56 protein-coding genes and 1 other annotated feature (1 of these 57 running past the window's edge) are annotated in these 57054 nt (G+C 56.7%); of the genes, 33 read left to right on the forward strand and 23 right to left on the reverse strand.

What is annotated here, in order from left to right:
- Positions 1–53 precede the first annotated feature (53 nt).
- Positions 54–1004 carry a VirK/YbjX family protein gene (locus V2S86_RS11295; RefSeq protein ID WP_330762476.1) on the forward strand — a complete coding sequence of 317 codons (951 nt, stop codon included), beginning with the start codon at positions 54–56 and terminating at the stop codon, positions 1002–1004.
- A gap of 13 nt (positions 1005–1017) precedes the next feature.
- Here the strand turns inward: V2S86_RS11295 and V2S86_RS11300 are convergent, their stop codons facing one another.
- Entirely contained in the window at positions 1018–2682 is a 1665-nt protein-coding gene (locus tag V2S86_RS11300; protein ID WP_330762477.1) for an ATP-dependent endonuclease, read from the reverse strand.
- Between the two features lie 192 nt (positions 2683–2874).
- Here V2S86_RS11300 and V2S86_RS11305 point away from each other — a divergent pair, with 192 nt between their 5' ends.
- From V2S86_RS11305 to ltaE, 5 genes are all read left to right on the forward strand, one after another.
- Positions 2875–3771, forward strand: coding sequence for a lysine exporter LysO family protein (locus tag V2S86_RS11305; RefSeq protein WP_330762478.1), 897 nt, complete (start codon positions 2875–2877; stop codon positions 3769–3771).
- A gap of 171 nt (positions 3772–3942) precedes the next feature.
- The gene (gene hcp / locus V2S86_RS11310; protein WP_330762479.1) at positions 3943–5592 is read left to right on the forward strand and encodes a hydroxylamine reductase; all 1650 of its coding nucleotides are present in this window, start codon (positions 3943–3945) and stop codon (positions 5590–5592) included.
- A 56-nt stretch (positions 5593–5648) separates the two neighbouring features.
- Entirely contained in the window at positions 5649–6653 is a 1005-nt protein-coding gene (gene hcr / locus V2S86_RS11315) for an NADH oxidoreductase (RefSeq protein WP_330762480.1), read from the forward strand.
- Positions 6654–6860: 207 nt separating this feature from the next.
- Positions 6861–8582 carry a ubiquinone-dependent pyruvate dehydrogenase gene (poxB, locus tag V2S86_RS11320; protein ID WP_330762481.1) on the forward strand — a complete coding sequence of 574 codons (1722 nt, stop codon included), beginning with the start codon at positions 6861–6863 and terminating at the stop codon, positions 8580–8582.
- Positions 8583–8687: 105 nt separating this feature from the next.
- Positions 8688–9704: a low-specificity L-threonine aldolase gene (gene ltaE, locus V2S86_RS11325; protein ID WP_330762482.1), complete on the forward strand. Its 1017-nt coding sequence runs from the start codon at positions 8688–8690 to the stop codon at positions 9702–9704.
- Between the two features lie 36 nt (positions 9705–9740).
- Here ltaE and V2S86_RS11330 read toward each other — a convergent pair whose 3' ends face one another.
- A complete protein-coding gene (locus V2S86_RS11330; protein WP_330762483.1) occupies positions 9741–10088 on the reverse strand; it encodes a DUF1294 domain-containing protein in 348 nt (115 codons plus the stop codon).
- Positions 10089–10232: 144 nt separating this feature from the next.
- On the opposite strand from V2S86_RS11330, the gene V2S86_RS11335 reads away from it, so the two are divergent.
- Entirely contained in the window at positions 10233–11672 is a 1440-nt protein-coding gene (locus tag V2S86_RS11335; RefSeq protein ID WP_330762484.1) for a DUF2867 domain-containing protein, read from the forward strand.
- A 170-nt stretch (positions 11673–11842) separates the two neighbouring features.
- Positions 11843–12853, forward strand: a complete 1011-nt coding sequence (locus V2S86_RS11340) for an NAD-dependent epimerase/dehydratase family protein (protein ID WP_006320882.1) — start codon at positions 11843–11845, stop codon at positions 12851–12853.
- Here the strand turns inward: V2S86_RS11340 and V2S86_RS11345 are convergent, their stop codons facing one another.
- Positions 12854–13690, reverse strand: coding sequence for an N-acetylmuramoyl-L-alanine amidase (locus V2S86_RS11345; protein WP_330762485.1), 837 nt, complete (start codon positions 13688–13690; stop codon positions 12854–12856). It abuts the gene before it with no gap.
- A gap of 189 nt (positions 13691–13879) precedes the next feature.
- Between V2S86_RS11345 and V2S86_RS11350 the strand changes: the two genes are divergently transcribed.
- Entirely contained in the window at positions 13880–15346 is a 1467-nt protein-coding gene (locus tag V2S86_RS11350; RefSeq protein WP_330762486.1) for a DUF3300 domain-containing protein, read from the forward strand.
- A 46-nt stretch (positions 15347–15392) separates the two neighbouring features.
- On the opposite strand, the gene V2S86_RS11355 is transcribed toward V2S86_RS11350, so the two are convergent.
- Complete coding sequence (locus V2S86_RS11355; protein ID WP_004942542.1) at positions 15393–15716, reverse strand: heavy metal-binding domain-containing protein; 324 nt, start codon at positions 15714–15716, stop codon at positions 15393–15395.
- A 161-nt stretch (positions 15717–15877) separates the two neighbouring features.
- Here V2S86_RS11355 and V2S86_RS11360 point away from each other — a divergent pair, with 161 nt between their 5' ends.
- From V2S86_RS11360 to artJ (V2S86_RS11385), 6 genes are all read left to right on the forward strand, one after another.
- A complete protein-coding gene (locus tag V2S86_RS11360; RefSeq protein ID WP_330762487.1) occupies positions 15878–16426 on the forward strand; it encodes a lipoprotein in 549 nt (182 codons plus the stop codon).
- Between the two features lie 254 nt (positions 16427–16680).
- Positions 16681–17409 carry an arginine ABC transporter ATP-binding protein ArtP gene (gene artP, locus V2S86_RS11365; protein ID WP_259216731.1) on the forward strand — a complete coding sequence of 243 codons (729 nt, stop codon included), beginning with the start codon at positions 16681–16683 and terminating at the stop codon, positions 17407–17409.
- A 33-nt stretch (positions 17410–17442) separates the two neighbouring features.
- On the forward strand, positions 17443–18174 hold the full coding sequence (artJ, locus tag V2S86_RS11370; protein WP_004942530.1) for an arginine ABC transporter substrate-binding protein: 732 nt from the start codon (positions 17443–17445) through the stop codon (positions 18172–18174).
- 9 nt (positions 18175–18183) lie between these two features.
- Positions 18184–18900: an arginine ABC transporter permease ArtQ gene (gene artQ / locus V2S86_RS11375; RefSeq protein WP_330762488.1), complete on the forward strand. Its 717-nt coding sequence runs from the start codon at positions 18184–18186 to the stop codon at positions 18898–18900.
- Positions 18900–19568, forward strand: a complete 669-nt coding sequence (gene artM / locus V2S86_RS11380) for an arginine ABC transporter permease ArtM (RefSeq protein ID WP_004942528.1) — start codon at positions 18900–18902, stop codon at positions 19566–19568. The genes artQ and artM overlap by 1 nt, the downstream gene beginning before the upstream one ends.
- 205 nt (positions 19569–19773) lie before the next feature.
- The gene (artJ, locus tag V2S86_RS11385; protein ID WP_004942526.1) at positions 19774–20508 is read left to right on the forward strand and encodes an arginine ABC transporter substrate-binding protein; all 735 of its coding nucleotides are present in this window, start codon (positions 19774–19776) and stop codon (positions 20506–20508) included.
- A gap of 177 nt (positions 20509–20685) precedes the next feature.
- Here the strand turns inward: artJ (V2S86_RS11385) and rlmC are convergent, their stop codons facing one another.
- From rlmC to V2S86_RS11430, 9 genes are all read right to left on the reverse strand, one after another.
- Positions 20686–21837, reverse strand: a complete 1152-nt coding sequence (gene rlmC / locus V2S86_RS11390; RefSeq protein WP_330762489.1) for a 23S rRNA (uracil(747)-C(5))-methyltransferase RlmC — start codon at positions 21835–21837, stop codon at positions 20686–20688.
- Positions 21838–21907: 70 nt separating this feature from the next.
- On the reverse strand, positions 21908–22387 hold the full coding sequence (locus V2S86_RS11395) for a YbjO family protein (RefSeq protein WP_330762490.1): 480 nt from the start codon (positions 22385–22387) through the stop codon (positions 21908–21910).
- Between the two features lie 102 nt (positions 22388–22489).
- Positions 22490–23335, reverse strand: a complete 846-nt coding sequence (gene potI / locus V2S86_RS11400; protein WP_330762491.1) for a putrescine ABC transporter permease PotI — start codon at positions 23333–23335, stop codon at positions 22490–22492.
- Positions 23332–24297: a putrescine ABC transporter permease PotH gene (gene potH, locus V2S86_RS11405; protein ID WP_430306000.1), complete on the reverse strand. Its 966-nt coding sequence runs from the start codon at positions 24295–24297 to the stop codon at positions 23332–23334. The genes potI and potH overlap by 4 nt, the downstream gene beginning before the upstream one ends.
- 24 nt (positions 24298–24321) lie before the next feature.
- Positions 24322–25455, reverse strand: a complete 1134-nt coding sequence (potG, locus tag V2S86_RS11410; RefSeq protein WP_013812251.1) for a putrescine ABC transporter ATP-binding subunit PotG — start codon at positions 25453–25455, stop codon at positions 24322–24324.
- A 140-nt stretch (positions 25456–25595) separates the two neighbouring features.
- Positions 25596–26705 (reverse strand): spermidine/putrescine ABC transporter substrate-binding protein PotF, encoded by a 1110-nt coding sequence (gene potF, locus V2S86_RS11415; RefSeq protein WP_006320897.1) that lies wholly within the window; start codon positions 26703–26705, stop codon positions 25596–25598.
- Positions 26706–27113: 408 nt separating this feature from the next.
- A complete protein-coding gene (locus V2S86_RS11420) occupies positions 27114–27593 on the reverse strand; it encodes a YbjN domain-containing protein (protein ID WP_006320898.1) in 480 nt (159 codons plus the stop codon).
- 164 nt (positions 27594–27757) lie between these two features.
- A complete protein-coding gene (rimK, locus tag V2S86_RS11425) occupies positions 27758–28660 on the reverse strand; it encodes a 30S ribosomal protein S6--L-glutamate ligase (protein WP_006320899.1) in 903 nt (300 codons plus the stop codon).
- Between the two features lie 56 nt (positions 28661–28716).
- Complete coding sequence (locus V2S86_RS11430) at positions 28717–29031, reverse strand: YbjC family protein (protein ID WP_330762492.1); 315 nt, start codon at positions 29029–29031, stop codon at positions 28717–28719.
- A gap of 240 nt (positions 29032–29271) precedes the next feature.
- Between V2S86_RS11430 and V2S86_RS11435 the strand changes: the two genes are divergently transcribed.
- Entirely contained in the window at positions 29272–29535 is a 264-nt protein-coding gene (locus V2S86_RS11435; protein ID WP_004942515.1) for a GrxA family glutaredoxin, read from the forward strand.
- A 41-nt stretch (positions 29536–29576) separates the two neighbouring features.
- Here V2S86_RS11435 and V2S86_RS11440 read toward each other — a convergent pair whose 3' ends face one another.
- The gene (locus tag V2S86_RS11440; protein WP_330762493.1) at positions 29577–29966 is read right to left on the reverse strand and encodes an inner membrane protein YbjM; all 390 of its coding nucleotides are present in this window, start codon (positions 29964–29966) and stop codon (positions 29577–29579) included.
- 315 nt (positions 29967–30281) lie between these two features.
- Here V2S86_RS11440 and V2S86_RS11445 point away from each other — a divergent pair, with 315 nt between their 5' ends.
- A complete protein-coding gene (locus V2S86_RS11445) occupies positions 30282–31970 on the forward strand; it encodes an aspartate:alanine antiporter (RefSeq protein WP_006320902.1) in 1689 nt (562 codons plus the stop codon).
- An 829-nt stretch (positions 31971–32799) separates the two neighbouring features.
- Here the strand turns inward: V2S86_RS11445 and V2S86_RS11450 are convergent.
- Positions 32800–33435 carry a hypothetical protein gene (locus tag V2S86_RS11450; RefSeq protein ID WP_330762494.1) on the reverse strand — a complete coding sequence of 212 codons (636 nt, stop codon included), beginning with the start codon at positions 33433–33435 and terminating at the stop codon, positions 32800–32802.
- Between the two features lie 163 nt (positions 33436–33598).
- On the opposite strand from V2S86_RS11450, the gene V2S86_RS11455 reads away from it, so the two are divergent.
- Complete coding sequence (locus V2S86_RS11455) at positions 33599–34063, forward strand: GNAT family N-acetyltransferase (protein WP_330762495.1); 465 nt, start codon at positions 33599–33601, stop codon at positions 34061–34063.
- Positions 34064–34234: 171 nt separating this feature from the next.
- Here V2S86_RS11455 and V2S86_RS11460 read toward each other — a convergent pair whose 3' ends face one another.
- The 3 genes from V2S86_RS11460 to V2S86_RS11470 form a co-directional block, all read right to left on the reverse strand.
- Positions 34235–35203 (reverse strand): threonine ammonia-lyase, encoded by a 969-nt coding sequence (locus V2S86_RS11460; RefSeq protein ID WP_330762496.1) that lies wholly within the window; start codon positions 35201–35203, stop codon positions 34235–34237.
- Between the two features lie 198 nt (positions 35204–35401).
- Positions 35402–35914 carry a serine protease inhibitor ecotin gene (gene eco, locus V2S86_RS11465; RefSeq protein ID WP_330762497.1) on the reverse strand — a complete coding sequence of 171 codons (513 nt, stop codon included), beginning with the start codon at positions 35912–35914 and terminating at the stop codon, positions 35402–35404.
- 139 nt (positions 35915–36053) lie between these two features.
- The gene (locus V2S86_RS11470) at positions 36054–36902 is read right to left on the reverse strand and encodes a 5'-methylthioadenosine/S-adenosylhomocysteine nucleosidase (RefSeq protein WP_330762498.1); all 849 of its coding nucleotides are present in this window, start codon (positions 36900–36902) and stop codon (positions 36054–36056) included.
- 152 nt (positions 36903–37054) lie between these two features.
- Between V2S86_RS11470 and V2S86_RS11475 the strand changes: the two genes are divergently transcribed.
- Both V2S86_RS11475 and ybjG read left to right on the forward strand, forming a co-directional pair.
- Positions 37055–37789 (forward strand): phosphatase PAP2 family protein, encoded by a 735-nt coding sequence (locus tag V2S86_RS11475; protein ID WP_330762499.1) that lies wholly within the window; start codon positions 37055–37057, stop codon positions 37787–37789.
- Positions 37790–37794: 5 nt separating this feature from the next.
- Positions 37795–38400, forward strand: a complete 606-nt coding sequence (gene ybjG, locus V2S86_RS11480; RefSeq protein ID WP_330762500.1) for an undecaprenyl-diphosphate phosphatase — start codon at positions 37795–37797, stop codon at positions 38398–38400.
- A gap of 36 nt (positions 38401–38436) precedes the next feature.
- Here the strand turns inward: ybjG and V2S86_RS11485 are convergent, their stop codons facing one another.
- Entirely contained in the window at positions 38437–39270 is an 834-nt protein-coding gene (locus tag V2S86_RS11485) for a hypothetical protein (RefSeq protein ID WP_330762501.1), read from the reverse strand.
- Positions 39271–39495: 225 nt separating this feature from the next.
- On the opposite strand from V2S86_RS11485, the gene deoC reads away from it, so the two are divergent.
- The 4 genes from deoC (at position 39496) to V2S86_RS11505 (ending at position 44811) form a co-directional block, all read left to right on the forward strand.
- Positions 39496–40176 carry a deoxyribose-phosphate aldolase gene (gene deoC, locus V2S86_RS11490; RefSeq protein ID WP_330762502.1) on the forward strand — a complete coding sequence of 227 codons (681 nt, stop codon included), beginning with the start codon at positions 39496–39498 and terminating at the stop codon, positions 40174–40176.
- Positions 40177–40321: 145 nt separating this feature from the next.
- Positions 40322–41086: a DNA-binding transcriptional repressor DeoR gene (gene deoR / locus V2S86_RS11495; RefSeq protein WP_330762503.1), complete on the forward strand. Its 765-nt coding sequence runs from the start codon at positions 40322–40324 to the stop codon at positions 41084–41086.
- Between the two features lie 968 nt (positions 41087–42054).
- On the forward strand, positions 42055–43350 hold the full coding sequence (locus V2S86_RS11500; protein ID WP_330762504.1) for an HAAAP family serine/threonine permease: 1296 nt from the start codon (positions 42055–42057) through the stop codon (positions 43348–43350).
- A 93-nt stretch (positions 43351–43443) separates the two neighbouring features.
- Positions 43444–44811, forward strand: a complete 1368-nt coding sequence (locus V2S86_RS11505) for an L-serine ammonia-lyase (RefSeq protein ID WP_330762505.1) — start codon at positions 43444–43446, stop codon at positions 44809–44811.
- A gap of 253 nt (positions 44812–45064) precedes the next feature.
- Here V2S86_RS11505 and V2S86_RS11510 read toward each other — a convergent pair whose 3' ends face one another.
- Positions 45065–46270 carry a serine hydrolase gene (locus V2S86_RS11510; RefSeq protein WP_330762506.1) on the reverse strand — a complete coding sequence of 402 codons (1206 nt, stop codon included), beginning with the start codon at positions 46268–46270 and terminating at the stop codon, positions 45065–45067.
- A gap of 465 nt (positions 46271–46735) precedes the next feature.
- On the opposite strand from V2S86_RS11510, the gene V2S86_RS11515 reads away from it, so the two are divergent.
- Positions 46736–48103, forward strand: a complete 1368-nt coding sequence (locus V2S86_RS11515) for a cystathionine beta-synthase (RefSeq protein WP_330762507.1) — start codon at positions 46736–46738, stop codon at positions 48101–48103.
- A 13-nt stretch (positions 48104–48116) separates the two neighbouring features.
- Positions 48117–49262, forward strand: coding sequence for a trans-sulfuration enzyme family protein (locus V2S86_RS11520; RefSeq protein ID WP_330762508.1), 1146 nt, complete (start codon positions 48117–48119; stop codon positions 49260–49262).
- 59 nt (positions 49263–49321) lie between these two features.
- Here V2S86_RS11520 and V2S86_RS11525 read toward each other — a convergent pair whose 3' ends face one another.
- The gene (locus V2S86_RS11525; protein WP_330762509.1) at positions 49322–50344 is read right to left on the reverse strand and encodes an isopenicillin N synthase family dioxygenase; all 1023 of its coding nucleotides are present in this window, start codon (positions 50342–50344) and stop codon (positions 49322–49324) included.
- A 295-nt stretch (positions 50345–50639) separates the two neighbouring features.
- On the opposite strand from V2S86_RS11525, the gene V2S86_RS11530 reads away from it, so the two are divergent.
- Both V2S86_RS11530 and V2S86_RS11535 read left to right on the forward strand, forming a co-directional pair.
- On the forward strand, positions 50640–51296 hold the full coding sequence (locus V2S86_RS11530; RefSeq protein ID WP_330762510.1) for an HAD family hydrolase: 657 nt from the start codon (positions 50640–50642) through the stop codon (positions 51294–51296).
- Between the two features lie 101 nt (positions 51297–51397).
- Entirely contained in the window at positions 51398–52018 is a 621-nt protein-coding gene (locus V2S86_RS11535) for a glutathione S-transferase family protein (RefSeq protein ID WP_330762511.1), read from the forward strand.
- A gap of 23 nt (positions 52019–52041) precedes the next feature.
- On the opposite strand, the gene V2S86_RS11540 is transcribed toward V2S86_RS11535, so the two are convergent.
- Positions 52042–53151, reverse strand: coding sequence for a PQQ-dependent sugar dehydrogenase (locus V2S86_RS11540; protein ID WP_330762512.1), 1110 nt, complete (start codon positions 53149–53151; stop codon positions 52042–52044).
- 131 nt (positions 53152–53282) lie between these two features.
- On the opposite strand from V2S86_RS11540, the gene V2S86_RS11545 reads away from it, so the two are divergent.
- Together V2S86_RS11545 and V2S86_RS11550 are read left to right on the forward strand one after the other, a co-directional pair.
- On the forward strand, positions 53283–53702 hold the full coding sequence (locus V2S86_RS11545; protein WP_330762513.1) for a GNAT family N-acetyltransferase: 420 nt from the start codon (positions 53283–53285) through the stop codon (positions 53700–53702).
- A 13-nt stretch (positions 53703–53715) separates the two neighbouring features.
- Entirely contained in the window at positions 53716–54696 is a 981-nt protein-coding gene (locus V2S86_RS11550) for a magnesium and cobalt transport protein CorA (protein ID WP_330762514.1), read from the forward strand.
- 30 nt (positions 54697–54726) lie between these two features.
- Here V2S86_RS11550 and V2S86_RS11555 read toward each other — a convergent pair whose 3' ends face one another.
- Positions 54727–55551: an SDR family oxidoreductase gene (locus V2S86_RS11555; protein ID WP_330762515.1), complete on the reverse strand. Its 825-nt coding sequence runs from the start codon at positions 55549–55551 to the stop codon at positions 54727–54729.
- Between the two features lie 230 nt (positions 55552–55781).
- Here V2S86_RS11555 and hisL point away from each other — a divergent pair, with 230 nt between their 5' ends.
- From hisL to hisD, 3 genes are all read left to right on the forward strand, one after another.
- Positions 55782–55829: a his operon leader peptide gene (gene hisL / locus V2S86_RS11560; protein WP_110605893.1), complete on the forward strand. Its 48-nt coding sequence runs from the start codon at positions 55782–55784 to the stop codon at positions 55827–55829.
- Positions 55805–55931, forward strand: a sequence feature (His leader region). (Overlaps the previous gene by 25 nt.)
- A 70-nt stretch (positions 55932–56001) precedes the next feature.
- Positions 56002–56901 (forward strand): ATP phosphoribosyltransferase, encoded by a 900-nt coding sequence (gene hisG, locus V2S86_RS11565; protein WP_004942454.1) that lies wholly within the window; start codon positions 56002–56004, stop codon positions 56899–56901.
- A 4-nt stretch (positions 56902–56905) separates the two neighbouring features.
- A protein-coding gene (gene hisD, locus V2S86_RS11570; RefSeq protein WP_330762516.1) for a histidinol dehydrogenase crosses the window boundary here: on the forward strand, positions 56906–57054 show its 5' portion. It continues 1159 nt past the right edge of the window; only the first 149 of its 1308 coding nucleotides appear in the window; the start codon lies at positions 56906–56908; the stop codon falls past the right edge of the window.

Raw genomic sequence — 57054 nt, forward strand, 5'->3', positions numbered from 1 at the left:
TTTAGCGAAAGCTTGCTGAAATAGCGCCATTCAATACTGCCAAGGATTTCATCATGTCTCAGCTCAGCTATCCACTCGTATCTGCACGCCCGCTCAACGGCTGGCAACTGATGACGGCGCTGATCAATGGCGATATGGCGCCGAGTAAAGCCTGGAAGAAAGCCTCATTCCGGCTGAAGTTTATCGGCCGCTCGCTGTTTAGCTGGCACACTACCGGTGCTCTGCTGAATACGCTGGCGTCCAATCCCCTGCTGGATGAGATTCTGAACGCTCAGCCCAATCTGCCCTGCAAACTGCATCGCCCCTATCTGGCGGCAAACATGAACAAGATCGAGTGCCTGTTCGCCCTGCGCGATCACTATGATCTCAGCGCACAGCGCATGCCGCTGAAAATGCGGATCGGTCACCTGAATAAACCTTTCGTGCTGGCCAGCGTCACCGGCAAAAACGGCGAACCGGTTTCGCTGGAACTGTCAGCCATCGATCACCTGAACAAAGAAGGGGAAACTACCCTGCTGCTGCGTAATGCCGCCGGCATTATGCTGGCGGAAATCACCTTTGCGCTGATGCACTATCAGCAACAGCCGACGCTGTTCATCGGCGGTTTGCAGGGAGCCAACCACCAGGTGCCGCACGCGGAAATCCAGCTCGCCACCAAAGAATGCCACGGGCTGTTTCCGAAACGGCTGGTGCTGGAAGGCATTTGCACGCTGGCGCATCATCTGGGCATCCGCCAAATAGTGGCAGTGGGCAATGCTACCCATATCTATCAAAACTGGCGTTATCACAGTAAAAAGAAAGACCAACTGCACGCCGATTACGATCAGTTCTGGCGCTCAATGGGCGGCAAGATGCTCGACAGCGGTTACTTCCTGCTGCCGGAACGCATCGCGCGCAAACCGATCGATGAGGTGGTCAGCAAGAAACGGGCAGAATACCGCCGCCGTTATCAATTGCTGGATGAATTGGAACAGGGAATGGCTGAACATTTCAGCCCCCGATAAGAGTGCCGGGCGCCTAATCCGCCCGCCCGCGCGCCAGCCAGATCACGCGCGAGAACATTTTCTTCAGCAGTGGCGGCACGGAATCGGTGCCCCATTCGCCGGCCTGCATCGCTACTTCAATAGCCAGATCGGGTTTCGAAGAGTGATGCACCGCCTTCAGGATCACCTTGCGTATCGGCATCTGAGCATTGATCGGCACAGAGGCGACGCGGTGATAGACCGGGCTGAACCCCTCGCGGAACATAAAGTGCTCCATATCCGGCGCCGGCAGCGCAGTCAGGCGGTCACGCTCGCTGTCGCCGTGGTTATCCAGCAAACTGCGCACGGTGTTGGCGTATTTCTTTCCGGCCTCGTCGCCGTCCACCAGCGCATGCCATTCAATGCCCATGCGCCGGGCAAATCTCAACAGCGGCTTCAGGCCGCACTGCGCGAATTCAATCACCCGCACCCCTTCCGCCTCAAAGTGATAGCCGCATTGGCGCGCCAGCTCACTCAACAGCCAAACCTCGGTCTCGCCTTCCACCAACAACCAACAGCGGGCAAACAACGATGACGGCCGGTTAAAACGAATATGAAAAGCGATGCGCCGCCCGTCTTCCGGCCCCAACCCGCGCGGGCCGAGACGGTAAGTGGCAACCCGCCCCGACTCGCGCACCAGCCGACAAACCTGCTCCACCGGCACCAGCGACACCAGTTCGCTGGAATTGGTGGTGGTGATGCGTTGCAACGGCAGCTGATTGAGCAGCCCCCAGGCTACCGACAGCATGATCGGGTGCAGCCGGGTTTCCGGGTCCTCCACCAACAGTAACGGCCGGGCGTGCGGATCCAACTTGACGTTGCCCTTGGCCTGTAACAGCGTAGAAAACATGCCCAGCAAAATCAGCCGCATGCTGCGGCTGTTCGGTTCAGCGACCATCCGGTTGATGCTGTCCAGCGAGCGCCACGCCTGCTGGTCCTGATCTTGATCCAAACGGTGGCTGCGCGGGCGCGCCACCTGCGATCCCTGCTCAGCGAAGTAGTGTTCCAGCAGTTGCTGCATCGCCGCCAGCCCCTGCCGCAATTCGCCATTGGTCAGCTTTTGCGGATTGCGCACCAGTTCGCGCGTCAGCTGATCCAACTGCCGGGCCAGCGCCTGATTATCCGCAGGGTGCTCGTCATTGAGCGTGCTGGGCCGCAGGCGACGAATAAAACGCGCATCGCGCAAACGCAATACCGGGTGTATACGGATAATGGCGTGCGCCAGCTGTTCAATATGGTGCAGTTGCATCGCATTGCCCTCGGCGTCCAAAAAACTGCGCCAGGTGCACACCGTATCGTCATCGGCCAACTCGCCTTCGCAACGGTAGTAAATACGGTTCAAATTATCATCGCCCTTGACCCACAGCGGCGACAGGTGGCGGTAACGGGGGAGATGAGAATGGCCGCGGTCTTTCTCGCAAAAGGTAAACACCACCTGCAAATACCGCTCTTTGGCCGCTTCTTCGCCGGGAGGGAAATGAAAGTCGTGCACTTCAAAACGGTAGAGCTTTTGCTCCGGCGCCAACAGCAGGGTCAGCGCGTCCAGCAGGCTGGATTTACCCCAGGCGTTTTCGCCGAGCAGCAGCGTGTTGTCATCCAGCATCAGGGACAGCCGATTAATGCCGCGGAAACCTACAATCTCGATACGCTCTAAGAACATCTGCCGCCTCCCGTGCGCGCCGTCACCGTCCTCAATGAAGGCGACCTTCCCAGAGCATGGTCAAAAAACCCCTTGCAGGTCAAGCAGACTGCGTCAAATCTGCCGCTTTACTCCGGCCATCGTTTTGGTTAGCGTGTGGGCCTTGCCGGTTATCCGCGCACCGCCTCCCGAACAAAGGACGTAAGCTTCACCATGTATTCAGGACTGTTGATTATTCTGTTACCGCTGATTGCCGGTTACCTCATCCCCTTACGCAGCCGCACATTACTGCAAGCCATCAATCGCCTGTTGAGCTGGATGGTATACGTCATCCTGTTTTTCATGGGCATCAGCCTGGCGTTTCTGGAGGATCTGAGCAGCAATCTGTTGCTGATATTCCAGTACGCAGCGGTGTTTTTCCTGTGTATTTTAGCCGCCAGCTTGCTGATGCTGGCGCTGTTGGAGCGTAAAATGCCGTGGCGCAACAGCCATAAACAAGAAAAGCTGCCTTCACGCCTGCATATGGCGTTGGAGTCGCTCAAGCTGTGCGGTGTGGTACTCGGTGGCTTCCTGCTCGGCCTGACGCAGTGGCCGTGGTTGCAGTTTGCCGGAAAGGGCAGTGAATACGCGTTGATTTTCCTGTTGCTGCTGGTGGGCATCCAACTGCGCAACAGCGGCATGACGCTGCGTCAAATCGTGATTAACCGACGCGGCATGATAGTGGCGGTGGTGGTGACGATCAGTGCACTGGCCGGTGGCGCGCTGGCGGCACAGTTGCTGGGGCTGCCGATCAAAGCCGGGCTGGCGATGGCCTCCGGTTTCGGCTGGTATTCGCTTTCCGGCATTCTGATCACCGACGCCTATGGCCCGGTACTGGGCAGCGCGGCCTTCTTCAACGATCTGGCGCGCGAGTTGGTGGCGATTATGCTGATCCCTACCCTGGTACGCCGCAGCCGCTCCTCGGCGCTGGGGCTGTGCGGAGCCACCTCGATGGATTTCACCCTGCCGGTGTTGCAACGCAGCGGTGGGCTGGAGATGGTGCCGCCGGCGATCGTGCACGGTTTCCTGCTGAGCCTTCTGGCGCCGGTGCTGATTGCCTTGTTCTCCTGATCGCTTCCGGGGGCTCTGCCCCCGGAAAACGTAATAATTCCCATCCGCAGAGTAAAATTGCGCTAAATCAAACTTACCCGCAGTAACCTCACAAAAGCCTTTTTAAGCCCCGGTTGCCGATCTATGCTCATAAACAAGCATTATAAATGCAACTTTAAAAAGGAAGCGATTATGTTCTGTGTGCAATGTGAACAAACCATCCGAACCCCGGCAGGCAACGGCTGCTCGTATGCTCAGGGCATGTGCGGCAAAACGGCTGAAACCTCCGATCTGCAAGATCTGCTGGTGGCGGCGTTGCAGGGGTTGTCCGCCTGGGCGCTGCAGGCTCGCTCGCTCGGGATTATCGATCATGATATCGACAGCTTTGCCCCACGCGCCTTCTTCTCTACGCTGACCAACGTTAACTTCGATTCTGAACGCATCATCGGTTACGCGCGGGAAACTCTGCTCCTGCGTGACTCGCTGGCCACACGCTGCCGGCTGCTGGATGCCGGCGCGCGCGTCGATCATCCGCTGGCCAGTCTGCAACTTGACGGTGCCGACATGTCGACGCTGTTGCGGCAGGCGGCACAGTTCGCCCTCAACACCGACAAAACCGAAGTGGGCGATGACGTTCATGGCCTGCGCATGCTGTGCCTGTACGGCCTGAAAGGCGCAGCGGCCTATATGGAACACGCCCACGTGCTGGGCCAGTTCGACGACCAAATCTATGCCGATTATCACGCCTTTATGGCCTGGCTCGGCACCCAGCCGCGCGACGTGGATACTCTGCTGAACAATGCCATGGGTATCGGCAAAATGAACTTCAACGTGATGGCGATCCTCGATCGCGGTGAAACTCAGGCCTATGGCGATCCGATCCCCACTGCGGTGAATGTCCGCCCGGTGGCGGGCAAAGCGATTCTGATCTCCGGCCACGATCTGAAAGATCTGCGCATGCTGCTGGAGCAAACCGAGGGCCAGGGCGTTAATGTCTATACCCACGGTGAAATGCTGCCGGCGCACGGCTATCCCGAGCTGAAAAAATTCAAACATCTGGTAGGCAATTACGGCAGCGGCTGGCAGAACCAGCAGATCGAGTTCGCCAAATTCCCCGGCCCCATCCTGATGACCTCCAACTGCATTATCGATCCTAACGTCGGCAACTACGGCGATCGTATCTGGACGCGCAGCATCGTCGGCTGGCCAGGCGTTAACCATCTGGAAGGGGACGACTTCGCCCGCGTGATTGCCCAGGCACAGGGTATGAACGGTTTCCCTTATACCGAGATCGAACATATGATCACCGTCGGCTTTGGCCGCCAGACGCTGCTCAACGCCGCCGATACGGTGATCAATCTGGTGGCGCAGAAGAAACTGCGTCACGTGTTCCTGGTCGGCGGTTGTGACGGTAGCCGCGATGAGCGCAGCTATTTCACCGATTTCGCCCGCAGCGTACCGCAAGATTGCCTGATCATGACGCTGGCCTGCGGCAAATACCGCTTCAACAAGCTGGACTTCGGCACACTGGAAGGCCTGCCACGTCTGCTGGACGTCGGCCAGTGCAACGACGCCTATTCCGCCATCATGCTGGCGGTGAAACTGTCCGAGACGCTTGGCTGTACGGTCAACGAACTGCCTCTCAGCCTGGTGCTGTCTTGGTTTGAGCAAAAGGCGATCGTCATCCTGCTGACGCTGCTGTCGCTGGGGGTAAAAAACATCGTCACCGGCCCGACCGCACCAGGCTTCCTGACCGACAACCTGATGGCGATCCTTTACGACAAGTTCGGCATGCGCCCAATCACCACCGTTGAGCAGGACCTGCAAGCCCTGCTCGGCTAATGCCGTTGTTTTTCGGGGCCGCGCCCATGCCGGCCCCTTTGCCTTTGAGGTGCTCCATGACCCAACCCAGCCCCCTTTGCCCCAACCGCATGCAGGTGCACGCGATCCGGCAAGAAACTGCCGATGTCTGGACGCTGGACCTGATCTGCGACGTTTTTTACCCTTATCAGGCCGGCCAGTTTGCGCTGGTCAGCATCCGCAATACGGAAGAAACGCTGCGCGCCTATACGCTCTCTTCTTCGCCCGGCCAAAGCCGCTTTCTCAGCATCAGCGTACGCTGCCTGCCGGACGGCGCGGGTTCGCGCTGGCTGACGCAGGAGGTCAAACCCGGCAATACCCTGTGGCTGTCCGATGCGCAGGGAGAGTTCAGTTGCGAACGCCACCCGGCCGATCGTTACCTGATGCTGGCGGCCGGCTGTGGCGTTACACCGATTATCTCCATGTGCCGCTGGCTGGTCGCCAACCGTCCAGCCTGCGATATTGCCGTGATCTTTAACGTACACACTCCTGCCGATACGATTTTTGCCGAACAATGGCGCGAGTTGTGCGCCGCGCATCCGCAACTGCAACTGACGCTGATGGCCGAACAGCATGCGCAACCGGGTTACCTCAGCGGACGGATAACGTTAGAGACGTTGCGCCAGGCCGTGCCGGATATCGCCGAACGTAGGGTGATGACCTGCGGTCCGGCGCCTTATATGACGCAAGCGGAGCAGTTTTGCCGCCAGCTTGCCGTACCGGCAACCCGCTTCCACAAAGAACAGTTCCATACGCCGCCGGAAACGGACGCCGGGCAAGGTGAAGGATTAACGCTGCGCGTCGCCCGGCCGCTGCGCGAGTTCCGCGTACCGGTCGGCAGCACGCTGCTGGCAGCGATGGAGGCCCACGCGCTGCCGGTTAACGCCGCCTGCCGCGCCGGGGTCTGCGGCTCGTGCAAAACCCGTATCCTCGACGGTGATTACACCACCACCAGCAGCATGACGCTCACCCCGGCCGAGATCGCCCAAGGGTATGTACTGGCTTGCAGTTGCCAACTGCAGGGTGACGTTACCCTCGCCTGACGGTCATAGCCCCATCTCGCCGATGGGGCATTTATCGGCAAGCAGGCTTCACCTTCCCCTTCTACACTTTCCCCTGTTCCGTGCGTTTTATTACATTCATCTGACGCTAAAAAAGCCTTAATGATTCATGCCCACTGGATTTCAAGTTGCAGCCAACAACGCTGTGGCGTGAAAGATGAGGGAGCCTTTACAACGCTTGGGGGAATTATGAAGCAAACCGTAGCCACACTGGTCGCCAAAACGCTTGAGCAGGCCGGCGTGAAACGCATTTGGGGCGTCACCGGCGATTCGCTCAATGGCCTTAGCGACAGCCTGCACCGCATGGGCACCATCGAATGGCTGGGCACACGCCACGAAGAGGTGGCCGCGTTTGCCGCCGGCGCAGAAGCCCAGCTCACCGGCCAGTTGGCGGTTTGCGCCGGCTCCTGCGGCCCGGGCAACCTGCACCTGATCAACGGCCTGTTCGATTGCCATCGCAACCACGTGCCGGTATTGGCGATTGCCGCGCATATTCCCTCCAGCGAAATCGGCAGCGGTTATTTCCAGGAAACCCACCCGCAAGAACTGTTCCGTGAATGCAGCCATTACTGTGAACTGGTCTCCAATCCGGAACAACTGCCGCGGGTGCTGGAAATTGCCATGCGTAAGGCGATCCTCAATCGCGGCGTGTCGGTGATCGTGCTGCCGGGCGACGTGGCGCTGCGCATGGCGCCGGAAGACGCCGGCATGGTATGGCATACGCCGGCGCTGCCGCTGGTTCAACCGCCGATGAGCGAACTGAACAAGCTGGCGGCCATACTGAATCAGGCCAAGAACATCACGCTGATGTGCGGCAGCGGCTGCGCCGGCTCGCATGACGAAGTCGTCAGGCTGGCCGAGCTGCTGCAAGCGCCGGTGGTGCACGCGCTGCGCGGTAAAGAGCATATCGAATGGGACAACCCGTACAGCGTCGGCATGACCGGGTTGATCGGCTTTTCGTCCGGCTACCACGCGATGATGAACGCCGATACCCTGGTGCTGCTCGGCACCCAGTTCCCGTACCGCGCGTTCTACCCAACCAACGCCAACATCATTCAGATCGACATCGACCCCGGCAGCATCGGTGCGCATTGCCCGGTCAACATGGCGCTGGTGGGCGATATCCACACCACCCTCACCGCCCTGCTGCCGCAGCTGAAGCCGAAGAGCGACCGCGCGTTTCTTGACAAGGCGCTGGAGCACTACCGCACTGCGCGCAAGGATCTCGACGGGCTGGCGACCGCCAATGACGATCAGCCGATCCACCCGCAGTATCTGGCGCAGCAAATCAGCCAATACGCCAACGATGACGCCATTTTCACCTGCGACGTCGGCACACCGACGGTGTGGGCGGCACGCTACCTGAAAATGAACGGCAAACGCCGTTTGCTGGGCTCGTTCAACCATGGATCGATGGCCAATGCCATGCCGCAAGCAATAGGTGCACAGGCCACCGAGCCGGGCAAGCAGGTGATCGCCCTGTGCGGCGACGGCGGTTTTACCATGCTGATGGGGGATTTCCTGTCGCTGACCCAGTTGAAATTGCCGGTCAAGATTGTGATCTTCAACAACAGCGTACTGGGTTTTGTGGCCATGGAAATGAAGGCCGGCGGTTATCTGACCGACGGCACCGATCTGCACAACCCGGATTTTGCGGCGATTGCCAACGCCGCCGGCATCAAGGGCATTCGCGTTGAGAAGGCTTCGGATCTGGACGCTGCGCTGCAAGAAATGCTGGCTCACCCTGGCCCGGCGCTGCTGGACGTGGTAACCGCCAAACAGGAACTGGCGATGCCGCCGCAGATCAAATTCGAACAGGCCAAAGGCTTCAGTCTGTATATGCTGCGCGCCATTATCAACGGCCGTGGTGACGAAGTGGTCGAACTGGCGAAAACCAACTGGTTGCGCTGATCCTCTGCGGGCGCGGCAACCGCTGCGCCTGCCATTTTCCGCTTTTGCCACGCGATAATCCGGCTATGATGGAAGCCATTTTCCGGATTGATGCTGAGGAGTTGTATGCTTATCGATTTACGCAGTGACACCGTGACCCGCCCCTGCACCGCGATGCGCCAAGCCATGGCGCAGGCCGAAGTGGGCGATGACGTCTATGGCGATGATCCCACGGTAAACGCGCTGGAGGCGGAAGCGGTTCGCCTGTCAGGCAAGGAAGCGGCGCTGTTTCTGCCGAGCGGCACCCAGGCCAACCTGGTGGCGCTGTTGAGTCACTGTCAGCGCGGCGACGAATATATTGTCGGCCAGCAGGCGCATAACTATAAATACGAGGCCGGCGGCGCAGCGGTGCTCGGCAGTATCCAGCCGCAGCCGATTGAGGCGAACCCGGACGGCACCCTGTCGCTGGACAAGGTCGCGGCGGCCATCAAACCCGATGACATTCACTTCGCCAGAACCCGTCTGCTGAGCCTGGAAAACACCATCAGCGGCCGCGTGCTGCCGCAGGAGTACCTGCAACAGGCCTGGCGCTTCACCCGCGAGCATCAATTGGCGCTGCACATCGACGGCGCGCGCATCTTCAATGCCGCCGTCGCGCTGAACCTGCCGCTGAAAGAGATTGTGCAATACTGCGACACCTTCACCATCTGCCTGTCGAAAGGGCTGGGCGCGCCGGTAGGTTCGCTGCTGTGCGGCAGTGAAGCCTTTATTCAGCGCGCCCTGCGCTGGCGCAAAATGACCGGCGGCGGTCTGCGCCAAGCCGGTATTCTGGCGGCGGCGGGTTTGTATGCGCTGGAGCATAACGTCGAACGGCTGCGCGATGACCACGACAACGCCAAATGGCTGGAACAGCAATTGCAGGGAATGGGCGTGGAGATTGCCGAACCGGGCGCGCAAACCAACGTGCTGTACCTGCGCCAAACGCCAGATCTGGCGGCAAAGCTGGGGCCGTGGATGCGAGAGCGTGGCGTGCTGATCAGCAGCGGTCCGCTGACGCGCATTCTGACCCATCTCGACGTCAGCCGTCAGGACCTGCAGCAAGTCGTCGATTTATGGCGGGAGTTCCTCCGGCAGCATGCCTGAATCCTGGCTTGGACGGGGCGCCACTGCGCCCCGCCTTCAGATAATCCAGCGGCCGTACACCCAGTACCAGATCCCCAGCGTCGCCACCAGGTTCAGCACTACGCTGAGGATAAACCAGGTTTTGAACGGCTGTTTCTGGGTTTTATGACGAAACAGCTGCTGTGCGACTATCGCACCGATCCAGCCCCCCACCAGCCCAAACACCAGCAAGGTGCTTTCCGGCACCCGTTGCCAGCCCTTGCGTGCAGCAAACTTATCCGCGCCGTACACCAACAACGTCAGCAGGTTGGCCAACAGCCACCACATTCCCAGCGGATGCAGGAAAAACAGGCTGGCGATTAAAGCCAGACCCAACAGGGCATAACAAACAGCATTCAGTTTCATATCATCCGTCTTATCGCAGGCAAACGGCGCGTAGTGTGACCCCGCCGGTTGGCAGATGCAACTCCCTCATAACCACACAAAAAGTGCATTTAAACGCCCGATTTGGCATTCTGTCACCGACTTTCACTGCATAAGGCAGCGCTGATGACACCCCAACGCGTATTGGTTCTCGGAGCCAGCGGCTACATTGGCCAGAACCTGATCCCTCATCTGATCGAACAGGGACATACCATTACCGCCGCCGCACGCCGTCTGGAATGGCTGCAGGAACAGAACTGGCCGCAGGTCGACTGCCACTATGTCGACGTTTACCGCCCGGAAACCCTGGCTGCCGCGCTGTGGGATAGAGATGCCGTTTATTATCTGATCCACGGCATGGGCGATGGCGACGACTTTATTGAAAAGGAACGCCAGGCGGCGGAAAACCTGCGTGACGCGCTGCGCAGTTCCGCCGTCAAACAGGTGATTTTTCTGGGTGCCTTGCAACCGGCAGGCGACAGTTCGCCGCACCTGGTGGCGCGCAAGCTGACCGGGGAAATCCTGCGCCAAAGCGGTATCCCGGTCACCGAATTGCGCGCCGGCATTATCGTCGGCCCCGGTTCGGCAGCGTTCGAAGTGATGCGCGATATGGTCTATAACCTGCCGGTGCTGACGCCGCCGCGTTGGGTGCGCTCTAAATCTTCACCGGTGGCGCTGGAAAACCTGCTGATGTATCTGGCCGATCTGCTGGCGCATCCGGCGGAAGAAAACCGCATTTTTGACATCGCCGGCCCGGAATACATCAGCTACCAGACCCTGTTTGAGCGTTTCATCCGCATCAGCGGCAAAAAGCGTTGGCTGATCCCGATCCCCCTGCCCACGCGCTTTATTTCAGTGTGGTTCGTCAGCCTGATTACTTCGGTGCCCACCCCCATCGCCGCCGCGCTGATTCAGGGCCTGAACCACGACTTGCCCGCCGACGGCAAACCGCTGCAGGCGCTGATCCCGCAAACATTGCAGACATTCGATGAGGCGGTACGCGAAACCCTGCGCCGCGAGAAGGAGGTGGTCGACTCTGCCGACTGGGGCTACGATCCGGAGGCGCGGGCACGCTGGCGGCCGGGTTACGGTTTCTATCCCAAGCAGGCGGGCTGCACGCTGGAAACCCAGGCGTCCAGCCAGGCGTTGTGGCACGTGGTGCAGCAACTGGGCGGCAAAGAGGGGTATTTCTATGCCAATCTCCTGTGGCAGATCCGCGCCCGCATGGACGATATGCTCGGCAATCGTGTGGTGTATGGCCGCCCAGAGCGCGATACGCTGGCGGTGGGCGATCTGGTTGACGGCTGGAAAGTGATCACCCTCAAACCACAGAGTCAACTGGCGCTCTTGTTCGGCATGAAAGCGCCTGGCCTGGGCCGTTTAACCTTCACGATCAAAGATCACGGCGATCGCCGCAGCCTTGATGTGCGCGCCTGGTGGCACCCCGCCGGTTTCAGCGGGTTGCTGTACTGGTTCGCCATGATGCCCGCCCACTTGTTCATTTTTCGCGGCATGGCGCAGCGTATTGCGAAGCTGGCCGAAGAACACGAATGCAATCGGCCGTAACCCGCGGCACAGCCTGATGCTCATTTGTCGATCAACCGCACAGTTTGCAGCTGCGGTTAAGCCCTTTCCGATTGCATAGCGCACGAAATCACGGAAGAATGGCATCTTATTTGCTGGGGTGCCGCTGACGGCCTTCAGCATTCTGATTTTTGGCGAGAATAGAGTTCGTTATGAAGGTATTGGTCACCGGTGCAACCAGTGGGTTAGGCCGTAACGCCGTTGAATATCTCCGCCGCCAGGGCATAAAAGTACGCGCCACCGGCCGTAATCAGGCCATGGGCAGTTTGCTGGAAAAAATGGGCGCGGAATTCATTCATGCCGATCTCACCAACCTGATCTCATCGCAGGCCAAAGCGATGCTGGCCGAGGTGGACGTGCTGTGGCACTGCTCCAGTTTTACCTCCCCCTGGGGTACCGAAGAGGCGTTTGAGCTGGCGAACGTGCGTGCCACCCGTCGCTTGGGCGAATGGGCGGCGGCCTATGGCGTTTCGCAGTTTATCCATATCTCTTCACCGGCGATTTACTTCGATTACCATCACCATCGCAACATTACCGAAGATTTCCGGCCGGCGCGCTATGCCAACGAGTTCGCGCGCAGCAAGGCCGCCGGCGAACAGGTGATCCAGCAACTGGCGCTGTCCAACCCGCAGACCCACTTCACCATCCTGCGTCCTCAGGGGCTGTTTGGCCCTCACGACAAAGTGATGTTGCCGCGCCTGCTGCAGATGATTAAGCATTACGGCAACCTGCTGCTGCCGCGCGGCGGTGAAGCGCTGGTGGATATGACCTATCTGGAAAACGCGGTGCACGCCATGTGGCTGGCGACCCAGAAGGAGGATACGCCGTCCGGGCGCGCCTACAACATCACCAACCAACAAGCGCGCCCGTTGCGCAGCGTGGTGCAACAGTTGATCGACGAACTGGGCATGAAATGCCGGATCCGCTCGGTGCCCTACCCGATGCTGGATATGATGGCGCGCGGCATGGAGAAGCTCGGCAGTAAGAGTGAGAAAGAGCCGGTGCTCACCCATTATGGCGTCGCCAAGCTCAATTTTGATCTGACGTTGGATACCACTCGCGCGCAACAGGAACTGAATTATCAGCCGATTGTCTCGCTGGATGAAGGCATTACCCGCACCGCCCGCTGGCTGAAAGAACACGGCAAGCTGTACGGCCTGTAATCAACGCGCCGCACCGTACTTCTGCAGCAACGCATCGACAATCGCCTCGCTTTCCGCATCCGGCTCACCGCGAAAATCGCTGGGCCGGAAGTGCATCTGGAACGCCGCCAGCAGGTTTCGCTGCTGCCGCGCATCCCACTGCGCATCGACGCCATACCCGTAGCGCGCCAATTTTTCCAGCAGCGGCGCCAACGGCACCGCCGCATGGCGGTCACGCCCCGCCAATCGCCTTTGCACCTCTGCCGCGTCCGGCCAGGCGCCGATCCCCGCCTCCGCCAGTTGCTGCCAGGGAAAGAGCGGGCCGGGGTCTTGCTTGCGTTGCGGCGCTATATCGCTGTGCCCCACCACATCGGTCGGCTGGATGCCGTAGCGCTGAATGATATCCCGGCTTAGCGGGATCAACAGCGCGATTTGCTCGGGCGTATACGGCTGCCAATGGGTAAACAGCATGCTGCGGCTGAACCCGCGATTGACGATCTCAATGCCTATCGAGGTGTCATTCAGGCTGGTGCGACCGCGCCAATAGCTGGCCCCGGCGTGCCACGCGCGCAACGCTTCCGGCACCAGTTGAAAGGCAACAGGTTTGCCCTGTTCGCGCAGCGGATGCGCCGGCAGCAGGTAATGTGCGCTGACATGTTCATCCGTCAGCGTTTTTAACGAAGAATGGAAATCTTCTGCGGTGTAGTGCATCACCAGAAAACGGATGCGCTGGTCGGCGCCTTGCGCCTGATGCAGAGTTTCAAGCTGGTAGCCACCGCGATCGACGGTGGTACCCTGCGGTGCGGTTTGGCAACCGGCAAGCAGCGTGGCGGCAATGATCCCTGGCCAAATTTTCACGTATCCCTCCTCTGGGTCAGATCCCCAAATTTGTAACTCAGGTTGATTAACTTGTATCCAATAATCAAGTTGATCAATAAATGATGACAGACCCGCCAGATGTGCAAGCGAGTATTGCTCAGCACTCGCAGCCCGCCCGACAGATGATAGCCTCATCATATTACCTGTGCTGAAATAAGCGAATAAACCATGCGCAAATCGAACTGTTTAACCGGGTTGATCTGTCTCGCTCTGCTGCCGCTCAGCGGTTGCGATCAGAAAAGTGTCGCCGGCGTAATGGGCGTAACTCAACCCGTCGCGGCACCGGCCTATACGCCGCTAAGCGCCGATCAGCTTTATCAGTTGGTCAGCCCGGTAGCCCTGTTTCCCGACAAGTTGCTGGCTCAGGTGTTGGCCGGTGCGGGTTATCCCGATCAAATCAGCGCCGCAGACAATTGGCTGGCGCAGAACCGCAGCCTGCAACCGGCGGCGCTCACCACGGCCGCAGACGCCCAACCCTGGGATCCCAGCGTTCGCAGCCTGGTGCAATTTCCTGACGTGCTGGACCAGATGGCAAAAAACCTCCCCTGGACCAGCGCGCTGGGCAACGCTTACGCCAACGATCCCACCGACGTAATGAACGCCGTCCAGGTGATGCGCCAGCGCGCGGCGAATAAAGGCACGCTGAAGAGCTCGCCCCAGCAACGGGTGGTGATTGCACCGATCGCGCGTACACTCCAACAGCCTTACCAGCAAACCGTGGTCGCCGCACCCGATCGGGTGATTGTGATAGAACCCAGCCAGCCGGATGTGGTTTATGTGCCGCGTTACGATCCCTGGGTAGCCTACGGCGAAGCCGTGCCGATTTACCCCGGTTACCACTACCAACCGGCCTCTGGCTACAGCGGTGGGGATATGCTGGCGGCCGGCGTTATCAGCTTTGGCGTCGGTATCGCGGTCGGCGCCTTGCTCAATCAGCACGACAACAGCTGGCATAACTGGGATGTGCACTGGAACGATCGGCGTCAACCGGTGATTTACAACAATGCGCCTTATATATCGCACTCCACTACTGTGATTAATCGCGTTTCCAATATCAATCAGTACAATAATGTGAACCGCACCACTACCCTGAATAACTACAATACGCGGGTGAATCAGGCGCCACATTTCGTTCCGACCATGCCAACGGCAGAGCGCCCGGCGCCGAATTTTGCCACCATGGCAAAACCGCACTTTGCCCCCCAGCAGGCAGGCAACGCTCATCCACCGGTAGGAATGCCGGCCTTCACCCTTTCAGCGCCTCCGGTCCCCCACCCGGCAATGCAGCCCAACCTCGCCCATCAGCCGATGAACACGCCAAACTTTAACCATTCCGCCCCTGCAGTCATGCCGCAACATCCGCGCGCGAAATCCCCAATACTGCATCCAGCGGATAACCGGGCAACGCATCAGTCTGCGCCATTGGCAGCGGTTCCTCATCCAGGCTTCGCGCCTTCTTCGGCAGCGCAGTTTCATCAGCAGCAAGAGCCGCACCGTCTGATACTCACGGCAAAACCGCAGGAACAACACCGTCTGATACCCGCAGCAAAACCGCAGGAACAACACCGTCTGATACCCGCAGCAAAACCGCAGGAACATCGCCCGCTGAAACCTGAAGAACACAAGGTGGGATAAAGAGACTGCGCCCCGACGGTTGCCGGGGCGTCTCATAAAATGGGGGTTAGCGGCTGACTTTCACTGCGGTGCCGCTGACGGTCACCATCAGCATGCTGCTGTCTTTACCCACGGTTTCATAGTCGATATCAATGCCGACCACCGCGTTGGCGCCCAGCTCTTTCGCCTGTTCTTCCAGTTCCTGGAATGCTATCAAGCGCGCTTTACGCAGTTCTTTCTCGTAAGCGCCGGAGCGGCCGCCGACGATATCGCGCACGCCGGCGAAGAAATCACGAAAAATATTGGCACCGAGGATCGCCTCGCCGGTGACAACGCCGCAGTATTCGGTAATGGTAAACCCTTCCAGGGTCGGGGTGGTTGAAAGCTGCATCAGAATTCCTTGTTTGATTAATTCATCACTTTTCTATGACCATCGTTTTAGCACTATGTTCTGTTAGGGAATGGCACTCAGTACGAATGCAAGGCCCGAAAACGCATTTATACTGTAGGCTATCGGTCTTCATGGTAGAGACTTTCACATAAGGTAATCAGATGAAAACAAAAACGATTGCGGCTGTTTTTCCCTTAGCGCTGTTATTGAGTGCCTGTACCACCGTCGAGCCGGCATTCAAGGATATCGGCACCCGTACCGGCGGTTGTGTGGAAGGCGGCCCGGATACGGTCGCACAGAAATTTTACGATCTGCGCCTGCAACAGGGCCCTGCGGCTTCCCTGCCGGACAGCAACCGTCTGGCACAGTTGCAGCCCTACCTGAGTAAGGTGCTGTACCAGGATCTGGTCGCCGCCAACCAAAACCCAGGCAAGCATCAGGTAACCGGCGATCTGTTCTCCGGCAATGCCCAGGGGGCGACCAGCGCCTCCGTTGCCGGCGCGTCTACCATTCCTAATACCGATGCGAAAAATATCCCGCTGCGCGTTCAACTGAGCCACCAGAAGGACGGCGGCAGCACGGTCAACTGGCAAGATGAGGTGCTGATGGTGCGTGAAGGCACCTGTTGGGTGGTGGATGATATCCGCTACCTGAACGTACCGCCGCACGCCGCCAGCGGTACATTGCGCCAGGTACTGGAAAACCAGTAACCCCCCGCCACCGGCGCTCTTCGGCGTCGGTGGCCAAATGCCTTGATTGCGCTCAAAGTTCGCTCAACTTAAGAAATTTCGCTACATACCTCACAGCCTGCACGACAAATCCCCCCTTCGAACCTGAGTCGCGGTATCTTGTGCTATTCTTTTACTATTCTGCCGCGCAGTAATAAATTTTAACGCACAAAGATTGCATAAGTATTCTGTGGAAGTTAACATTCGCGGCATCAATATCTATTCAATTCTGGCGCATGAGCATTCAACTTAACGGTATCAACTGCTATTACGGCGCACACCAGGCGCTGTTTGACATCACGCTGGATTGCCCAGCAGGGGAAACTTTGGTGCTGCTTGGTCCAAGCGGTGCCGGGAAAAGCTCATTGCTGCGGGTATTGAATCTGCTGGAGATGCCCCGTTCCGGGCAATTGCAGATCGCCGGTAACCAATTCGATTTCAAACAGGCTCCGGGCGAAAAAGCCATTCGCGAACTGCGTCAGAACGTTGGCATGGTGTTCCAGCAATACAACCTCTGGCCACACCTCACCGTGGTGCAAAACCTGATCGAGGCACCGTGCCGCGTGTTGGGTCTGACCAAGGCACAGGCGATGGAACGCGCGGACAAACTGCTGAAGCGTTTGCGCCTGACTGACTTTGCCGATCGTTTCCCGTTGCACCTTTCCGGCGGCCAGCAACAGCGCGTGGCGATCGCCCGTGCGTTGATGATGGAACCACAGGTCCTGCTGTTCGATGAACCGACCGCCGCGTTGGATCCTGAAATTACCGCCCAGATCGTCAGCATCATTCGCGAATTGGCCGGCACCGGGATCACCCAGGTGATTGTAACCCACGAAGTGGAAGTGGCGCGCAAGACCGCCAGCCGCGTGGTGTACATGGAAAACGGTCGCGTGGTGGAACAGGGCGACGCCAGTCATTTTGCACAGCCGCAGACCACCGAGTTTGCTAATTACTTATCACACTAATAATTTTACTTGCTGTAATTTGGGGAGTTTGCGATGAAAAAACTAATAATCGCCGCCGTTCTGGCCGGCATCAGCGTTTCCGCCTCTGCAGCCGAAACGATCCGTTTCGCTACCGAAGCCTCATATCCTCCATTTGAATTTATTGACGCCGGCAACAAGATCCAGGGTTTTGACGTCGATCTGGCCAATGCGCTGTGTAAAGAGATCCAGGCCGACTGCACCTTCACCAATCAGGCCTTCGACAGCCTGATCCCAAGCCTGAAGTTCAAGCGCTTCGACGCGGTCATGGCCGGTATGGACATCACGCCTGAGCGTGAAAAACAGGTGTTGTTCACCAAGCCGTATTACGACAACTCCGCCCTGTTTGTCGCGCAGAAAGGCAAAGTGGCCGACGTTGCTGCGCTGAAAGGCAAAAAAGTGGGCGTGCAAAATGGCACCACCCATCAAAAATACCTGACCGACAAACACCCGGAAATCACGACCGTACCTTATGACAGCTATCAGAATGCCATTCTGGACCTGAAAAATGGCCGCGTTGACGCGGTATTCGGCGACACTGCGGTGGTCAACGAGTGGCTGAAACAAAACGCTGCGCTGGCGGCGGTAGGCGATAAAGTGACGGACAAAGATTACTTCGGCACCGGTCTGGGCATTGCCGTACGTCAGAAAAACACCGAGTTGCAGGGCAAGTTCAATGCGGCTCTGGACAAAATCAAGCAGGATGGGACTTACGAAACCATCTACAAAAAATGGTTCCAGCAGTAATCAACCCCGATGAATGAAATTCAACCTCTAGCAAGCGCCGCCGGGATGACCGTCGGCCTTGCCGTTTGTGCCCTTATCCTCGGGCTGATCCTGGCGATGCTGTTTGCCGTCTGGGAATCGTCACGCTGGAAAGTCGTCAGCTGGCTCGGTACCGCCTGGGTGACGCTGCTGCGCGGCCTGCCGGAAATTCTGGTGGTGCTGTTCATCTATTTCGGTTCGTCGCAGCTGCTGTTGATGCTGTCCGACGGCTTCACCCTGAATTTCGGTCTGTTCCAGCTGCCCATCCAACTGGCAATCGATAACTTCGAAGTCAGCCCGTTCCTGTGCGGCGTGATCGCGCTCGCCCTGCTCTATTCGGCTTATGCGTCGCAGACGCTGCGCGGCGCATTGAAGGCCGTGCCGCAGGGGCAGTGGGAATCCGGACAGGCGCTCGGGATGAGCACGGCGGCCATTTTCTTTCGCCTGATCATGCCGCAGATGTGGCGCCATGCGCTGCCTGGCCTCGGTAACCAATGGCTGGTATTGCTGAAAGATACCGCGCTGGTGTCATTGATCAGCGTTAACGACCTGATGTTGCAAACCAAGAGCATCGCCACCCGTACCCAGGAGCCTTTTACCTGGTACGTCATTGCAGCGGCAATTTATCTGGTCGTCACCCTGTTCAGCCAGTACGCTCTCAAACGTATCGAACTGCGCGCCACGCGTTTTGAGCGGGGGCCGGTCTGATGCTTGAGTTCTTGCCGGAAATTATCAAAGGGCTGCACACCAGCCTGACGCTGACCATCACCGCGCTGATTGTGGCGCTGGTGCTGTCGCTGCTGCTGACGGTGATCCTGACGCTGAAAACGCCGATCCTGACGCCGCTCGTGAAGATCTATATCACGCTGTTCACCGGCACCCCGCTGCTGGTACAGATATTCCTGATCTACTACGGTCCCGGCCAGTTCCCGGCGATCCGTGAATATCCGTGGTTATGGAACCTGCTGTCGCAGCCGTGGCTGTGCGCGATGATCGCGCTGGCGCTGAACAGCGCCGCCTACACCACCCAGCTGTTTTACGGTGCGGTGCGGGCGATCCCGGCCGGCCAGTGGCAATCCTGCGAAGCCTTGGGCATGTCACGTTCACAGTCGCTGCGCATTCTGCTGCCTTTCGCCTTCAAACGCGCGTTGTCGTCCTACTCCAACGAAGTGGTGCTGGTGTTCAAAAGTACCTCGCTGGCTTATACCATCACTCTGATGGAAGTGATGGGCTACAGCCAACTGATGTATGGCCGCACCTATGACGTAATGGTATTTGGCGCCGCCGGCCTGGTGTATCTGTGCGTCAACGGTCTGCTGACGTTGCTGATGCGCATCGTCGAGCGGCGTGCGCTGGCGTTCGAACGCCGCAACTGAGTGCTCTGCCAGTCAATCTACAAGCCCTGCCTTCGCGCAGGGCTTTTTATTTCCACCGCAATTTTTAATCATTTATATTGCATATCAATTCATTAAATGGCAGGGTAAACGCCAGCGACCACCGCATGAACCTTTGGGTTATTGTCAGTAAAATCAAGCGGTGGCGAGATAAAAATACGCAGACTTGCAGACAGGAGCCTTACGCATGAAAAAACTATTACTTGCCGCAACGGTGCTGGCCGGGATCGCCTTCAACGCCGGCGCTGCCGACACCATTCGCTTCGCCGCTTCCGCCACCTACCCGCCGTTCGAATCACTGGATGCCAGCAATAAAATCGTCGGCTTTGATATCGATCTGGCCAACGCGCTGTGCAAACAAATGAAGGCGGAATGCACCTTCACCAACCAGGCGTTCGATAGCCTGATCGCCGCGCTGAAATTCAAAAAATACGATGCAGTGATCTCGGGCATGGACATCACGCCGGAGCGCAGCAAGCAGGTCGCCTTCACTCAACCGTACTACGCCAACTCGGCGATTGTGATCGCCGAGAAAGGTAAATTCAGCTCGCTGGCCGATCTGAAAGGCAAGAAGGTGGGGATGGAGAACGGCACCACTCATCAGAAATACATGCAGGACAAGCACCCGGAGATTAACACCGTCTCTTACGACAGCTACCAGAATGCCATTCTCGAGCTGAAAAATGGCCGTATCGACGGCGTATTCGGCGATACCGCCGTGGTGAACGAATGGCTGAAGAACAACCCTCAACTGGCACCGGTCGGCGAGCACGTCACCGACGCGCAGTACTTCGGCACCGGTCTGGGCATTGCGGTGCGTCCAGACAATAAGGCGCTGCTGGCCAAGCTGAACGCCGCGCTGGACGCCATCAAAGCCGACGGGACTTACAAGGCCATCAACGACAAGTGGTTCCCGCAGTAAGACCTAAAAACGACATTAATCTGTAAACAAGACCCGGCTATCCGGGTCCCAGACTGCTGACAAAGCCCGTTATTAGGGAGAGCGTGCCGTAGGGGGCGCAGCGGCTTGCCCGCCGGAGCGCCCCTCGGTGCACCAGGCCCGGATATCTCGGGTTCAAAGACAACTTTGTCATCAAACTCAGACCCGGCTATCCGGGTCTTTGCAGTTACGTACAAGCAGCGTCAGCACTTCGTAATGGGCGGTATGCGGGAACATATCAAACAGCTGCACACGCTCGATGCGATAATCCGGCAGCCCTTCAATGTCTTTCGCCATACTCTCGGCATTGCAGCTTGAATACAGAATGTAGTCTGGCGCCATCTGATTCAGGTAGTCGCACAGCGTCTGGCCGATACCGCGCCGTGGCGGATTGACCAACACCAGCTGCGGCACGCTGCCTTCAGCGGTGGCAAAACGCGTGGAGTCCAGCGCCTGGAAACTGACGTGCTGCAAACCCAGCGTTTCCGCCGACTGGCGCGCGCAAGCAATGGCTTCGGCGCTGATTTCGATGCCGGTCAGGCGGGTTTCCGGCTGCGCGCAGTGCAGGCCAAACCCGCCCACGCCGCAGAACAAATCCCACATGCTGTCGATACCCAGCGCCCGAACCCAGTCGCGCGCGGTAGCGTACAGTTTGGCCGCCACCTGTGGATTGGTCTGGAAAAAACTTTGCGGGCGGATATACAACGGCACCTGATTAAACTGCTCCTCCAGCGCCTGTTGCTCGGTCAGCGGGATCTCGCGCTCCCCTTCCATTATCGCCATATGCACCGGCTGAATATTGGCGGAAATCACCCTGAGCTGCGGCAACTGCTGCTGCAGCCACGGCAATGCGGCCCGCAGTTGCGCCAGTTTGCTATCCGAACGCAGCACAAAGCGCAGCATCACGCCGCCGCTGTGGGTGCTTTCGGTCAACAGCAGATACTTCAGTTCACCGCGCTTGCGCGCCACGTTATACGGCGTCAGGCCGGCGCGGGCGATAAAGCTTTTCAACACCACGAACATCGGTTCAAAACTGGCGGGATACAACGGGCAAGCACCCAGATCGACCGCCGTGCCGTCGCGATGCAGCATCCCCAACAGCGGGCGCTCTACGCTGCCGCTGACCACCATTTTGGCTTTATTGCGAAACGCGCTCTGCTCGCCGGCAAGCGGCTCCAGCCACTGGGCGATATCACGCCCGGCCAGCAGCGATTGCAGGTGATGCTGTTTGTCCGTCAGTTGCTGTGGGTATGGTTTTTCCAGCCACTGACAGGAACGGCAGGTTCCTGCCGTATACAAAGCGCAATGCATAAAGATGACCCTGTGGATTCGGGGTGAATAATTAAGGGCGCAGAGTTTATCACTCTACGCCGTTAAAATCTCAGTGACGCGCGGCGAAATACCGGCGGCTGGTGACGGGAACAAACAGTAACGCCAGGATAACCGCGTCGGGAATTTTTTGCAGGATCAGGACATGCAGGATCTGGCTGCTGGTTTCCCCTTCAACGGTAAAAACCTCTGGCAAAAAGCTGCCGATGGTCGCCAACAGCAAATAGCCGACCACCAGACACTGGCAAATCACGTAGCCCCAGCGCCCCCAATTGCGGCCGCGCATCACCGCAAAGCCGCAGCTGATTTGCAGGCACAACAGCAGCAGGCCGGCCAGAAAAATAAACGTAGAATCCCAGGCCTGGGCGCTGGTACTGACAAATTCCTGGGCGCCGTCGACACCCAGTTCCCCCAACAGCAACAGCACACTGATGCATTTGATAGCCACCATTGCCGTCCCGGCCACCATCACCGGTACCGGCGCATCTGAAGTCGATCTCATTCCCTGCCTGCTGTTCAGCATGTCTGACATATCCGTGTATACAACCAAACGCCGCCTATTCAGGCGGCATATATAAAGTCAGGTAATCAATTGCAATACCAATAATTGCAAAAATAGCAGGTTTGAACCGAATCAGCTACGGGCGGCCTTTTGTAATTCGCGCGATCGCTGTTTTTCCGAGCGCGCCATAAACCACCAGGCAATCAAACCGATAATCCCCACCACCAGCAAAATCAAACTCGCCAGGGCGTTGATTTCCGGATTCACCCCCATACGCACGCTGGAGAACACCAACATCGGCAAGGTGGTGGCGCCCGGCCCGGCGACGAAGCTGGCAATCACCAGATCATCCAGCGACAGGGTGAACGCCAGCATCCAGCCGGCAACCAGCGCCGGGGCAATCATCGGCAGCGTGAACACGAAGAACACTTTTAGCGGCGTCGCGCCCAGATCCATCGCCGCCTCTTCGATCGAGCGGTCCAGTTCACGCAGGCGCGAACTGATCACCACCGAGACATAGGCGGTACAGAAGGTGACGTGCGCCAACCAGATGGTGAACATCCCGCGCTCCGACGGCCAGCCAAAGGCGTGCCCCATCGCCACAAACAGCAGCAGCAGCGACAGGCCGGTGATGACGTCCGGCATGACCAGCGGCGCAGTCAGCATAAAGGCGAACCCCGTTGACCCGCGGAAACGGCCGAAACGCACCATCACCACGGCGGCAATCGCCCCCAGCACCACAGCAGCGGTCGCCGAAGCGGCCGCTATCGTCAGGCTCAGCCCAACGGCGCTGATCATCGCCGAATCATGGAACAGCTCCGAATACCAGCGCGTAGACCAACCGGCCCATACCGTCACCAGTTTGGAACTGTTGAACGAGTAAATGACCAGCATCAACATCGGCGCATACAGGAAGGTGAAACCTATCACCAAAATGGCGATACGCCACGGTGAACGCACTACCGGCAAGTTGTTCATCCCTGCCCCCCCATTTCCTTGTTCTGGTGCTTGTGGAACCAGAGAATAGGTACAATCAGCAACAGCAGCATGACGGTGGCAACCGCCGAAGCCACCGGCCAGTCGCGGTTATTGAAGAACTCTTGCCACAGCACGCGGCCGATCATGATACTGTCCGGGCCGCCCAGCAGTTCAGGGATCACAAACTCCCCTACCGCCGGAATAAACACCAGCATCGAGCCGGCGATAATGCCGCCGCGGGTCAGCGGCACGATCACGCTAAAGAAGGTTTTCAACGGCTTGGCACCCAGATCCAGAGAAGCCTCAACCAGCGAGTAATCCAGCCGGGTCAGCGCGGTATAAATGGGCAATACCATAAACGGCAGGTAGGAATACACCACACCGATATACACCGCCAGATTGGTATGCAGGATCACCAAGGGTTGATCGATAACCCCCAACCACAGCAGGAAATTATTGAGGATACCGTTGTTTTTCAGGATCCCCATCCAGGCGTAAACGCGGATCAGGAACGAGGTCCACGATGGCAGGATCACCAGCAGCAGCAAAATGTTGCGGGTTGAAGATTTGCTGTGTGCCACCGCCCAGGCTAACGGGTAACCGATGATCAGGCAGCAAATCGTCGATACCGCCGCCACCTGCAACGATTGCAAATAGGCATCCAGATACAGCGGATCGTCGGTCAATTGCAGGTAGTTGGCAAAATTGAGCGCGATATCCAGTTTGCCTTCCGCCCAGTTCATCAGATCGGTATAAGGCGGAACGGCCATCGCCAGCTCCGACAGGCTGATCTTGAACACAATCAAGAACGGCAGCAGGAACAGCAGCATCAGCCACAACAGCGGCACTGCGATCACCAGTTTGCGGCCGTGGGCCATTTGCAGGCGCTGGAAAAACGCTTTAAGCGGGCCGGGGCCGTTAGCCGGCGGTTCCGACGGCGTGCGTTCAGAAAGCATTGTCATAACAATTACTCCTCACCTTCTCAACTACACCGTCAACACTACGCAGCTGTCGGCTTCCCAACACAGGCGCACTTCATCGCCCCAGGTCGGCATCCCTTTGCGGAAACGGTGGCCGTTCTGCAACTGGGCGCTGAGCATCTGGCCGCTGAGCAGCTTCACGTGGTAGATCGACAGATCGCCGAGGTAAGCGATATGCACCACTTCCCCCACCGCAAAGTTGCAGCCGTCTTGCGGCACCTCTTCGCACAGCATGATTTTTTCCGGCCGCAGCGCAACCTGGATCGGCACGCCGTCCACCACCGACGAATCCGGATCCACTTTCAGCGCATGACGCAGGCCGGGGCTTTGCAGGATCAGCGCATCGTCATGACGCTCCTGCAGCACGCAGTCAAAGACGTTGACCGAGCCGATAAATTCAGCGCTGAAGCGGCTGTTCGGATGCTCGTAAATCTCTTCCGGCTCACCGATTTGCACAAACTTGCCGCGGTTCATGATGGCGATGCGCCCCGCCATGGTCATCGCTTCTTCCTGATCGTGGGTGACCATTACGCAGGTCACGCCTACGCGCTCAAGAATATCCGTCACTTCAAGCTGCATGCGGTCACGCAGTTTTTTATCCAGCGCGCCCATAGGTTCATCCAGCAGCAACAGCTTCGGCCGCTTGGCCAGGCTGCGCGCCAACGCCACACGCTGCCGCTGGCCGCCGGAGAGCTGGTGCGGCTTGCGTTTGGCGAACTCTTGCATGTGTACCAGCGACAGCATCTCCGCCACCCGCTCGGCGATTTCCGCACGCGGCATTTTGTCCTGCTTCAGGCCGAAAGCGATGTTCTGCTCAACCGTCATGTGCGGGAACAACGCGTAAGACTGGAACATCATATTGATTGGCCGCTGGTATGGCGGCACGTGCGACATGTCCTGCCCGTCGAGCATAATCTGCCCTTCCGTTGGCTGTTCAAAGCCGGCCAGCATGCGCAACAACGTAGACTTGCCGCAGCCGGACGGCCCCAGCAGCGCAAAGATTTCGCCCTTGTAGATGGTCAGGCTGACGTCTTCGACCGCGTTTTGGCCGTCAAAGGTTTTAGTGAGGTTACGGATTTCCAGCAGAGGGGTGAAAACCTTCTGCGACTTGGCTTGAGGACGAGGAATGACGTCGTTCAATCGGGGTGCTCTCCGGTGTAAAGCAGTGCAAAAAACCACGGCGATTGCCATGGCCCAAAATGGCAACGCAGGCGGGGAGCACCCGCCTGCTGATCAGAACACGACTGAAAACCGGGCTCAACTGGCTGAGCCCTTACGCATTACTTCCCGCTTTTAACTTTAGTCCAGGCACGGGTAATGACACGGTCCAGCTTCGGCGATTGCACGTTCAGCGTGAACAGCTTGGCGCGCAGATCGGCCGGTGGATACACGTTCGGGTTATTGCGTATATCGGCGTTCACCAGCGGCGTGGAATCCTTCACCGCATTGGCGTAATACACGAAGTTGCTGATGCCCGCCATCACGTCCGGCTTGAGCAGGAAGTTCAGGAACTGATAAGCAGCGTCCTTGTTTTTGGCATCCGCCGGCATGGCGAACATGTCAAAATAGGTCAGCGCACCTTCTTTCGGGATGGTATAAGCCACGTTCACGCCATTCTTCGCTTCTTTGGCGCGGTTAGCCGCCTGCATCACGTCGCCGGACCAGCCGATCGCCACGCAGATGTCACCGTTCGCCAGATCGTTGATGTACTGGGAAGAGTGGAAGTAACGGATGTTCGGCCGCAGCTTGAGCAGCAGATCGTTCGCCGCGCCGGTGTAATCCGCCGCGTTGGTGCTGTTGGGATCTTTACCCAGATAATGCAGCACGGTCGCATAGATCTCGCTAGGCGCATCCAGGAAGGAAACGCCGCAGCTCTTCAGTTTTTCAAGGTTTTCCGGTTTGAGGATCAGATCCCAGCTGTCGACCGGCGCGTCTTTGCCCAGCACCGCTTTCACCTTGTCAACGTTGTAGCCGATGCCGGTGGTCACCATCAGGTAAGGAATGCCGTACTTGTTGTCCTTGTCGTTATGCGCCACCAGTTGCAGCATCTCGGGATCAAGGTTTTTGTAATTCGGCATTTTGCTCTTGTCGAGCGGCTCGAAGATACCGGCCTTCGACTGGCGCTCAAGGAAGTTGGACGAAGGTACCACCAGGTCATAACCGGTGCTGCCCGCCATCAATTTGCCTTCCAGTACTTCATTGGAGTCAAAGACGTCGTACACCACTTTGATGCCGGTTTCTTTCTGGAATTTAGCTAAGGTGTCCGGCGCAATATAGTCGGACCAGTTATAGACGTGCAGCGTTTTTTCATCGGCTGACGCTGTGACGGACGCGGCCATCAGCAGGCCGGCAACAACACCCGATAACCACTTTTTACGTTGGGTGACCATCCGTAACTTCCTCCAAAACAGGGGTGAATCATAGAATTGAACTTGTATCCCGAAATGATACAAAACCTTTCCTGATCGAGCGCAATCGTTGCAACCGCGAATTGAATGGCTATGCATTTGATTGCATACGCCTTTTTCAGCTGTCCAGCCCGCGTGGTCACAAGGGGAATCGCAAGCCCTTAGCAGAATCAGCAGCATAACCGGTGTTGCCGAAACGCACCAGCCTTCAGGGCTAAAAACGCCTTTTATCGATTTTTTATGCAGTTTCTCTCTATGTGATACGCCATTAATGGCATAAACGGCGAGAAATATCTGGCAACAGAGGGTAAAACGCAGAATATATTATTGCGGAAGGAAATAAGGGCAGCATGCCGCCGGAGGTACGGCATGCATCATGTACAGCGGCGATCAGTGCAACATTGGTTGGCGGTCAGCGGTAGCCGGGTTCTCTTCTTCGTCACCCATAAACAGCAGATCGTTCGCCCGCGCCTCGAGGATCACCATCGAGATCTGTTCTTCGCCCTGCTGCATAAAGTGGGTGAACTGCTCCAGCGTCACGCCCACGGCGATACTCAGCGACTGACAGACGATCAGTTTCGGCAGGTTGTCGTCCTGGATATCGACAAACGCCTTGATGGTCAGCGAACTGGCGTTGATCTGGCTGAGATCGGCCACCAGCGGGATCAGCGCGGTCGGCTTTACCTCGGCCAACGCGGAGAACAAGATCACGTTGTCAACCAGATCGATCTTGGCGTCAAACACGCCGTCGAAGTTTTGCATGTGCGGCAGGTGCAGCGCCTGACAGGAATCGCACTCAAAGAATGAAATGCCCGATTGATCCAGCCAACGTCGCAACAACGCCAAATCAGGGACAATGAGTGAATCCATATTACCAGCCTCACAATATTCAAAACGCGAAAAAGGCGCATAGCTTACGGAATATTGCCCCAATACGCCACGATCAAAGCCGCTTAATTCGCTATTAGGCTAAATATGGGCGAGAAAAGGTCACAGCACCAGCCGCAGAGCAGCGAATCTTTGCCGCCGGGCATTCACCCGCCCGATTTCAAGCGAAATCCCGGCCGCGCGCGCTGTTCAATGTATTCGATCATCATGCCGGCGATATCCAGCCCGGTGGTGCCCTCCACCCCTTCCAGCCCCGGTGAAGCGTTGACCTCCATCACCAGCGGGCCACGGGCCGCACGCAGGATATCCACCCCGGCGACATCCAATCCCAGCGTAGTCGCGGCCTTCACCGCAATCGCCCGCTCTTTGGCGGTAATGCTCACTTTGCGGGCGGTGCCGCCGCGGTGCAGGTTGGAGCGGAACTCCCCGGCCTTGGCCTGCCGCTCGATAGCGGCCACGACCTTGCCGCCCACCACCAGACAGCGCACATCCCTGCCCTGCGCCTCGCGAATGAACTCCTGCACCAGAATATGGGCATTGAGGCCGCGGAAGGCGTCAATCACGCTCTCCGCCGCCTGACGCGTTTCCGCCAACACCACCCCGATGCCCTGAGTGCCTTCGACCAATTTGACCACCAGCGGCGCACCGCCGACCAACTCGATCAGATCGCCGGTATCGTCCGGCGAATGAGCGAAACCGGTGATCGGCAGATCTATCCCCTGGCGCGCCAGCAATTGCAGCGAGCGCAGCTTGTCGCGCGCCCGGGTGATCGCCACCGACTCATTCAGCGGGTAGCTGCCCAGCAGCTCAAACTGCCGCAGCACTGCGGTACCATAAAAAGTGATGGCGGAGCCGATACGCGGGATCACCGCATCATAGCGGTCCAACTGACGGCCGCGATAATGGATGGTCGGTGCAGCGGGGTTGATGTTCATATAACAGGAGAGCGGATCGATGATATCAATGCTGTGCCCACGCTGCTCCGCCGCTTCCCGCAGGCGTTTGCATGAATACAGCGTTCCATCGCGCGAAAGAATGGCAATTTTCACTCGTCACCCCAAAAAGCAATTACCTGCCAGGCAGGCATGTTATCGGCGGCCGGCGCTCAGGCGCGCGGCTCACTGTCTTTTTTATCGCCCGGCACGTTTTTCGGATCGGGCTTGTGCCGATCGTTTTCCGGCGGCAGGCCGCCACGCATCAGCGGGCCAAAGCCCTGCGCCACGCGCCAGACCAGAAACGCCGCCGCCGGCACCATCAGCGCCACCCCAAGGAAGATCATCGCCACCGCCGCCTGCTGTGAAGCCAGCCACCCCGGCAACCGGACATGATCGTGAATACTCAGATAGGCCAGCACCAACAGCACCATACCCAGGCCTTCCAATACCAGTACCGGGCGAGGTAAGTCACCGAATGAACGCATATTTTTCTTCTCCAGAGGCACTGCCTCCAGTGTAGTGAATTCCCCCCGGCGGCGACAGCCCCGATGGCTTAATCGGTTACGTGAATCAGATTAACAGGTAATTCCTGCTTTTTTTTCACCGAGCCAACGGGCATAGTAACCGGCATCAACGCAGGTAATGCGCAGACCAAGGCTTTTTCGGCTGACAGAATGTCGTTGCAGTAGCGATTAAATAATTGAATATCAACTAAGGAGTGATGCATGTTTGCAGTGATCTTCGGGCGCCCAGGCTGTCCTTATTGTGTCCGTGCAAAAGAGTTGGCGGAAAAACTGACTGAAGACCGTGACGATTTCAACTTCCGTTATATTGATATCCACGCAGAAGGCATCACCAAGGCCGATCTGGAAAAAACCGTCGGTAAGCCGGTAGAAACCGTACCGCAGATTTTCCTTGATGAGAAACACGTTGGCGGCTTCACCGATTTCGAAGCCTACGCCAAAGAAAACCTGAATCTGTTCCAGTAAGCCTCAGGTTGTACGGCAAAAAGGCGCTTAAAGCGCCTTTTTTATTGCCGTTCGCGGCGGTGGCATTGCTGAAAAGTCTGCAGCAGGCTGCGCGCAAACAGCGCCAGCATGGCGCCGAATACGCACCAAAACACCGCGCTGGTGGCATAAGCCAGTTCCTGCCAGAACGAATAATACGGCGTCAGCCAAAAATGGCGGATCGTCAGGCACAGCGGCAATGCATACAATGCGCCCAGCAACGGGCAGAGGATCCGCTTTTTGCTCGATAGATAGCTGGCGATCATGCCGGGTATCACAAACAGCAACAGACCGGTTTCACCGTGGTGCTCGTGATCCGCGCTGCCGAATGCCCCGCTCTGCTGGCCGAGAAATACCAGGCTGAACAACAGAGAACAGCTTAAAATACCTACCCAATACCGATAGTTCGCCATGCAGAGACTCCCCTTTAGCGTCGTCACTACTCCGTAGAAATCAGCCGTGTCACAAAGCCGGTGACGCCTTGCCCTAAACGGCAACGCTGGGCTGAATTTTTTCCTTGGTCTAAAGAGAGTTAAATGCGTATGACGGCGCAGGAATTCAGCTTAATGCTGGCTGTCACGCGCTATAGCGACTAGAATATACGCCGCCGATCGATGGTTCGAATCGCCTTCCGCTGGTTAGTTATTTATGACGTCATTTTTCGACTGAATTTATATCTTATAGTCATCTACATCAAGCACTTACTGGTAAACAATAAGTTATCCTCCGTGAACATAAACGTCGCTAGTTTGTTAAACGGTAACTACATCCTGTTACTGTTTGTGGTACTCGCACTGGGGCTGTGCCTCGGTAAAGTTCGTCTGGGTTCCGTTCAACTCGGTAATTCCATTGGCGTTTTGGTGGTTTCGCTGCTGTTGGGCCAACAACATTTCGCCATTAACACCGAAGCGCTGAATCTCGGCTTTATGCTGTTTATTTTCTGCGTCGGCGTGGAAGCCGGGCCAAACTTTTTCTCAATTTTTTTCCGCGACGGCAAAAATTACCTGATGCTGGCGCTGGTGATGGTCGGCTCCGCGATGGTGATCGCTATCGGTCTGGGCAAGTTGTTCCATTGGGACATCGGGCTCACCGCCGGCATGCTGGCCGGGTCGATGACCTCGACCCCGGTACTGGTGGGCGCAGGCGATACGCTGCGTAACACCATCGTCAACGGCCCGGCGCTGCTGGCGGCACAGGATCATCTGAGCCTCGGCTATGCCCTGACCTACCTGATTGGCCTGGTGAGCCTGATCTTCGGCGCACGCTACCTGCCCAAACTGCAACATCAGGATCTCTCCACCTCCGCCCAACAGATTGCCCGCGAGCGTGGCCTGGATACCGACAGCCAGCGCAAGGTTTACCTGCCGGTCATTCGCGCCTACCGCGTTGGCCAGGAGCTGGTGGCCTGGGCCGATGGCAAAAACCTGCGTGAGCTGGGCATCTATCGCCAGACCGGTTGTTATATAGAACGCATCCGCCGCAACGGAATTCTGGCGAACCCGGATGGCGACGCGGTGTTGCAGGTGGGCGACGAGATTTCCCTGGTCGGCTACCCGGATGCCCATGCGCGGCTGGACCCCAGCTTCCGCAACGGTAAAGAAGTGTTCGACCGGGATCTGCTGGACATGCGCATCGTCACCGAAGAGATCGTGGTCAAGAACAGCAATGCGGTAAACAAGCGCCTGAGCCAGTTAAAGCTGACCGATCACGGCTGCTTCCTCAACCGGGTGATCCGCAGCCAGATTGAAATGCCCATTGACGACAGCATAGTGCTCAACAAAGGCGACGTGCTGCAGGTCAGCGGCGACGCGCGCCGGGTGAAAAGCGTGGCGGAGAAGATCGGCTTTATCTCTATCCACAGCCAGGTGACCGACCTGCTGGCCTTCTGCTCCTTCTTCATCATCGGGTTGATGATTGGCCAGATCACCATCCAGTTCAGCAATTTCTCGTTCGGCATCGGTAACGCCGCCGGCCTGCTGATGTCCGGCATCATGCTGGGCTTCCTGCGCGCCAACCACCCGACCTTCGGCTACATTCCGCAGGGCGCGTTGAACATGGTGAAAGAATTTGGCCTGATGGTGTTTATGGCCGGCGTAGGCCTGAGCGCCGGTGCGGGCATCGGCCACAGCCTCGGCGCCGTCGGTGGCCAGATGCTGATCGCCGGGTTGATCGTCAGCCTGGTGCCGGTGGTGATCTGCTTCCTGTTTGGCGCCTATGTCCTGCGCATGAACCGCGCCTTGCTGTTCGGCGCGATTATGGGGGCGCGTACCTGTGCACCGGCAATGGAAATCATCAGCGACACCGCACGCAGCAATATCCCTGCGCTGGGTTACGCCGGAACCTACGCCATAGCTAACGTGTTGTTAACCCTGGCAGGTTCGTTGATTGTGGTGCTGTGGCCGGGGATACTCGGCTAACCGATAAGCAGCAAAGATGTATCAGTGGCAAATATATTTTGAAATTTTTATCGCCGGCGAGAACTTTCCTTTCCGGGGGTAGTCTGAATTAGTGCCACTGCTTTTCTTTGATGTCCCCATTTTGTGGAGCCCGTTAGTCCCGCCTTTTTAGGTTCAAGACTATCGGGTTTTTTGTTGCCTATAGAAAATATCGTTATAAAACAATGCATTGAGAGAGGGTAATTCGCCAAGTGGCGACAGAATGGCGACAGCCATTTTGTGGGGCACAAAAAAACCTGCTTTCGCAGGCTTCTTGTTAAATCCAAAGAGCTCCCTGATTGCTCCTTGTTGGATGCGGTGGAGCAATATCAATTTTACCCGGTGATACTGTAAGTACCCCGCTTAACAGGATGCACCAAGCTATGTGGGTACTTCCTCAAGTGTTCACAGCATACCGCTGCAGTTGATGGGAGTTACCCTTAATCATATAGGATAGTTTCAGGGATATGAAGAAGGCCCTCCCCTGCAATGTTGTCCATAATGAGCGAACGCTATTGCAGGGGTGAATTGAAAGTGGTGAACGAGTGATTCAGAGAATAAGTGTTTATCTTCACGTGTTGTGAGTGACGGCCTAATAAGAAAAAACCGCCAGTGATTGGCGGCTTAAGTTTATCCTTCACCCCTGGCAAGACTACACACTGCAATGGTAGTGAATACCAGTAACAGAAATATGGCGGCACTTAAAAGTCGCTGCCACCATTCATCAAACCAGAATAGTGACCCAAAAGCTGCGACAGAAAATACCCCACTGAAAATTGCCTCCGCAATGTGCGATAAACCTTTTCCGAGCTTACCGCCCCAAGACTTTAGATAGCTCATTATTTACGCCTTCGCAAAACATTTTCGATTTACTGGAGTAGGCAATAAAGGGCTCAAGATACTCTTCTGCCAAAAAAAAGATCATATCCAAATTTCTTGGGGCTAGCTTGTGGTAAGTCGCAGGGTAATTTTCGCGTAATCGGCGCGAAGAAACGGCGGCCTGCTCGATAACCCCTTGTAAGAGAATGATGTTTAGCCCTGCAACAGTTATACCTTTAAATACCCATCTGAAAAGAGTGCTGCCAATAGCCTTCTTCAAAATGTGATGTGTAATTTGCTGAACCAGAAAGAACTGTGTGCCCATGCGACCCACGATGTAACCTTCAGCAAGATTTATTTTCCGGCCTAACGCACTTTGTGTTTGTACATCCATCCGTTGATAACAATCGCGGATGACAATGGTGATTAGCTCGCGTAGAGAGGCTTCAATACCATAACCAGAGCGTATTACCTTAATGAATCTTTCCGTTTCGATTTTATTGCGGTGTTTAAACTCGTCGCTCCCCACCCCAGCACCTTGCCATGTTCGACGGACGCTGTAGGCTATACCTTTTGGCAACGACTCAATGCCTGCAAGAATTCCCTGTGCTACTGATTTAGCATCCATAACAATCCCTTATAATTCCTGAGACCGTACCTTACACCAGTTTTGGTTGAAAATTCAACACTCCTCCCTTCATAAAAACCGGGTAAATGCGTGTTGAATTCTGATTAAATACTGATAGGGTGTTAACGACTTATAAAAATCACAGGCTATTTAAGGAACCCAGATGGTAATACTACAAGATATGACCGAGACGGAATTTAACGCATATCGTCTGATTTTTATTAATGAATACGCTTCGGATTTGGCAGACTCACGAAAGTACTCAATCGAAGAAGCACAAGAAAAAGCTACCAAGGTGATAGATGCCGTTTCCCTGCCAAGTGCAGACAAACCAGAAAATAAATTCTTCTCTATTCTGCGGTCTGATACAGAGAAACCGGTGATCGGGTATTTATGGATAGAAATTACAAAGAAATCCGCTTGGATTTTGGACTTCTGGTTAATGCCGGATTGGCGGATGCGTGGTTTTGGCCGCGCAGCACTGGAGGAAATGGAGGTGACATTGGCACATATGGGGGTTGAAGAAGTCGGGTTACGGGTAGCACCCAATAATCCAGCAGCCAAAGCCTTATATGAAAAAGTCGGGTTCCGCATAACCGGATTTAATATGCATAGGGCATTATCATAATGCCCAGATTTTCACTTAAAAACCTAAAACCCAACGGATTAAAAAACATTTCAATTCATAGAAGCACGTTTATTTTAACCAATAAAAACGTGACCCGATACATTCCATCCCTTCACTCTCATAAAGGATTTATTGTTCCCGAGCTATTCACTCAGCACTCTATCGCCCAAATCACAGCTCTTGCGAGTAAGCCACCCATTTGGCCATGTCGTGATGCGAGATATTCCCGCCGCACACCACTATCCCGATGACGGCATCAGAGGGCAACCTGGGTGCGGTCGCCATGACGGCGGGTATAAGCGCGCCGGAGGCGAGTTCAACCCATAATTTTGCCTGTTCGCCAAAGGCGAGCATGCCGTCAATCGCCGCCTTGTCCGAGACAACAACTATGTCTTCGGCATAGGCTTGAGCATGGGCCAGCATCATTTCATCAATGATCGGTACCCCAAGGGTAGAGATGATCGAGGTGATATCGACATTCACCGGCTTTCCGGCACGCAACGCCTGATGCATCGAACTGGCACCTGCGGTCTCTACGCCCCAGATTCGGATAGCCGGCTTAATGGCCTTTAGCGCCGTAGCCGCGCCTGCCAACATTCCACCGCCGCCCACGGCAATGAAAACGTCGGTCAACTCCGGGCAATCGGCAATAAACTCAAGCGCCAGGGTTCCATGCCCTTCAGCTATCAGCGAATCGTTGCAGTCGTCGATGACGACATATCCCTCGTCAGCCATAACTTTGGCGCGCTCAAATGCAGCCTGGACATCGGATTCTATAATGACGGAACTGCCCAGGTCACGGACCCGGTCGACAGAGGTCGCCGGCGCGTTGGGGGGCATAATGATAGTGACGTTGGCGCCAAAGATCTTCGCAGCCTCGGCAATAGCGATACCAAAATTACCGCCGCTCACCGCGACAAATCGGGTCTCTTTGAAATCGCCTTTCAGGCTCAGGAACTTGTTAAGCACCCCGCGCGCTTTAAAGGAACCGCCAAGCTGAGTATTTTCAAGCTTCAGGAAAACCGGTCTCTGAATGTGTTCCGCCAATCTCGAACCGGCAATAACCGGCGTACGAATGACCTTCCCTGCCAGCCGCTCTGCCGCCGCGACGACCGCGTTAAATTCAATTAATGTTGTCATTTTTGCCCAGTCAGGTAGAAGTTGTTGAATCAAGTGTTTGGCGAACTATCCCGACTGAGAATAGAGTTCTGCGGGCAGGGTTGCAACAGGCGTACATAGTGGTTTTTGCCATAAAAAAAACCCGCCTGCAGGCGATTGCCCATTGCGCAATCCACTCTCCAGACGGGTTGTTTCGTGTAATGACCTAGCCGCGCCGCATTACTTTTGTTCGGCGCTGCTCAGGGTGTCTTCGGCTTTCCAAACGCGGTATTTCACTTCCACGTCTTTCGGCACGTAAACCACGATCGGCAGGCGGCTGTTGTAGCGCTGCATGGCGGCATCGCCCAGGTTAGCGGCGATAAACTTATTCTGCTTGGCGCCGTCCGGGCAGGCCATCATGGTGGAGGCCGGTGCAGACAGTTTATCCAGCACCAGGTAGTCGTAGCCCCAGCCGGAAAGGGTTTTGCTCTCCAGCGTGCCGCCCATCATGTGGCGGTTACAGTCCACTTCCAGCGTTTTGCCGATCAGCAGCTCAACCTTGAAGTTTTCTTCCTGCTCCTGCTTCGGCAGATAAATCACCTGGCGGCTCATGCCCTTTTCCGCTTTCGGGTACGGCGCGACCTTTTCCAACGGCTGTTTGCTGATATCGGCATCAGCGGCCGGGGTGGCAGCAATAGCGCTGGCGGAAACGGCCATCAGCAGGCCGGAAAATACAACGGATGCCTTGTTCATGTTTTATCCCTACAGTTTATAAGATGCTTCGGCCATAAACTAATACACTACCGCCAGCCTGGCTATAAGTTTAATCTTCTTTACAATAGCCAGTATGCAGTTACAAAACCTATCGCCAACCATTGGTCGGGATAAAACCTCAGTGGGTTGCGGCGTTGGCGATATAGGCCTTTACCACCTGATAAACATAGTCCTGGCACGCCAGCCCGGTTTGCGGGTCGTATTTGCCCTGATTGGTAATATTGTTGGAGAGCACCCGGATGCCGATAAACGGAATAGCGAAGGAAGCGGCGATCTGCGCCGCAGAAGCCGTTTCCATCTCTTCAACGGAAGTATGATAGCTTGCCCGGAAATGGCGAATACGGTCCAGTTCGCTGTTCCACACGTCAGTGGAGCCAATCACGCCCTCAACCACGTTGCCCCGGGTGTAGCTTGCTTTAACGCCTTCCGCCGCCGCCAGCAGTTTGGCATCTGCCGGGAACTGGCGAATGCTGTGGACATTTTTATCCTCACCCGCACTGCCCTTCGAAGCCAGCAGGTCCATGGGTTGCCATTGCCGTGAGTCGCTGCCTTCCCCTGCCGCCTTCTTCGGTGTTTTAAACGCACCCAGGCTGACCGAATACTTGCCCAGCACGATATCGTAGACCTTGAGCGCCGGATCGTGGCCGCCTGCGGTTCCCTGGTTGATAATCGCCACCGGATGGAAGCGGGTAGCGGCAATCGCCGTGGCCGCCGCGGCATTGGACATGCCTTTCTGGGTTTCCGATACCACTACCGGGTAACCATCCAGGGTGCCATGCCAGAAACGCCAGCCGCCAATCTGTTCCTCACGCGGGTTATCCAGGCGTTGGGCGAAGCGTTCCGCCTCTACCGGCATTGCCCCTTGCACCACAATCGGCCCGGTTGCCTGACTCTGCTGCGCCAGTGCTAACGGGGAAAATGTCACGCCACAGGCGGCCAACAGCATAAAGCTCAGTTTTTTCGTCATCACCACAGCGTCCCGATAAAAAGCAAAGGATTACCTTAGCCGAAAGGCCAAAGCCCGCCTATCGCTTTCTCGCGGGTCCACCGAAGGGCTAAGGTTTTCTTAAGACAGAATTATTACAGTGGCCTGATTCCTCACTGCCACCGAGCCTGCGCGTGAACCCAAAACCTTCATTAAATCAATCCTCAACGACACCACAAATTAGGACTAACGCCCTTTACTCCTTACCGGCATCCTTTTACCTTTGGCAGGTTTTTGGGTTGATAGTCAGTGGGTTGGTGTTCCTTTGGCTATCACGCAACGAACAGCTGGATTGGGCAATCAGCAACTACTGGTTCGATACCGCCAGCGGCCATTTCCCCTGGCAGAACGATCGCTGGCTGGATCTGATCAACCATCGTTTGCTGAAAATCGGCGTGATTGGCGGTGCGGTGCTGGCGCTGTTTTATGGGATTTACCGCCGTAACCTGCGCATGATCGTCGCCATGCTGCTGATCGGTATCGGGCCGTTGGTGGTCGGGATCCTCAAAGCCACCAGCGCGCATTCATGCCCCTGGGATCTGATCGAATACGGCGGTAAAGCGATGTCCTATCCGTTGTTCGGCGCGATACCGGCCGAGCCGGGGCCGGGCCGGTGCTTCCCCGGCGGCCATGCTTCCAGCGGTTTTGCGGTGATGGCGCTGTTTTTTCTGTTTTATCCGCAACGCCCGCGCCTGGCTTATTGGTGCTGGTTTGGCGGCATTGCGCTCGGCATGCTGATGGGGTTTGGTCAGGTCATGCGCGGCGCACATTTTCTTACCCATAACCTGTGGGCTGGTTGGTGGGTTTGGCTCAGCCAGCTGGCTGTTTATTGGATGGTGAGCGGGTATTTCCGCCGCAAAACAAGGTAAATATCATGGAGCAGTTGAATTATCTTCTTTTCGCCTGGATCAACGCGACCCCGGCGTCCCCCGAGTGGTCAATCGATGTCGCGACCTTCCTGGCGCGCGATCTGATCGCCATCGTGCCGGTGCTGATCGTCGGGCTATGGCTGTGGGGGCCGCAGAGCCAACTGGTATCGCAACGTGAAGTGGTGGCCAAGACGACGATTGCCCTGCTATTCGCCATGCTTTCTGCCTCTACCATCGGCATGTTATTGCCGCACGAGCGGCCGTTCGTCGCCGGTATCGGCTACACCTTCCTGGCCCATGCGCCGGACAGCTCATTCCCCAGCGATCACGGCACCGCCATCTTTACCTTTGCCCTGTCCTTCCTGTTCTGGCACCGGGTTTGGTCCGGCATTTTATTGCTGATCGTCGCGGCCGGCATTGCCTGGTCACGCGTTTATCTTGGCGTGCACTGGCCGCTGGATATGGTCGGCGGCTTCCTGCTCGGCCTGGTCGGCTGCTTGTTTGCACAACTGGTGTGGAACCTGTTTGGCGATGCTATCGCCGCTAAACTGACGCGCCTGTACCATTTCCTGTTCGCCTTCGCGATCCGCAGGGGCTGGGTAAAAGAATAATCGCGCATAACGGCAGGGGCGGCACCGTCCCTGCCGTTACACCCCCCCGGTGGTGACACGAAACTCTCTCGTTTTTCCTCCCCCCAACATGGTCACCGCCGCCCCGCCGGACGTATGTGGGTTGCAGGTAGCCGGCTGAACAAACCTGAAAAAGCGTTGACTGCCTTGTTGCATAATGGGGTGCAGGCCATAATTGAATTGGGCGGTAGAAAACCGTGTTACATACCGCCTGCCCTTTGATGCCAGCATAAAGAACTCGGCCTGATCGACATACAGTGACAGATCGTCCGAGCACAGCATCTCGTGTTCGGCCACGCTCCCGTGCGCTGCCAACGCCGGAGCCGGCAGATTCTGACGGAAGACCGCATCCGGAATGCAACCATAGTTAAGGTGGCAAACATAGTCCAACGGTAGCGGCTCATCGGCAAGGTTGGTGATTTGCATCTCGATGGCGAATTGCGCGCTGTCCGCCGTTAAACGCAATGCCGGGCGTACCCGGCAACGTGGGTGAGAAAGTTCTCCGCTACCGTAAAGCGCCAATGTATCCCCTTCCACCTGCAACCCTATCCGTTGAATGCCCGCCAACGCCCCCTCTTGCTGCGGCCAGGGTGAATGAAACGCAACGCCGCCAACCGGTTTACTCTTGCCCGGCCGGACGCTGCGATGCCCCGACTTCAGCGAGTAGCCGTCAAAATCGGCATCCCAAATCGTCAGGCCACGATAAGGCAATACCGTCAAGGTGCCACGGCGGTTTGCCAGCGTCAGCACCTGGCCGGCCTCTTCGCAGGTAAACGCCATGACTACAAAATCCGCATTGCGAAAAACTTCATCCGGTTGCATCCCAAACTGCTCAGGTGCCAGATTTATCATTATGTTCCTCCTTTTCCCCTGGACGTTCCGCTCGTAAACGCGCAGTCCGCACCTAAAATGTTATTTAAATAACATAACATCCTTCCTGATGTTATACACCCAACAGGCAAAAAACGATGATCTGCGCGTCATTTTTAAAATCTCGCTAGGTTTACCGTCAGTGAAATGTTATTATTCTAACATTGTTCACATCCTGCTTTGTTTAAACCTCAATAAGGAATCGAGATGACTACCGAAAACATTGATTACGCCCGCTATGTCGATCACACCCTGCTGGCCATGGACGCTACCGAAGAGCAAATCGCCAAGCTCTGTGAAGAAGCACAGCAGCACCATTTTTACGCCGTCTGCGTAAACTCCGGTTACGTACCGCTGGCGACGCACCTGCTGCAAGAAAGCGAAGTAAAAATTTGTTCCGTGATCGGTTTCCCTCTGGGGGCCGGCCTGACCGTAGCGAAAGCCTTCGAAGCCAAAGCGGCGATTGCGGCCGGCGCGCAGGAAATTGACATGGTGATCAACGTGGGTTGGCTGAAAAGCGGCCTACTGGATGAAGTCAAAGCCGACATCGCCGCAGTGCGCGAGGTTTGCGCGGCGATCCCGTTGAAGGTAATATTGGAAACCTGCCTGCTCAGCGATGCGCAGATCGTTCAGGTTTGTGAAATGTGTCGCGAACTCGATGTGGCCTTCGTTAAAACCTCAACCGGCTTCAGCACCGGCGGCGCTCGTGAAGAGCACGTTAAACTGATGCGAGCCACCGTGGGCAGTGAAATGGGTGTGAAAGCATCCGGCGCCGTGCGCGATCGCGCAACCGCCGAGAAGATGATCAAAGCAGGCGCCACTCGTATCGGCACCAGCTCTGGCGTAGCAATCGTTTCCGGTGATCAGGCTGCCGCCGGCAGCTACTGATAACCTGAGGCACCTCAGTACCGGGTGCGCGCCGTGAAAATCTGATGCGGGGTAATACGTCCAGCCAATGGCTGAGCGCGTATTGCCCCGCATTTGTGTGTTCGGCCCTGGAGATTGGCTTTTAACCCTGTGGGAAGACAGACTGATGGAAACGCGGCGCGAAGAACGTATTAACCGGTTAGTGCAGGCGTTAAAGCGCTCTGACAAGATCCACTTAAAAGAAGCTGCCGTGCTGTTGGGCGTTTCAGAAATGACCATTCGCCGCGATCTCAGCGCGGAACCGGCGGCCGTGGTATTGCTCGGCGGCTATGTGGTAGCCGACCCGCGCAGTAACGGCGTGACCAACTATTTCGTTTCCGATCAAAAAGCCAAGCAGGTAACGGAGAAACGCCGTATCGGCCTGCTCGCGGCTGCGTTGATCGGCGAAAACGACACGGTATTTTTCGATTGCGGCACCACCACCCCGGCGATCATCGACGCCATTGCCGATGAACTGCCTTTCACGGCGGTGTGCCACTCGCTGAATACCTTCCTGGCGTTGCAGGACAAACCGAACTGCAAAGTGATCCTGTGCGGCGGCGAATTCAAACCGAACAACTATATTTTCACCGCCGTCGGCCGGCACAACGAGCTGGACCATATCTGCCCGAATATTGCCTTTATCTCCGCCGCCGGCCTGAGCCTGCAGCATGGCGCTACCTGTTTTAACTTCGACGAACTGGAGATGAAACACCGGGCGATGGCGATGGCGCAGCAAAAGATCCTGGTCGCCGACCACAGCAAGTTCGGTAAAACCAAACCCGCATGCATCGGCCCGCTGACCCAGTTCGATCGGGTGATTACCGATCGCCAGCCCGATCCGCAGTTTGTCGAGTTTTTCAACGAAAACGCTATCGCCATTCGTTTTTGAGCCACCTCTCACCGTCGGACCGCCGGCGGTGCTCTTCATTTGCCGGGTCAGACTCATCGCCGGCAGAACAAATAATGCGCAGTTGAGGCGTTTATTTTTTTAACCGCGCGCTAAATCAGGTTAATAAATCGCAACATCCCTTCAGGCAACTTCCCTCACCGCAGTGAAACCCGACGAAATATCGACGGTTATTTATGCTTAACGAAGTTTTTATATGATAAATAGCGGCAACCTGGATGCGATAAATATCAACAAACGCGCAACCATAACGCTCTAAATATGCCCAAATTAGATTATTTATATGATGAATGGTTAAGCATTTTTATTCGCTATCCGGTTAACTAATTTACCTTAGTTACTAGCGGGTAATTTTCAATAAAATAAATAAAAATCATAAAGTTAATAATTATTTTACTTAAAAATAGAATGTGATCTGCGTCACTAAAACTGCTTAATACGGGTTTTTAGCTAGATCCAAACCTGCGCTTAAAATATATTGCTCGGCTTACTGACAACAACAGCGTTTTATCTGGTTAAATATTACTCGCACCGGATAAACGTTAAAATGCTCATGAGAGCGTTCTCAGCGCAAAATATTACACAATTGCGCAACACATGCGTGAAAAACCAATAAAAAAGCAGCTACACGCACAGGTTACGCATTTGGGAGCATGATCACGGTTGTTTCTACTGTAAATCGTTATCTTGCCGCCAACAAAAATCGGCAGGCACGGACCTTCCGGCAACAGTAACGATGGAAAGCCCTGTTTCGGCGGAACGTCATTTGGTTAGTTATCCGGCGCCTGCGCAAAAAGATAATTAGCATAATAAACAACCAGGGGGACGCCAGTTATCCCCGCAAGCAACACCTGATTCTTACCGATGCCGCATCTAATAGTGCGCCATTCGGTTTTAACCTTAAGTTTTGCCTTTAATTTTAAATTATCGTGTTCACTTCGGAGATATTTATGGACACTACACAGACCGGCACCATTGCCTCTGCGGCTTCTGACTCCACCAGTACCTGGCGTAAAACGGACACCATGTGGATGTTGGGCCTGTACGGCACCGCCATCGGCGCAGGCGTTTTGTTCCTGCCAATCAACGCCGGCATCGGCGGTTTGATTCCTTTGATCATCATGGCCATCATTGCTTTCCCGATGACCTTCTTCGCCCACCGTGGCCTGTGCCGTTTCGTCCTCTCCGGCAAAAATGCCGGTGAAGACATCACCGAAGTGGTTGAAGAACACTTTGGTATCAGCGCCGGTAAGCTGATCACTCTGCTCTACTTCTTCGCCATCTACCCAATCTTGCTGGTTTACAGCGTGGCGATCACCAATACCGTCGACAGCTTCATTACCCACCAGCTGGGCATGACCTCGCCACCGCGCGCCATTTTGTCGTTGATTCTGATCGTCGGCCTGATGACCATCGTGCGTTTCGGTGAGCAAGCGATCGTGAAAACCATGAGCATCCTGGTGTTCCCGTTCGTCGCCGTACTGATGCTGCTGGCCCTGTACTTGATCCCGAACTGGACCGGTGCCATCTTCGAGAACGTCTCCCTTTCTGACGCAGGCACCGGCATGGGCAATGGTCTGGTGATCACCCTGTGGCTGGCGATCCCGGTCATGGTGTTCTCCTTCAACCACTCGCCGATCATCTCCGCTTTTGCCGTCGCCAAACGTGAAGAATACGGCCAGGAAGTTGCCGAGAAAAAATGCTCCCGCATTTTGGGTTACGCTCACATCATGATGGTGCTGACCGTCATGTTCTTCGTGTTCAGCTGCGTGCTGAGCCTGTCGCCAGAAAACCTGGCGGAAGCCAAGGCGCAGAACATCTCTATTCTCTCTTACCTGGCCAACCACTTTAACAACCCGATGATCGCCTACATCGCGCCGGTCATCGCCTTTATCGCCATCACCAAGTCGTTCCTCGGTCACTACCTGGGCGCACGTGAAGGCTTTAACGGCCTGATTGCCAAATCGATGAAGAGCCGCGGCAAAACCATCAGCACCAACAGGCTGAACCGCATCACCGCCATCTTCATGCTGGTCACCACCTGGATTGTCGCGACCCTGAACCCAAGCATTCTGGGTATGATCGAAAACATGGGCGGCCCAATCATCGCCATGCTGCTGTTCCTGATGCCGATGTACGCTATCCGCAAAGTGCCTGCAATGCGTAAATACAGCGGCCACATCAGCAACGTATTCGTCGTCGTGATGGGCCTGATCGCCATCTCCGCAATTCTGTACAGCCTCTAATCAAGCTCCGCCGGCGCCCCGTGCGCCGGCTTCTCTCGGCACTGCCCCCCTTTACTGCACTAACGCCTAACACCTGAAGAAGGAGGCGAGACCATGGTCAGCGTTTTCGATATTTTCAAAATTGGTATTGGTCCATCCAGCTCCCACACCGTCGGCCCGATGAAAGCCGGCAAGCTGTTCACCGAGGAGTTGATTGCCCATCAACAGTTGATGGATACCACCCGCGTAGTGGTGGACGTGTACGGTTCGTTGTCACTGACCGGCAAAGGTCACCACACCGACATCGCGATTATCATGGGGCTAGCGGGCAACCTGCCGCATGACGTGGACATTGACGGCATCGCCGGTTTCATCCGCGACGTAGAACAACGCGGTCGCCTGCTGCTGGCTAACGGCCGCCATGAGGTGGATTTCCCGTTGCAAGGCGGCATGAACTTCCACAGCGATAACCTGCCGCTGCACGAAAATGGCATGCGCATTCGCGCCTTTGGCGGCGAGCAACTGCTGCACAGTAAAACCTATTACTCGACCGGCGGCGGCTTTATCGTCGATGAAGAACATTTCGGCCAACCCGCGACACATCAGGTTCAGGTGCCCTACCCGTTCCGATCGGCGCGTGACCTGCAGCAACACTGCAAGGATTCAGGCCTGTCGCTATCCGGCATGGTGATGCAAAACGAGCTGGCGCTGCACAGCAAGGCCGAGATCGACGCCCACTTCGCCGACGTCTGGCAGGTGATGCGCGCAGGCATCGAACGCGGCATGAACAGCGAAGGCCTGTTGCCCGGCCCGATGAAAGTCCAGCGCCGCGCCGCCGCCCTGCGCCGCATGCTGGTCACCGGCGACAAGAACAATATCGACCCGATGAACGTGGTTGACTGGATCAACATGTTCGCCTTCGCCGTGAACGAAGAGAACGCCGCCGGCGGCCGCGTGGTGACGGCGCCGACCAACGGTGCCTGTGGCATCATCCCGGCGGTGCTGGCCTATTACGACCAGTTTATTCGCCCGGTGAATCCGAATTCCTACACCCGTTATTTCCTGGCGTCCGGCGTGATCGGCGCGCTGTACAAGATGAACGCGTCGATTTCCGGTGCAGAAGTAGGTTGCCAGGGGGAGGTGGGCGTCGCCTGCTCAATGGCGGCGGCGGGATTGGCTGAGCTGATGGGCGGTAGCCCGGCGCAGGTTTGCATCGCGGCGGAGATCGCCATGGAGCACCATCTGGGGTTGACCTGCGATCCGCTGGCCGGCCAGGTTCAGGTGCCTTGTATCGAACGTAACGCGATTTCTGCGGTGAAGGCGGTCAACGCCGCGCGCATGGCGCTGCGTCGCACCAGCGAGCCGCGCGTATGCCTGGATAAGGTGATTGAAACCATGTATGAGACGGGCAAAGACATGAACGCCAAATACCGCGAAACCTCGCAAGGTGGCCTGGCGATCAAGGTTGTGGCCTGTAACTGAATATCCTTCATACTTGAAGCTGCATCTGTGTTGCCTGCGGGCGTTCACCCCAGTCACTTACCTGAGTAAGCTCCTGGGAACTCACGCTCTTGCCGCCTTACTCGGCAAGCCTCGCCCCGTTGGGGCCAGCGCAAGCGCTGTTCAACAAAATCGTTGGTTTTGTTGTGATGCAACTCCAATTATTTTGGCTATAACAAAACAAGAAGGGCATGGTTGAGTATGCCCTTCTCATTTGACCGCATTAACCGAGAAGTTAACCGAAGATGCTGCCGAACCACTGGGTCAGCTTCATCATCACCATGTCCCAAATGCGGCTGAAGAAGTTGCCTTCTTTCACTTCCTGCATCACCACCAGCGGGTATTGCTCAATGGTTTTACCGTCCAGTTGGAAATCAATGGTACCCACCACCTGGTTTTTCGCCAGCGGCGCTTCCAGCGTTGGCTGATTCAGTTTGTAACTGGCTTTCAGATTTTTCATCTGCCCTTTCGGGATAGTCACCGCCGCATCTTTGGCGACGCCCAGCGGCACGTCGTTGATGTCACCGAACCACACGCGCTGGGTAACAAACGGCTTGTCGGTCTTGATCGGCGTTGCGGTTTCGTAGAAGCGGAAACCCCAGGTCAGCAGTTTTTCACTTTCGCTGAAGCGAATACGGTCACTCGGCGCACCCAGCACCACCGAGATCAGGCGCATTGGGCCATCGGTAGCGGATGCCACCAGGTTATGGCCGGCACCGCCGGTGTAACCGGTTTTGATGCCGTCGACATTCAGGTTGGAACTCCACAGCAAGCGGTTACGGTTAACCTGGCGGATCTTGTTGAAGGTGAACTCTTTTTCTTTATGCAACGCGTACTCATCCGGCACGTCGCGAATCAGCGCCTGGCTCAGCAATGCCATATCGCGCGCGGTGCTGTACTGCCCTTCCGCATCCAGGCCATGCACCGTCAAGAAATGGGTATTCTGCAGACCCAGGGATTTGGCGTAGTTGTTCATCAGGCCGACGAATGAATCCTGGCTACCCGCCACATAATCGGCCAATGCGATGCTGGCATCATTGCCGGACTGAATGACGATACCTTTGTTCAATTCCATCACCGGCACCTGATCGCCCGGTTTGATAAACATCAGCGAAGAGCCGCGCAGCGCCGGGTTGCCGGTTGCCCAGGCGTCCTTACCGACGGTCACCATATCCTCAGGTTTGATCTTGCCGGCCTTGATCGCCTGACCTATCACATAACTGGACATGATCTTGGTCAGGCTGGCGGGATCGAGACGCGTATCGGCATTGCCCTCCGTCAGGATTTTGCCGCTGTTGTAATCCATCAGCACAAACGCCTTGGCGTCAACCTGCGGGGCCGCCGGCGCTTCTGCTGCGTGAAGCACAGGTGTAGCCAGCAACAAAATGCTGACGCTAAAGGTCAATTTCTTCAGGGAGGTGGATAAGTTTTTTTTCATCATGACGTCGCCAGAGTGTCCATTCAAATCATTGAAATAGCGTTAACTTTCAAACATATTCACGTTTTCAGCCAACCAGCGAGAGTGGCTCGGCGCGCGTTTGCCAACCGCAGACTCCCTGCGGCCCCCCAACGGGTGAGCGGCGCACCAAAAATGCCCTTGCTGTGAGTTTATTAGATTTATCTTATTTTTGCAGGGTTTAGCATGAATTTTCATCATTTTTACATAACTGTACGCTCTGTCGCGCAATTTGGATAAAAAGCCAGCCATCAGGTGCTTTTTTATACCACCAATGGCTATACGGCTGCACATCTGAACCGCTGCACATCTGCGCATCCATACGTCCAAATCAGACTAATATATTCCAAAAATGCATATTGAACGGTTATTTGTTCTTTTTAATGCACTTATTTACAGCGCTATCATCCAGATAACGGTTTCTAAACCGAATTATCCTGGAGATTACTCATGGCAATACCGCACTCCGTTATCGACATGATCGGCAATACCCCGATGCTGGAACTGACCCAGTTCGATACCGGCCCCTGCCGGCTGTTCGTCAAGCTGGAAAACCAAAACCCCGGCGGTTCGATCAAGGATCGCGTGGCGCTGTCGATGATCGAGCAGGCCGAACGCGACGGCAGCCTGCTGCCCGGCGGCACCATCATTGAAGCCACCGCCGGCAATACCGGCCTGGGGCTGGCGCTGGTGGCGGCCCTGAAGGGCTACAAACTGCTGCTGGTGGTGCCGGACAAGATGAGCCGCGAGAAGATTTTCCATCTGCGTGCGCTAGGGGTTGAGGTGGTGCTGACGCGTTCGGACGTGGGCAAAGGCCACCCGGCTTATTATCAGGATTACGCCAAACGGCTGGCGGATGAGATCCCCGGCGCTTTCTATATCGATCAGTTCAACAATCCGGCCAACCCGGCGGCCCATACCCGCACCACTGCGCCTGAGCTGTGGCAGCAGATGGAGAATCAAGTGGACGCCATCGTGGTCGGCGTCGGCTCCGGCGGTACGCTGGGCGGCCTGAGCCAGTATTTTGCCGACGTATCGCCGCAAACCGAGTTTGTGCTGGCCGACCCTGCCGGCTCGATCCTGGCGGATTATCTCGACAGCGGCCAGATCGGCGAAACCGGCAGTTGGTTGGTGGAGGGCATCGGCGAAGATTTCATTCCGCCGCTGAGCGACTTCAATCAGGTGCGTAACGCCTACCGCATCGGCGACGCCGAAGCCTTTACCACCGCGCGCGATTTGCTGCGCAAAGAAGGCGTGTTGGCCGGCTCGTCCACCGGTACGCTTTTAGCCGCTGCGTTACGCTATTGCCGGGCGCAGACCGAGCCGAAACGCGTGGTCACCTTCGTCTGCGACAGCGGCAACAAATACCTGTCTAAAATGTATAACGATCACTGGATGCTGGAACAGGGCCTGTTGAGCAAACCGCAACATGGTGATCTGCGCGATCTGATCGCCTACCGCCACGACGAAGGTGCAGCGGTGTCGGCCGCGCCGGAAGATACCTTGGCGATCGTTCATGCCCGCATGCGGCTGTATGACATTTCGCAATTGCCGGTACTGGAAGGCGATCGCGTGGTCGGCCTGATCGATGAGTGGGATCTGCTCAATGCAGTTCAGGCGGACGCCAGCCACTTCAGTCTGCCGGCCACCCGCGCCATGACCCAGTCGGTCAACACCTTGCAAAAAGAGGCCAGCTATCAGGATTTGCTCGCCACCTTCAATCACGGCCACGTTGCGGTGGTGCTCGATGGCGAGCGCTTCCTCGGCCTGATCACCCGGACAGACGTGCTTAACGCCTGGCGCCAAAAATTACGCTAATAAGGATTATTGTATGGCCAAGTTCGATACGTTGACCGTTCATGCCGGGTATACCCCGGATGCCACCGGCGCAGTGATGCCGGCTATCTACGCCACCTCGACCTACGCCCAACCGGCGCCGGGCGAGCACACCGGCTATGAATATTCACGCAGCGCCAATCCGACGCGCACCGCGCTGGAAAGCGCCATCGCCGAACTGGAAGGCGGCAGCCGCGGTTACGCCTTTGCCTCCGGCCTGGCGGCCTGCTCAACGGTGCTGGAACTGCTCGATCAGGGCAGCCATCTGGTGGCGGTCGACGATCTGTACGGCGGCACCTACCGCCTGCTGGAAAAAGTGCGCAGCCGCACCGCCGGTTTACGCGTCACCTATGTTTCTCCGACGGACATCGCCGCGCTGGAGCAGGCGATCGAGCCGGAGACCAAAATGATCTGGGTGGAAACGCCCACCAACCCGTTGTTGAAGCTGGCCGATCTGAGCGCCATTGCCGCTATCGCCAAAAAACACGGGTTGATCAGCGTGGCGGACAACACTTTCGCCTCGCCGTATATTCAGCGGCCGCTGGAGTTGGGGTTCGATGTGGTGGTGCATTCCGCCACCAAATACCTTAATGGGCATTCCGACGTGGTGGCCGGGGTTGCCGCCGTAGGTGAGAACGCGGCGCTGGCGGAACAGCTGGGCTTTCTGCAGAACGCGGTGGGCGGTATCCTCGATCCGTTCAGCAGTTTCCTGACGCTGCGCGGCATCCGTACGCTGGCGTTGCGCATGGAGCGCCACAGCAACAGCGCATTGCGTATCGCCCAGTGGCTGGAAACCCAGCCGCAGGTGGAGGATGTTTATTACCCAGGCCTGCCGAGCCACCCGCAGCACGCACTGGCGGCAAAGCAAATGAGCAGCTTCGGGGGCATGATTTCGGTCCGGCTGAAAGGTGACGACGCCTTTGCGCGCCGGGTCATCAAACGTTCGCGGCTGTTCACTCTGGCGGAAAGCCTGGGCGGCGTTGAAAGCTTGATCAGCCAGCCATTCAGCATGACCCATGCGTCGATCCCGCTGGAACAGCGGCTGAAAACCGGCATCACGCCGCAGTTGCTGCGCTTGTCGGTGGGGATTGAGGATGCGGAAGATTTGATCGCCGATCTGCAACAGGCGCTGGCGGAATAATCCCTCGCCATGAACAAAAAAGGCCTGGCAGTAAGCCAGGCCTTTTTTGTTACCCCTATTCAAACGCCGACGACATCCTGATAGTGGCGCTGCGCCACATCGGGGTGAGAACGGATCCTCCCCTTCAGATAGTTAAAGCCCACGTCGCGGAACAGCGGATTATGCGGATCGCTGGCCGGGCCGCGGGCCTCTGCCGCCAATTGCGCAGGCAGTTGATACAGCGGCACCACGGCGTCCAATCGCGCCCCCAGGAAGAAAGCGATCGACAACCTGTCGCTTCCCGCCGGCGGCGTCTCCACCCGATGCACGGTAGCGCGCAAATAACCGTTGGTCGCCAGTTCCAGCAGCTCGCCGATGTTGACCACAAAGGTCTCCTCGCGCGGCTCGGCGTCGACCCAGTTCCCCTCGCTGACTTCGACCTGCAAACCTTTCTGCCGGTCCTGCAGCAGAAAGCTGAGAAAACCGGAATCCTTATGAGCGCCCACCCCCTGGCCACTGGCGGTCGCCTCGCGCCCCGGGTAACGGATCAGCTTGATATGTTCATTCGGCTTCTCGCCGTAGAGCGTATCGAACGCCTGCTCAGGCAACGAAAGCGCCAGCGCAAAGGCACGCAGCAGCCGCAACGACATGCCGGTCATCGCCTGTTGCCACTGTAACAGCAGCGGTTTCAGCTCGGGCAGTGCCTCAGGCCATTGATTCGGCCCCTGCAAGCGCGCCCAGCGCGGCGTTTTTTCGGTCAGTTGCAACGCAGGGCGTTCCGCACCGATGTCAAATTGCTCGCGCCAGTCCGGTTGGCCGCGCGTCAGTTCGGCCGCGGCACGGTTATAGCCGCGAAAGTGCGGTGAATGCACCATCTGCACCGCCAGTTTGTCGGCTTCCGGTAGAGCGAAAAATTGCCTTGCCCGCTGCTGCAATTGCGCATTCAACCGGGTATCAACGCCGTGTCCGCGCAGATAAAAGAAACCTACATCGCGCGCTGCCGCACGCAAGCCGTCAAGAAATGCCTGCCGCTGCTGCGCGTTGCCATCAAGCTGCGAAAGATCCAGCAGCGGCAGCGTCTTCAGCGTCAGTGGTGGTGTCATTATCCTGTTCCTCGTCATCCCCAACAAAAACCGGGCCGGTATAAAGGCGAATTATCAACATTTTCAGCTCCTGAATGGCCTGCGTATGCCCCTATAGTTACCACCCAGCCTGACGGGCGAGCCAATATTGTTGCGTTCTAAGATATGCAAAGGTTCAACAAAGTGACGCAAAACCGTCATCAAAGTTTCTTATGCTCTGCGCAATTTCGTCGCCGCCACTGGCTGGCGGCGTAGGGTATCCGCTATTGTTGTATGCAACCCCCCGTTTCCCTCCCTGCCTGCCGGAGAAATACTGATGGATTTAGCCTTGTTCGACCTGGATGAGACCCTGATTGATGATGACAGCGCCAGCCTGTGGATCCGTTGGCTGGTCGCGCAAGGGTTCGCGCCGGCGGAACTGGAACAGCAGGAACAGCAACTGATGCAGCTCTATTACCAGGGCAAGCTGTCCATGGAAGACTACATGCAAGCCACTCTGGCGCCGCTGGCCGGTTTGAGCACCCAAACGGTGGCCGGTTGGGTACAGCGCTATATCCGGCGCGATATCCTGCCGCGGGTTTATCCCGCCGCACGTGAGCGGTTGCTGTGGCATCGTGAACGCGGCGACTGCATTTTGGTCATTTCCGCCACCGGCGAACATCTGGTTGCCCCTATTGCCGAACAGCTCGGTGCCGACGGCGCGCTGGCGATTGGCGTCTCCGTTGAAGACGGGCGCTTCACCGGTAACACCTACGGCACCATGACCTATCAGAAAGGCAAGGTGATCCGCCTGAAACAGTGGCTGGCAGAACACCCGGAGCTGAGCTTCGAACACAGCCACGGTTACAGCGACTCGCTTAACGACAAGGCGATGTTGGAATATGTCGACAGCGCCACGGTGATCAACCCGGACCGCGAACTGCATGCGCTGGCGACCGAGCACGGTTGGGAAGTGTGCCGCTGGGAACGCTGAAAGCAGGCAAAAAATGCCATTCGGGTGTGACAAAAGCCAAACTGTGACGTATGAATAATCGCTCGGGTTCGTTAATCCGCTGAAGCTTAAAGAGGCACGCTATGCTGACCATCTGGGGTCGTGAGAATTCAAATAATGTCAGGAAAGTGCTGTGGTGCGCCGCAGAACTGGAGTTGAGCTACACCCATATCAATGCCGGTGGCGCATTCGGCAAGGTGAACGAGGAAGCTTACCGCTCATTAAACCCGAACGGCCTGGTGCCGCTGCTGCAAGATGATGACTTCGTGCTGTGGGAATCGAACACCATCGTGCGCTATCTGGCGGCGAAGTTTGGCAGCGAGCCATTCTACCCGCAGGATCTGCAAGCCCGCGCCAGCGCCGAGAAGTGGATGGACTGGACGACCTCCACCATAGTCGCGCCCTTTTCCATCGTGTTCTGGGGCCTGGTGCGCACCAAACCGGAACTGCGCGACATGGCGAAGATCGAAGCGGCGATCGCCACGCTGGAAAAACACTTCGACGTAGTGGAAGCCGCTCTGGGCAACCAGCCTTATCTGTCCGGAGAAGCCTTGGGTTTCGGCGACATTACGCTCGGCAGCTTTGCTTACGCCTGGTTCACCATGCCGATTGAGCGCCGTCCGCGCCCGAACATGGAGCGCTGGTACCAGCGGTTGACCGAACGCCCGGCCTATCAACGCGCCGTGATGAGCGAGTTGACCTGAGTGTTGTGCGCCCCTATGGGGCGCTATGATTTCTCCGTCAGCCCGACACGCAACAGCTTGCCGTTATCCGCATCGGTTAACAGATAAATATAGCCATCCGGCCCTGTCCGTACCTCGCGGATCCTTTCCCCTCGATCCTCCAGCAACCGCTGTTCGGCGATCACCTTGTCGCCCTGCAACGTCAAACGAATCAATGCCTCCTGCGCCAGCGCGCCGATAAACAGCGAGCCCTGCCATTCCGGGAAACGGCTGCCGTTGTAAAACGCCATGCCGCTGATACCCGGCGACACTTGCCAATAATGCAACGGCTGTTCGGTGCCGGCCACTTTCTGCCCTTTCGCCTCCGGGATCGCCAGACCGGAGTAATTGATACCGTAGGTAGCGATAGGCCAGCCGTAGTTTTTGCCCGCCCGAGGAAGATTGATCTCATCGCCGCCGCGCGGGCCGTGCTCGTGCTCCCAGAGCACGCCGCTCCATGGGTTCAGCGCCAGTCCTTGCGGGTTACGGTGGCCGTAAGACCAGATTTCCGGCCGCTTGCCGGCCTGGCCGACAAACGGATTATCCGGCGGCACCGCGCCGTCGGCAGTCAAGCGCACCACCTTGCCCTGCAGTTTGTCCAAATCCTGCGCCGTCGGCCGTTGGTTATTTTCCCCCAACGCGATAAACAGATAGCCCTGACGATCAAACACCAGCTTGCCGCCAAAATGGTTGCCGACCGACAATTTCGGCTGCTGGCGGAAAATCACCTTGAAGCCTTCCAGCCGCCGGTTGTCGGCGCTCAGCCGCCCGTACCCCACCGCGGTGCCCGCCTTGCCGTTCTCCCCCGCCTCGGCAAAGCTGAGGTAGACCCGCCGGCTGTCGGCAAAGTCCGGCGCCAACAGCACGTCCAACAGGCCGCCCTGCCCTTCGGCATACACCTGCGGCACGCCGGTAATGGGTGCTGACAGCCCCTGTCCCTGCTGCCATAGCCGCAAACGCCCCGGCCGTTCGGTAATTAACATCCCCTGATCGCCGGGCAAAAATGCCAGCGACCACGGGTGTTCCAACTTGTCTTGCAACTGCGTTACCGCCGGTGCGGCGTGCAGCAGGCCACTGAATAACAGCAAACCGGCCAACATGGTCAATCGGGGCATGGCATCCTCCTGGACAAAAACCGACCCATTCAGTGTAGCCCAGCAGGCTGATCACGACGTTTGTTTTAAATTTCAATATGTTGAATTTTAGCCAAACTGAGCTTAAGTTAACGGATTGCTCAGGAGGAAATATGGACATCACCGTAACCGATACGCTCAGTGAAGATACCCTTGATGCCATCCGACAAGGTCTGAGGGCCCATAACAGCCCGTACATTGATGCCAGCCAGCGCAAACCGCTTGGCGTCTCTATCCGGGATGCTTCCGGTCAGGTTGTCGCCGGGCTAACCGCAGAGACCTGGGGCAACTGGCTCAGCGTCGACTGGCTATGGGTGGCAGATTCGCAGCGTGGCACCGGGCTGGGCCGTAAAGTGTTGCTGGCCGCCGAACAGGAGGCTATCGCCCGTGGCTGCCGTTATGTTCGTTTAGATACCTTCAGTTTCCAGGCGCGGCCGTTCTACGAGAAACTTGGCTACCAACGCCAAATGACGCTACAGAATTACCCGGTGGAGCATGAATGTTACTTGCTCACTAAAACCCTAATTGAATAAAACAGGTGGCCTGATGGAATCCGCAACCATGGTTGTGAACAGCGTGGCGTACAAAGCCGGTAAACGGCTGGGTGAAGTGACCATTGATGACATCAGCGAGGTCGTCAAACAGCCGGACACCTTCGTCTGGCTTGGGTTGTGGCAGCCGGAGGACGCCTTTATGCGCAAGGTGCAAGAAGAGTTTGGCCTGCACGATCTGGCGATTGAAGATGCGCTGTGCGCCCACCAACGCCCCAAACTCGAAGCTTACGGCGATTCTCTGTTTATCGTGGTGAAAACCGCACAGTGGGGCGACAACGAAATCGAGTACGGCGAAACCCATTTCTTCGTGGGTAAAAATTTTCTGATCACGGTGCGCCACGGCGCGTCACCCAGCTACGCCCCCATCAGAGCCAAAGCGGAGGAGAACCAGAAGCAACTGTGCCACGGCCCCGGTTTTGCGCTGTATTCGGTGCTGGATTTTGTGGTGGATAACTACCGCACCGTAGTGGCTAAATTCGAGGCGAGCATCGAAGGCATCGAAGCCAATATGTTCAAGTCGGAGTTTGATCAGGCCGCCATCGAGAACGTCTATACCCTGCGGCGGCACCTGCTGGCGCTGCGCAATGCCGCATGGCCGATGGACGAAATCTGCAACCAGCTGATTCGCCTGCATGAGGAGGTGATCCCGAAGGAGCTGCGTGCCTACGTGCGGGACGTTCAGGATCATGCACGTCAGGTGGTCAGCAATATCGACGATATGCGCGAAATGCTGACCAATGCGATGCATGTCAACCTGGCGCTGGTCACCGTCAAACAAAACGAAGTGGTAAAACGGCTGGCAGGCTGGGGGGCGATCCTGGCGATCCCGACCGTGATTTTCAGCCTGTACGGCATGAACTTTGCCGACATGCCCGAGCTGAAATTCCCCTGGGCTTACCACACCACCCTCGGGGTAACCCTCGCCGGTTGCTTCTTCCTGTATCAGAAACTGAAGAGATCCGGCTGGTTGTAAACCGCAACGGGGTTGCGTACGGCACCCCGTTTAGTTGACCGGCATGCGCGCCGGATCCGGGTACTGATATTCAAACCCCAGCTCGTTGCAGATGCGGCTGCCGTCCACCAGCCGACCGCCCTGTTCGCTCTCGGCGGCAAACTGCGGTGGGGGCAAATGCAACTGCTCCGCCAGAGCCGGGTAGAACTCGCGCTTGGTCGGATGGGCAGGCGCGCACAGGTTATAAACGTGGCCGCCTTTCGGCAGCTTCAGCAACAGTTGAATGGCGGCAATCACATCATCCTGATGCACCAGATTGACGCCTTGCGAGCCGCCCTTGACATCCACTTTGCCGGCCAGGAAACGGCCAGGATGGCGATCCGCCCCCACCAGCCCTGCCAGCCGCAAAATATCCACCGAGGTGTTTGGCAGTTCATGCAGCCAGCGCTCCAGCTCTGCCAGCACACGCCCGGACGGCGTCACCGGCCTCAGCGGCGAATCTTCGCGCACCGTGCCGGCCGTTTCGCCATATACCGAGGTTGAACTGGTAAAAATGATGCGCGACACGCCAAAAGCCATTGCGCTGTCCACCAGCATGCGTACCGCATTGAAGTAGTTCTCACTGCCTTCGACGGTGCGGCGAGCGGGAAGCGTCACCACCAGCGCGTCTACGCTCAGCAAGGGTTCCAGATCGTCCGGATCGCAAATCAGCTCCGGCGTCAGTTCCAACTGATAACACTCAATCCCGCTCATGCGTACGGCCTCGACGCCATCCGGCGTGGTTTTACTGCCGACCACGTCAAACCCACGGCTCATCAGCGACAGAGCCAGCGGCATACCCAGCCAGCCCAGACCAATAATGGCTACCTTTTTCATTATCTTCCTCTCCTGAAGATTGCAGCGCTTTACCCGTTAAGGCTACGCCACTCCGTAAGGGGATACAATCCGCCCCGATTTAAGCTTAGGTAAACTTGTGTCCAGCTAATAACCTAACCTGTTTCAATAAATTAAATTTATGACCGTAAAAAAGGGTTGCGCGACAGACAGCGGATAGTTTAGGTTAATTAGCAATTCGGTTTGTACCGACATTTTACAGAGAAAACACCATGACACGCATTCAGTTCAACCACCATCATCACCATCATCCTGACTAGTCTTTCAGGCGATGTGTGCTGGGAGACGGTTTCTTAATCTTCCAGTGGCGCGCAGAATGCAAGAGAGAGCCCTCGGAAGATTTCTTCCGAGGGTTTTTTTTTGGCTCCGGACAGACAGAAAAATAATTTTTACAATAAATTCATAAAATTACAGATTAAAACAGAGGTTACCATGCTGGACAAAACACGTTTACGGATAGCAATGCAGAAATCAGGCCGCCTGAGTGATGAATCCCAGGAACTGCTGGCGCGTTGCGGGATCAAAATCAACCTGCAACAACAACGCCTGATTGCCTTCGCCGAGAATATGCCGATTGATATCCTGCGCGTGCGTGATGACGATATCCCAGGGCTGGTCATGGATGGCGTGGTTGATCTGGGCATCATCGGTGAGAACGTGCTGGAAGAAGAGCTGCTCACCCGCCGCGCCCAGGGCGAAGACCCGCGTTACTTCACCCTGCGCCGCCTGGACTTCGGCGGCTGTCGCCTGTCGCTGGCCGCACCGCTCGACAGTGAATACAACGGCCCGCAAAGCCTGCAAGACTCCCGCATCGCCACCTCTTACCCGCACCTGCTGAAGCAATACCTCGACAAACAGGGCGTACGTTTCAAATCTTGCCTGCTGAACGGTTCCGTCGAAGTGGCACCGCGCGCCGGCCTGGCCGACGCCATCTGTGATCTGGTCTCTACCGGCGCAACGCTGGAAGCCAACGGCCTGCGTGAAGTCGAAGTGATTTACCGCTCCAAAGCCTGCCTGATCCAGCGTGACGGCGAAATGCCGGAGGCGAAACAACAGTTGATCGATCGCCTGATGACCCGTATTCAGGGCGTGATCCAGGCGCGCGAATCCAAATACATCATGCTGCACGCGCCGAGCGAACGCCTGGACGAGATCGTCGCGCTGCTGCCGGGAGCCGAGCGCCCTACCATTCTGCCGCTGGCCGGCGCGCAAAACCGCGTGGCGATGCACATGGTCAGCAGTGAAACCCTGTTCTGGGAAACCATGGAAAAACTGAAAGCGCTCGGCGCCAGCTCCATTCTGGTGTTGCCAATTGAGAAGATGATGGAGTAACACCATGTCGACTTTCAATACCCTCATCAATTGGGCGGACTGCAGCGCGCAACAGCGGGCAGAGCTGCTGATGCGCCCGGCGATCGCAGCCGAAGACAGCATCACCCGCACGGTGCGCGAAATCCTCGACAACGTGAAGACCAAGGGTGACCA

This window comes from Serratia sp. C2(1) (assembly GCF_036352655.1).
GTDB classification, from domain to species: domain Bacteria; phylum Pseudomonadota; class Gammaproteobacteria; order Enterobacterales; family Enterobacteriaceae; genus Serratia; species Serratia inhibens.

Bases quoted from the DNA above. Each gene is read 5' to 3' on its own strand.
- artM (WP_004942528.1), top strand. From the start codon at position 18,900: ATGCTTGAGTTCTTGCCGGAAATTATCAAAGGGCTGCACACCAGCCTG.
- V2S86_RS11540 (WP_330762512.1), bottom strand. From the start codon at position 53,151: ATGCCCCGATTGACCATGTTGGCCGGTTTGCTGTTATTCAGTGGCCTG.
- V2S86_RS11455 (WP_330762495.1), top strand. From the start codon at position 33,599: ATGGTAATACTACAAGATATGACCGAGACGGAATTTAACGCATATCGT.
- V2S86_RS11505 (WP_330762505.1), top strand. From the start codon at position 43,444: ATGGTCAGCGTTTTCGATATTTTCAAAATTGGTATTGGTCCATCCAGC.
- hcp (WP_330762479.1), top strand. From the start codon at position 3,943: ATGTTCTGTGTGCAATGTGAACAAACCATCCGAACCCCGGCAGGCAAC.
- V2S86_RS11430 (WP_330762492.1), bottom strand. From the start codon at position 29,031: ATGCGTTCATTCGGTGACTTACCTCGCCCGGTACTGGTATTGGAAGGC.
- V2S86_RS11440 (WP_330762493.1), bottom strand. From the start codon at position 29,966: ATGGCGAACTATCGGTATTGGGTAGGTATTTTAAGCTGTTCTCTGTTG.
- V2S86_RS11470 (WP_330762498.1), bottom strand. From the start codon at position 36,902: ATGACGAAAAAACTGAGCTTTATGCTGTTGGCCGCCTGTGGCGTGACA.
- potI (WP_330762491.1), bottom strand. From the start codon at position 23,335: ATGAACAACTTGCCGGTAGTGCGTTCACCGTGGCGTATCGCCATTTTG.
- potF (WP_006320897.1), bottom strand. From the start codon at position 26,705: ATGGTCACCCAACGTAAAAAGTGGTTATCGGGTGTTGTTGCCGGCCTG.
- hisG (WP_004942454.1), top strand. From the start codon at position 56,002: ATGCTGGACAAAACACGTTTACGGATAGCAATGCAGAAATCAGGCCGC.
- V2S86_RS11535 (WP_330762511.1), top strand. From the start codon at position 51,398: ATGCTGACCATCTGGGGTCGTGAGAATTCAAATAATGTCAGGAAAGTG.
- V2S86_RS11360 (WP_330762487.1), top strand. From the start codon at position 15,878: ATGAAAACAAAAACGATTGCGGCTGTTTTTCCCTTAGCGCTGTTATTG.
- V2S86_RS11550 (WP_330762514.1), top strand. From the start codon at position 53,716: ATGGAATCCGCAACCATGGTTGTGAACAGCGTGGCGTACAAAGCCGGT.
- V2S86_RS11545 (WP_330762513.1), top strand. From the start codon at position 53,283: ATGGACATCACCGTAACCGATACGCTCAGTGAAGATACCCTTGATGCC.
- poxB (WP_330762481.1), top strand. From the start codon at position 6,861: ATGAAGCAAACCGTAGCCACACTGGTCGCCAAAACGCTTGAGCAGGCC.
- V2S86_RS11530 (WP_330762510.1), top strand. From the start codon at position 50,640: ATGGATTTAGCCTTGTTCGACCTGGATGAGACCCTGATTGATGATGAC.
- potH (WP_430306000.1), bottom strand. From the start codon at position 24,297: ATGACAATGCTTTCTGAACGCACGCCGTCGGAACCGCCGGCTAACGGC.
- V2S86_RS11305 (WP_330762478.1), top strand. From the start codon at position 2,875: ATGTATTCAGGACTGTTGATTATTCTGTTACCGCTGATTGCCGGTTAC.
- V2S86_RS11395 (WP_330762490.1), bottom strand. From the start codon at position 22,387: ATGTCAGACATGCTGAACAGCAGGCAGGGAATGAGATCGACTTCAGAT.
- ybjG (WP_330762500.1), top strand. From the start codon at position 37,795: ATGGAGCAGTTGAATTATCTTCTTTTCGCCTGGATCAACGCGACCCCG.
- V2S86_RS11525 (WP_330762509.1), bottom strand. From the start codon at position 50,344: ATGACACCACCACTGACGCTGAAGACGCTGCCGCTGCTGGATCTTTCG.
- artQ (WP_330762488.1), top strand. From the start codon at position 18,184: ATGAATGAAATTCAACCTCTAGCAAGCGCCGCCGGGATGACCGTCGGC.
- V2S86_RS11500 (WP_330762504.1), top strand. From the start codon at position 42,055: ATGGACACTACACAGACCGGCACCATTGCCTCTGCGGCTTCTGACTCC.
- deoC (WP_330762502.1), top strand. From the start codon at position 39,496: ATGACTACCGAAAACATTGATTACGCCCGCTATGTCGATCACACCCTG.
- ltaE (WP_330762482.1), top strand. From the start codon at position 8,688: ATGCTTATCGATTTACGCAGTGACACCGTGACCCGCCCCTGCACCGCG.
- V2S86_RS11340 (WP_006320882.1), top strand. From the start codon at position 11,843: ATGAAGGTATTGGTCACCGGTGCAACCAGTGGGTTAGGCCGTAACGCC.
- V2S86_RS11355 (WP_004942542.1), bottom strand. From the start codon at position 15,716: ATGCAGCTTTCAACCACCCCGACCCTGGAAGGGTTTACCATTACCGAA.
- V2S86_RS11485 (WP_330762501.1), bottom strand. From the start codon at position 39,270: ATGATAAATCTGGCACCTGAGCAGTTTGGGATGCAACCGGATGAAGTT.
- V2S86_RS11520 (WP_330762508.1), top strand. From the start codon at position 48,117: ATGGCCAAGTTCGATACGTTGACCGTTCATGCCGGGTATACCCCGGAT.
- V2S86_RS11450 (WP_330762494.1), bottom strand. From the start codon at position 33,435: ATGGATGCTAAATCAGTAGCACAGGGAATTCTTGCAGGCATTGAGTCG.
- hcr (WP_330762480.1), top strand. From the start codon at position 5,649: ATGACCCAACCCAGCCCCCTTTGCCCCAACCGCATGCAGGTGCACGCG.
- V2S86_RS11330 (WP_330762483.1), bottom strand. From the start codon at position 10,088: ATGAAACTGAATGCTGTTTGTTATGCCCTGTTGGGTCTGGCTTTAATC.
- V2S86_RS11420 (WP_006320898.1), bottom strand. From the start codon at position 27,593: ATGGATTCACTCATTGTCCCTGATTTGGCGTTGTTGCGACGTTGGCTG.
- V2S86_RS11555 (WP_330762515.1), bottom strand. From the start codon at position 55,551: ATGAAAAAGGTAGCCATTATTGGTCTGGGCTGGCTGGGTATGCCGCTG.
- eco (WP_330762497.1), bottom strand. From the start codon at position 35,914: ATGAACAAGGCATCCGTTGTATTTTCCGGCCTGCTGATGGCCGTTTCC.
- V2S86_RS11510 (WP_330762506.1), bottom strand. From the start codon at position 46,270: ATGATGAAAAAAAACTTATCCACCTCCCTGAAGAAATTGACCTTTAGC.
- V2S86_RS11350 (WP_330762486.1), top strand. From the start codon at position 13,880: ATGCGCAAATCGAACTGTTTAACCGGGTTGATCTGTCTCGCTCTGCTG.
- rlmC (WP_330762489.1), bottom strand. From the start codon at position 21,837: ATGCATTGCGCTTTGTATACGGCAGGAACCTGCCGTTCCTGTCAGTGG.
- deoR (WP_330762503.1), top strand. From the start codon at position 40,322: ATGGAAACGCGGCGCGAAGAACGTATTAACCGGTTAGTGCAGGCGTTA.
- V2S86_RS11335 (WP_330762484.1), top strand. From the start codon at position 10,233: ATGACACCCCAACGCGTATTGGTTCTCGGAGCCAGCGGCTACATTGGC.
- V2S86_RS11295 (WP_330762476.1), top strand. From the start codon at position 54: ATGTCTCAGCTCAGCTATCCACTCGTATCTGCACGCCCGCTCAACGGC.
- V2S86_RS11460 (WP_330762496.1), bottom strand. From the start codon at position 35,203: ATGACAACATTAATTGAATTTAACGCGGTCGTCGCGGCGGCAGAGCGG.
- artP (WP_259216731.1), top strand. From the start codon at position 16,681: ATGAGCATTCAACTTAACGGTATCAACTGCTATTACGGCGCACACCAG.
- V2S86_RS11515 (WP_330762507.1), top strand. From the start codon at position 46,736: ATGGCAATACCGCACTCCGTTATCGACATGATCGGCAATACCCCGATG.
- artJ (WP_004942530.1), top strand. From the start codon at position 17,443: ATGAAAAAACTAATAATCGCCGCCGTTCTGGCCGGCATCAGCGTTTCC.
- V2S86_RS11300 (WP_330762477.1), bottom strand. From the start codon at position 2,682: ATGTTCTTAGAGCGTATCGAGATTGTAGGTTTCCGCGGCATTAATCGG.
- V2S86_RS11435 (WP_004942515.1), top strand. From the start codon at position 29,272: ATGTTTGCAGTGATCTTCGGGCGCCCAGGCTGTCCTTATTGTGTCCGT.
- artJ (WP_004942526.1), top strand. From the start codon at position 19,774: ATGAAAAAACTATTACTTGCCGCAACGGTGCTGGCCGGGATCGCCTTC.